This is a genomic window from Streptomyces sp. NPDC031445, assembly GCF_055581365.1.
On the sequence record NZ_JBVIJO010000004.1, the window covers coordinates 322363 to 379182 of the forward strand.

Sequence of the window (56820 nt, forward strand, 5' to 3'; positions counted from 1 at the left end):
TCGGTCAAGCCCAAGGTGGCCACCCTGCGGGTGGACCTGCCCGAGGAGCAGCTGACCGTTCCGGACGACACGGTCTCCCCGCCCTCCCTGCTGACGGGTCAGGTCGACTTCGGCGCCGGGCCGGCGACACAGCCCTCGGCGCGGAACGCCGTGGCGACGGCCGGCCAGGCGGCACTCACCCCGGTCCCGAACGTGCCGGTGAGCCTGGGGCAGGCGGCGGACCAACCCAGGCCGACCGGTGTGTGGCACGTCGACATCCCGGACCGCGCAGGGGGCGTCAGCCAGGGAATCGACGGCACCGTCATGGTGGTGCAGGCGCCCGACACCGGTGCGGTGCCCGTCTCGCTGAAGCTCGACTACTCGAAGTTCAGGAGTCTCTACGGGGCCGACTGGGCCACCCGACTGCGGCTCGTGCAGTTCCCCGACTGCTATCTGACCACCCCTGACGACGAGGCGTGCCAGCAGTACGAGGAGCTGGAGACGTCCAACGACACGGCGACCACGTCGTTGACGGCCACCGTCGATCCGGCGGCGGGCGCGGACGTGACGCCGGCAGTGGCGCAGCCCGCCCCGTCCGGCGGAGCCGGAGTGGTCCAGGCGGCCTACCGCCGGACCGTGTCGGCGACCCCCGTGGCGACCGGCCCCGGTACGGCGGTCGTCGCGGCCGTCGACTCCGGCGGCGGTGCCGGCGGCTCCTTCAAGGCCACCCCGTTGGCCTCCGACGGCAAGTGGGAGGCGGGCGGCCCGTCGGGCGCGTTCACCTGGTCCTACCCGGTGACCGTGCCCAGCCCGCCGGCCGGCCCCGCACCCGACATCTCGCTCGACTACAACTCCCAAGCGGTCGACGGCCGGACGGCCGTCTCCTCCGGTCAGGCCTCCTGGATCGGCGAGGGGTGGAACTACGACCCCGGCTACATCGAACGCCGGTACCGGTCCTGTGAGGACGACCGCAAGAAGCTGAACGCCGGCACCCCGAACAACACGGCCAAGAAGGACAAGACCTCCGACCTGTGCTGGGTGTCGTACAACGCCGTGATGTCACTGGGCGGCAGGACGACGGAACTGGTCCGGGACGCGAGCTCCGGCGCCGACCCCGAGAAGTCCACCGAGATCTACCACCTCCAGGAGGACAACGGCACCCGCGTCGAACACCGCGTGGGCGGTTCGAACGACGACAACAACGGTGAGTACTGGGTGGTCACCACCGTCGACGGCACGCAGTACTACTACGGCCTCGACCAGGTCGGTGGCGGGCACGCCGACAGCGACTCGGTCTCGACCGTGCCCGTCTTCGGCAACCACCCCGGCGAGCCGTGCCACGCGGACACCTTCGCTGACTCGCGCTGCGGTGCCGGCAAGCAGCAGGCGTGGCGCTGGGGCCTGGACAAGGTCGTCGACGTCAACGGCAACACGATGATCGTCAACTACAAGCAGGAGACGAACTACTACGCCGTCCGCAAGAAGTTCAAGACGCCCGAGGCGTACGACCGCGCGCAGTACCCGGTCTCGATCGAGTACGGCATGCGCCCGGACAGCCTCACCAAGCCGTCCGCCGTCGTCGAGTTCGGCACCGCGCAGCGCTGCCTGAAGTCCACGACCGCCTGCGACCCCGCCAACTTCGGCAAGACCGGCGACCCGGGCGCCTACCGGCCCTGGTGGGACACCCCCGGCAACCTCAACTGCAAGTCCACCTCCAAGCTCTGCCCCGCCTTCCCGTCCTTCTGGACCCAGCTGCGCCTGGACACCATCACCACCAAGGCCGCCCGCGCCGGCCAGCAGGGTCTGGGCAAGGTGGACACCTACACCCTTCACCAGTCCTTCCCGGAGGACTGGTACGACACCTCGCCCGGCCTGTGGCTGGACTCCGTCACCCGCACCGGTTACGGCCCCGGCGACACCACCGGCACCCCGCAGTCCGAGGAGGGCGTCAGCTTCGCCCCCTACACCGTGGGATCGGCCTCGCCCCTGCGGAGCTGGCTGAAGGACCGGCAGCTGCCCAACCTGGTGCTCTCCGGCAAGGACGATCAACGACCCGGCTTCACCCGCCCGCGCATCGGCACCGTCTCCACCGAGTACGGCGGTGACATCGAGGTCGAGTACACCGGAGGCTGCCGGAGCGAGCCCGCCGAGGACAAGGGCAAGGCCAACGGCACCTGCTACCCGGTGCGCTGGTCACCGGACGGCGACGAGAAGACGCCCGCCAAGGCATGGTTCAACAAGTACGTCGTGGCCTCGGTGACCGAGACCGACAAGGTCACCTCACACGGAAAACCCGTCGTCACCAAGTACGCCTACGACGGCCCCGCCTGGGCCAGGAGCGACGACGAGTTCACCCGGAGCGCCCTGCGCACGTACAGCGACTGGCGCGGCTACCGGCAGGTCTCCGTCACCAAGGGCAGCAAGTCCGTCCCCGGACCGGGCGAGGTCAACTCCCAGTCGTACTCGGTGACCCGTTACTTCCAGGGCACGGGCGGCGAGGTCAAGGATTCCGGGAAGCAGTACACGCTGCTCGCCGACGACGCACCCCAGTACGCGGGCATGGCCGCGGAGACCATCACCTACCGCGACTCCGCGGGCCCCGTCGTCCGGCGCACGCTGAACTTCCCCTGGTCCAGGCAGACCGCCTCCCGCGCCCGGGAGAACGAGGACGGGACCGACGCGCAACCCCTCGTCGCCTACCGCACGGGCGTCGAGCGCACGGACGACATCCAGACCGTCGACGACGACGGCGGCACGCGGACGGTGCGCACCCGCACCACCGTCGACGGCACCTACGGCCTGCCCCTCCAGGTCGAGACGGCCGTCGCCAAGCCGAACGGAAGCGGCGGCGAGACACTCTCCGACCAGACGTGCAGCGTGACTTCGTACGTCCACAACACGACCGCCTGGCTGATCGGCCTGCCCAAGGAGCAGCGCAGCACCGGCACCTCGTGCGCCGGCTACGCGAACGCCGATCCCGCCACCGAGCTGAAGTCGGCCACGCGGACCAGCTACGACGGACTCGCGTACGGCGCCACGCCGACCAGGGGCGGGGTCACCTCGGTGGCCGAGACCGACGGCGCCGGCACCTCGTACTCCGTCGTCACCGACACGACGTACGACGACCTCGGACGGGTGCGCACGGTCACGAAGCCGGGCGTGGGCACGGAGGAGACCCAGTACACGCCCGAGACCGGCGGCCCGGTCACCGCGATCAAGACGATCAACGCCCGGCAGCAGGCCACCACGACGACCTACGATCCGGGCCGCAACCTGCCGCTCACGGTCACCGACCCCAACGGCCGGGTCGGACGGACCGAGTACGACGGCCTCGGCCGGCTCGTCAAGGGCTGGTCCGCGGCCCGCTCCTCCGGCAGCCAGTCCCCGGACGTCATGGTCGGCTACCAGCCGGCCGTCGCCACGAAGAAGGAGAACCGGCCCGCCGCCGTCACCTTCAAGACGCTCAAGGACGACGGCACGTACGCCAGCCAGATCACCCTCTACGACGGTCTGCTGCGCGTCGTCCAGACCCAGACCGAGGCGCACGGCCCCGGCCGGATCGTCGTGGACACCACCTTCGACGACCACGGCCTCGTGGACGAGGGGACCAATCCCTACCTCGCCGCGGGAGACCCGGAGCCGCAGCTGTTCGCCTCCCGGTCCAAGGCGGCGATCCCCAGCTACGTCAAGCACCGCTACGACGGCATGGAGCGCGAGGTCCGTGCCTCGGTGTACCAGGCCGGCGACTACAAGTACGCCACCTACACCGACCACGACTTCACCAGCACCCGGGTGAACCCTCCGGGATCCACCACGCCCACCACGCTCACGTCCTTCGACGCCCTCGGCCGGGTCACCGCCGTCAAGCACTACACCAGGAACTCCTCCTCCGCCGAGTCCGGCCGCACGACGCGCTACGCGTACGACGCCCGGGGCTACCGCAGCACGGTGACCGATCCCGCGGGGAACGTCTGGTCGTACGCCTACGACGCCCGCGGCCGGCTCACCTCCAGCACCGACCCCGACACGGGGACGACGAGGACCTGGTACGACAGCGCGGACCGGCCCGAGCGGACGCAGAACGCCCGCTCGCAGGACACCTTCACCGAATACGATCCGCTCGGCCGGGTGCGCTACGTCCGGGAGGGCTCGGCCACCTCCACCCCGGTCCGGGAGTACCAGTACGACGACGCGCCGGGCGGCATCGGCAAGCTGTCCGCCTCCATCCGGCACACCGGCACCGGCGACTACGTCAATCGGATCACCGGCTACGACGCCCTCTACAACCCCACCGGCGCCGAGACGGTCATCCCCGCCAACTCGATGACCACCGGCCTGGCCGGCACCTACTCCTACGCCTACACCTACACCCCGACCGGCAAGCGGCAGACCGTCACGCTGCCCGCCGCCGGCGGCCTGGCCAAGGAGAAGGTCGTCACCCGCTACGACTCCGACGGACTCGCGGAGTCGACCTCGGGCCTGTCCTGGTACGCCTCCGACGTCACGTACTCGCCGTACGGCGAGCCCCTGCGGGTCGTCTCCGGCTCCCAGCCGTCCCGCGTGTGGACGACCAACTTCGTCGACCCGCACACGGGCCGTCTCCAGCGAACGGTCACCGACCTGGAGAGCGCCGGCCCCCGGCACACCACCGACAGCTACTACTCCTACGACGTCTCCGGCACCATCACCTCCAACGCCCGCAAGCTGAGCGACGCGACCGGCGACACCTGGGACAACCAGTGCTTCACCTACGACGTGCTCGGTGAGCTGGTCCACGCCTGGACGTCCAGCCTCACGCCCGGCCGCGACGGCACCGGCTGCAAGTCGGCGGGCGGCACCGGCTGGGGCTACCGCGACGACTACGCCGCATCCTCCGGGCCCGTCGCCGACGCCCCGGACGAGGCCGGCGACACCACCAGCCCCGACAGCGCCCTGTCCGCGAGCCTCGCGGCCACCGCCCCCGACACCGCCACGATCTCGGCCGGCGCCACCGCCTACCGGCAGTCCTTCACCTTCGACTGGCTCGGCAACCGCGCCACCATGACCGACTTCGACACGGCGGACGCGTCGAAGAACGTGTCGTACACCTACCGCTACGGCAAGACGGTCGCCGCGAACGGCACCACGCCGGCCTACCTGAAGCAGCCGCACACCGTCACGAGCATCGCCTCCAGCCCGTCCGGCAAGGGCAGCGTCTACACCTACGACGACAGCGGCAACACCGAGCTGCGGGACCTCGCCACCACCACCCAGCACCTGGTCTGGACTCCCGACAACAAGCTCGACAACATCACCGACGACGGCCGGAAGACGACGTACGTCTACGACGCCGACGGCAACCGCCTGCTGGAGAACTCCTCCTCCGGCTCGACCCTCTACCTGGGCGAGACGGAGCTGACCACGAACGCGACCGGCACGATCACCATGGCCTCGCGCGCCTACCAGCAGGCGGGCGCCCCCACGGTGGTCCGTACCACGACGAACGGCTCCACGAGCGGCCACAAGCTGAACGTGCTGATCGCCGACCAGGTGGGCACGGCGACCACCAGCGTCGAACTGTCCGCCACCCAGCCGGTCACCCGCCGCGCGTTCAAGCCGTACGGCGAGACCCGCGGGGCCAGACCGGCCGTCTGGCCCAACCGGCGCGGTTACCTCGGCGTGGGCATAGACGACGCGGCCACCGGTCTCACCCACCTGGGCGCCCGCGAGTACGACCAGAGCTCCGGCCGCTTCCTGTCCGCCGACCCGGTGGTGGACATCGCCGACCCCCTTCAGGCCAACGGCTACGCGTACAGCCACAACAGCCCGGTGTCGCAGAGTGACCCGACCGGGCTGCGGGACCTCGTGAGGGAGGAGTCCCTCCACGCCCAGCAGGAGAAGAAGCGCAAGGACCAGATCATCCGGGAGCGGTACACCAAGGCGCACGACACCACGATCATCATGTACCAGGTGTGGCTGAACTTCGTGCAGCCCCGGGGCGGCGGCAAGGTGTACGTCGACCTCCAGCAGACCAGGGGATTCCGCGACTCGCAGAACCACGTCCGTATCAAGGTGGGGAACAAGACCAAGAACGGCTGGATCGACCTCTCCTACTGGACGGACGACACCGTCTACGTCTGGGACGTGAAGAATTTCGGCGGAAAGGTCGAAAAGGACGGTGACGCAGAGGTCAAGAAGTATGTGAAGACCCTCCAGGAAAAGCTGGACAGCAATCCCAAGACCAAGCAGATGACCGTGAAGATCGGCTTCGACATGATGCCGCTGAAGGGACCCAACCTGTTCAAGCCGGACGAATGGGTGGACGCGTTCCCGTCGGTGAAGAGCGAAGGGGTCATCGCCTACAAGACGAAGCGCACCAACCGCGACGGCGGACCCGACAAGAACCCGCCGCCGGTCAGGGTGCCCGTTCACGAAAAGGAGCCGTGGTACAAGAAGTTGTCGGACGGCTGGGAAGGCTGGAAGGGCTGGTACCACGACAACGTGACGAACCACGACTGGTCCAAGAGCCCCTGGGACTACGGCGGCACGGACAGTTCTCCGCTGCTGCCGGGGCTTTCGGGCCCGCTGGTAAGCTACTGAACCCCTTCGGCCGAAAGGTTCCGCAGCAATTATGAACGTCTCCCTCTTCCCTCTTCCGGAGGGAGAGATCGCCGCCGGATTCGACACGGTCGTCGCACGGTTCTACGACCTGGAGGAGCGGTCCGAGGACGATCCATCGGCTCCCCTGTGCGACCTGGGGGAGGACGGAGACGTCCTGCGGCAGATGCTGGAGCGGGCGGACACCGCAGACCTGGCGGAACTGATGATCTCGGGTGGGCGTCTGGTGGGTGACGACGGCGTCGGGACGGTGTGCCTGTCCCTGACGCCGGACGAGGTGACCCGGGTGGACGGCACCCTCTCCGGAATCGACCTGGACGACGTCATGCGCGCGGCGCCGGCGGTGCTGTCGCCGATGTTCCGGGGAGGCGACATCCCCGAGGGGTACGAGGACGGCCTGCGCGACTGCCTGGAAGAACTGCGTGCCGTCTACCGGCTCGCCGCCGGCCAGGGTCTGGCCGTGGCCCAGGTGTTCCAGGGCTGAGGCGGGGAACGACGGCGGCGGACCGGCCAGGACGGCACTCGCCGCGCGACGACAAGGGCCCCGCCCCCGGTGCGGAACCGGGGGCGGGGCCGTAGTCCAGGCGTGTCCGTGGCTCAGTAGCGGCGCGTGATCAGCGCGCGCTTGACTTCCTGGATCGCCTTCGTGACCTCGATGCCGCGCGGGCAGGCGTCCGTGCAGTTGAAGGTCGTGCGGCAGCGCCACACGCCGTCACGGTCGTTGAGGATCTCCAGCCGCTGCTCGCCGGCCTCGTCACGCGAGTCGAAGATGAAGCGGTGGGCGTTCACGATCGCGGCCGGACCGAAGTACTGGCCGTCGTTCCAGAACACCGGGCAGGACGAGGTGCAGGCCGCGCACAGGATGCACTTCGTGGTGTCGTCGAAGCGCTCGCGGTCCTCCGGGGACTGGTAGCGCTCCCGGGTGGGCTCGTTCGTCTCCTTGACGACCAGGAACGGCATGACGTCCCGGTACGCCTGGAAGAACGGCTCCATGTCCACGACCAGGTCCTTCAGGACCGTCAGGCCCTTGATGGGCTCGATCGTGATCGGCTTCTCGGGGTTGATGTCCTTGATCAGCGTCTTGCAGGCAAGGCGGTTCTTGCCGTTGATCCGCATCGCGTCCGAGCCGCAGATGCCGTGCGCGCACGAGCGGCGGAAGGTGAGGGTGCCGTCGACGTCCCACTTGATCTTGTGGAGGCCGTCGAGGACCCGCTCCTTGGGGTCGATCTCCAGCTGGAAGTCTTCCCAGGTGGCCTCCGCCGCGACCTCCGGGTTGAACCGGCGGACACGGAAGGTGACCGTGATGTAGGGGGAGTCGGCGAAGCCGGGCTCGGGCTGGCCGGCCGCGTCCGCCTTGTCCAGAACAGGGGTAGCCATCAGTACTTACGCTCCATCGGCTGGTAGCGGGTCTGGACGACCGGCTTGTAGTCGAGACGGACGGTTTCCGAGCCGTCGGCGCCGACCTCGCGGTACGCCATGGTGTGGCGCATGAAGTTGACGTCGTCGCGGTTCGGGTAGTCCTCGCGGTAGTGACCACCGCGGGACTCCTTGCGGGCGAGGGCCGACACCGCCATGACCTCGGCCAGGTCGAGCAGGTTGCCCAGCTCGATCGCCTCCAGCAGGTCCGTGTTGAAACGCTTGCCCTTGTCCTGGATCGCCACGTTCCTGTAGCGCTCCTTGAGCTCGGCGATCTTCTCGACCGCCGTCTTGATCGTCTGCTCGGTGCGGAACACCATGACGTTGGCGTCCATGGTCTCCTGCAGCTCGCGGCGGATCGTCGCCACCCGCTCGTTGCCGGTGGAGGTGCGCAGCCGCTCGATCTGCTCGACGACGAAGGACTCCGGGGCGTCCGGCAGCTCGACGTAGTCGGCCTTCGCCGAGTACTCGGCGGCGGCGATGCCGGCGCGGCGGCCGAAGACGTTGATGTCCAGCAGCGAGTTGGTGCCGAGCCGGTTGGCGCCGTGCACGGACACGCAGGCGACCTCGCCGGCGGCGTACAGGCCCGGGACGACCGTGGTGTTGTCCGCCAGGACCTCGCCCATCACGTTCGTCGGGATGCCGCCCATCGCGTAGTGCGCGGTCGGCTGGATCGGGATCGGGTCCGTGTACGGCTCGATGCCGAGGTAGGTCCGCGCGAACTCGGTGATGTCCGGCAGCTTGGCGTCCAGCTGCTCCGGCGGCAGGTGGGTCAGGTCCAGGTAGACGTGGTCGCCCTCGGGACCACAGCCACGGCCCTCGCGGATCTCCGTGTAGATGGAGCGGGACACGACGTCGCGGGACGCCAGGTCCTTCATGACGGGAGCGTACTTCTCCATGAAGCGCTCGCCGTCCTTGTTGCGCAGGATGCCGCCCTCACCGCGGGCGCCCTCGGTGAGCAGGATGCCCATGCGCCAGATGCCGGTCGGGTGGAACTGGAAGAACTCCATGTCCTCCAGCGGCAGGCCGCGCCGGTAGACCGCCGCCTGGCCGTCACCGGTCAGCGTGTGGGCGTTCGACGTCACCTTGAAGAACTTGCCGGTGCCGCCGGAGGCGTAGATGACGGCCTTGGCCTGGAAGACGTGGATCTCACCGGTGGCGAGCTCGTAGGCCACCACGCCGGCCGACCGCTTGACGCCGTCGACCTCGGTGATCAGCTGGTCCAGGACGTAGAACTCGTTGAAGAACTCCACGCCCTCCTTGACGCAGTTCTGGTACAGCGTCTGGAGGATCATGTGGCCGGTGCGGTCCGCGGCGTAGCAGGACCGGCGGACCGGGGCCTCGCCGTGGTTGCGGCTGTGACCGCCGAAGCGGCGCTGGTCGATGGTGCCGTTCGGCGTCCGGTTGAACGGCAGGCCCATCTTCTCCAGGTCGAGGACGGCGTCGATGGCCTCCTTCGCCAGGATCTCGGCGGCGTCCTGGTCGACCAGGTAGTCACCGCCCTTGACCGTGTCGAAGGTGTGCCACTCCCAGTTGTCCTCCTCCACGTTGGCCAGCGCGGCGGCCATGCCGCCCTGCGCGGCGCCCGTGTGGGAGCGGGTGGGGTAGAGCTTGGTCAGGACCGCGGTGCGGCTGCGCTTCGTCGCCTCGATGGCGGCACGCATGCCCGCGCCGCCGGCGCCGACGATGACGGTGTCGTACTTGTGGATCTTCATGTTTCTCGCAGCCCCGTGCCTAGCGGATGTTCGGGTCGAAGGTGAAGATCACCAGCGTGCCCAGCAGGATGGTGAACACCGTGGCGGTGTAGAGCAGGCCCTTCAGCCACAGCCGGCTGTTCGGGCGCTCCGCGTAGTCGTTGATGATCGTGCGCAGGCCGTTGGCGCCGTGCAGCATCGCGAGCCACAGCATCAGCAGGTCCCAGACCTGCCAGAACGGGGACGCCCAGCGGCCGGCCACGAAGGCGAAGCCGATCTTGGAGACGCCGCCGTCCAGCACGAGCTGGATCAGCAGGTGGCCGAGGACGAGGACGACCAGGACGATGCCGGACAGGCGCATGAACAGCCAGGCCGCCAGCTCGAAGTTGCCCCGGGTCGACTTCGGGGACTTCTTGGTCCGCTTGCGCGGCGCCTCGATCAGCGGGGCCGGGTTGTCGACGGTGTAGACGGGGGCGCCCTCGACGGGGCCGACTCCGGACGCGGTGGTTTCAGTGGTGGACATCGGCGTCAGCTCCCAAAGAGAACACGGGCGGCGTGGCCGAGGACCGGGTAGATCGCCCCGGCCATCAGGACGATCCAGACACCCATCACGGTCCAGAACATCTGCTTCTGGTAGCGCGGGCCCTTCGACCAGAAGTCGACGGCGATGACGCGCAGGCCGTTGAGCGCGTGGAAGAGGATGGCGGCGACGAGGCCGTACTCCAGCAGCGCGACGATCGGCGTCTTGTACGTGGCTACGACCTTGTCGTAGTCCTCGGGGGAGACACGCACGAGAGCGGTGTCCAGCACGTGAACGAACAGGAAGAAGAAGATGAGGACGCCGGTGACTCGGTGAGCCACCCAGGACCACATTCCTTCCCGGCCGCGGTACAGCGTTCCAGCCGGCACGGAAGAACCCTCCGGGAGCGGGGACTAGGGCCGCGCCGGCTTCACTGTCGGTCGGGCCCGGCCGGGTACGGTCCACCGGCCCTCTGCATGGTATCCACGTGCCGCCGTGCTGCTTACGGGGGGCCTACCGGTGTGATCAAAGTGGCACGCGGTTGGGCTAGCGGGGGCCGTCGGCGGGGCGGGTTCGACTGTCATTTGCCGGGTGCGGGGGTGTTTGTGCTGGTCGCGGCCACATGGCGGTAACCACAAATCGAACACCGCCCCGCGCCGCTGAGCAGGGCCAGCAGCCGCCCCCGTGCGAGGCGGCGGAGCTCGTCCGCCGCCACCACCCGTTCTTCCTCGGGATCGTTCGCCAATCGTGACCGGATCGCTTCGAGGATGTGGTCGATGACCTCGCCCGGCGCGGCGTCGCCCGGGTAGATGACGAACGCGTGTCCGAATCGGGCCTCGTACGCGGCGTGCGCGGCGCTCAGGGCCATGTGGGCCGCCGAGTAGGTGTCCTCGGGAAGTTCGGGCAGGGACTCGCCGGCCAGGGCCTCGGCCAGGTCGCCGGGGGAGAGGTCGTACGCCGCCTCGTCCGCCGCGGCCAGCAGGGCGTCCAGGTCCGGGTAGGGGCGGTGGTCGGCGATCCGGCGCGACCAGCGCAGGCTGTGCAGGCAGTGCAGGAGGAGGGCGTGGGCCTCGTCCGCGGGCGCGGTGTTGAAGGCGTCGAGGGGTGTGGGGAGATACGGCAGGCGGTGGGCGGGCAGCGTGGGTCCTCGCGTCACAGGTGGTGTGGCAGGGGATGCTGTGAAAAGTGTGGCCTCAGGTTATCGAGAGTGGTCACGCTGTGTCCGAGGGATGCCTGAAATTCACCCGGACGGGAGAGTTTCAGAACGCTTGGATGACGGCTGGGCGGTCGATCGGTCGTACGTTGGCAGGGTGATCCAGCACAGGCACAGGCGCCGGGGCGGTCCGGCGCGGCAGGTGACGCGGAAGCGGGCGGTGGTGGCCGCCGCGTTCGTCGGGACCATCGCGCTCGGCACGGGCGTCGGCGTGTGGGCCGCCTCGGACGGGGGCGGCGGACGGCCGGACGCGGGCGCGCGGCAGTCGTCGTCCGGGCGGGTCGGCACCGGCGATCCGGGCACACCGTCGGCGAGTCCCAGCCCGAGCCGCTCCTATCCGCTGTCGCGGGCGCCGCGCACGATACCCGCGGTGCGCTCCCACACCCCGGCGCCCGGACCCGGCTGGAGCCCGGGGCCGGGCGGGCGGGTGGTGGTGAGCGACCCCGAGCTCGCCGACGAGGGACGGCTCATAGCCGGGGAGCTGGGACTGCGCTACGCGGGGGAGCGGGACGACGTACGGGCGGGCGACCTACGGCTGGCGCTCGGCGGCGGGGGCGGCGGCGACGAGTCGTACACCATGACCGTCCGCGGCGGGCGGGTCGACATCAGCGGGCCCGGCGAGGCCGGCGTGTTCTACGGCACCCGCACCCTGAAGCAGGAGGTCCACGGCGGCGGTACGGCACCCGAGGGCGTGGTACGGGACGAGCCCGCCAAGCCGGTGCGCGGGTTCATGCTGGACATCGCGCGCAAGCCGTACAGCGAGACCTGGATCGAGGACCGGATACGCGAGCTGGGCGACCTGAAGTTCAACGAGCTGGGCCTGCACTTCTCCGACGACCAGGCCTTCCGGATCGCGTCCGACAGCCACCCCGAGATCGTCTCCGAGGACCACCTGACCAAGGCCCAGGTCAGGAAGATCGTCGCGCTGGCGGACAGCCGGCACATCACCGTCGTCCCCGAGATCGACTCGCCGGGACACCTGGGCGCCGTCATCGCCGCCCACCCGGACCTCCAGCTGCGCGACGCGAGCGGCGCGGCGACACGGGGCGCCGTCGACATCTCCGAGGACGCCGCCGCGCGGATCGTCGACGACCTGCTCGACGAGTACGCCGGGCTCTTCACCGGCGGCCGGTGGCACCTGGGCGGGGACGAGTACCAGGCGCTGACCGTCCGTGACCCGCAGACCTCCTACCCGCAGCTGGCCGCCGCGGCGCGGCGCGCCTTCGGCGCCGGCGCGACCGTCGCCGACCTCGCCACCGGCTGGCTCAACGATCGCGCCGCCACCGTCCGCGCCCACGACCGGACCCTCCGCGCCTGGAACGACGGCTTCTACCGGAACACCTCCGTGCGGCCCGCCCCGGACATCCAGGTCGCCTACTGGACCGGCAAGGAGATCGGCGCCCGGCAACCCGTGGAGTACCTGAGCGCGGGACGGAAGGTGCTCAACTACAACGACGAGTTCCTCTACTACGTGCTCGGACAGCCGCAGACCTTCGTCTACCCGACCGGACAGCGGATCTACGAGCAGTGGAACCCGCGCGTGCTGCGCGGCACGGCCGCCGTGCCGGAGCGCTACGACGGGCAGATCCTCGGCGGCTCCTTCGCGGTCTGGTCCGACTTCCCGCACGCGCAGACGGAGGCACAGGTCGCCGCCGGCATCCGGATGCCGCTGCGGGCCACCGCGCAGAAGCTGTGGGACCCGGGCACACCCGCGCTGTCCTGGGCGGACTTCAGGACCCTGGCGGACCGGCTGGGCTGAGAACCGAGTGGACGCACGGCGGCGTCCGACCGTATGTTCCGGTGTCCGCTCGCGTGATCGCACGCGCGTCGGCACCCGTACGCACGCGCCGGCTCGGGGAGAGCCGTGCCGTCTCGGATCTCGTCTTCCCGGGGGAACTCCTTCATGACCTCACCCATGCCCGCGCCCATGCCCGCGCCGCCGTACACCGCCCCGCCCGGCGGCGCCTGGCTGCGCTCACCGGCCGCGCTCGCCCGCGCCACCGCCGTACTGCTCGGGCTGGTCATCGCCACCGACCTGTTCGCCTGCTTCGCGGACCTCCTGGAACTCGACGTCACCGGTGACATCGCCGACGGTGCCGCCGGGACCGGCGTCGTGGACCGGGCCGACCGCGCGGACGCCCTCTACGCGGTGGCCGGCGTCTCCCAGACGGCCGCGCTGGTCGCCACGACGGTCGTCTACCTGTGCTGGCTGTGGCGGGTCCGGGTGAACGCCGAGGTGTTCGACGTCTCCCGGCACCGGATGAAGCGCGGCTGGACGATCGGCGGCTGGTTCTGCCCGGTCGTGAACCTCTGGTTCCCGCGCCGGATCGTCGCCGACAGCTGGGACGCCAGCGCCCCCTGGGGCACGCGGTCCGGGCACACGCCGGTCAACGCCTGGTGGACGCTGTGGATCATCAGCCTCCTCGCGGGCCGGTACGCGTACACCACGTCCCGGAACGCCGAGACGGCGGCCGAACTGCGCGACGCCGCCCGGGTGACGCTGTTCTCCGACGCGATCGACATCGCGGCGGCCGTCCTCGCCCTCGTGGTGGTCGTCCGGCTGACCCGTATGCAGGAGCGCAAGGTGTTCTCGGGCGAGCTGCCGGTCCCCGTCTCCGGCTGACCGCCCGCCGCTGCCCTCTTTGGCTGAAAGCATCCGCTGTGACACTCCCGCGCCGTCGCACGCAGTAAGGGGCAGTGCGGGCTTCGTACCGGTCGGCGCCCTGGCGAGAGAGGCATTCATGAGCCTGGTGGAACTCATCGCGCAGGCCGACGAACGCGGACTGGCCGCCAGCGGATTGGCTTGTTTGGATCGGTGCCTGCCGTTGCTCGGAGGCGACGACGAGCTGCTGCGCCCGCTGTGGGCCCGCCTCGCCGACGACTCCGACTGGTCCGCCGGCCTGGCCCGGGCCCGCACCGCGCTCGGCCCCGCCGACCCCGCCGCCGACGAGGCCGCGCGGCTCACCCGGCACATGCTGGAGTCGGCCCCGGCCGAGCGCGCGCCCGGCGCGGTACGGCCCTGGGCCGACGCCTGCTCGGTCGCCGCGCTGCGCGTCCACCGGCTGCTCGATCCCGCAGCCGACGGCGACCCGGCCCCGGACGGCCCCGACGCCGGGCGCGCGGGCGACCCGGCGGGCCTGCCGCCGCTCGTCGTCGCCGAACTGCGCCGCCAGGCCGCCGTGCTCGAACTCCTGGCCGGGCACGGCCCGCAGGGACTGCGCCGGGCGCTGGAGATATCGGTGGAGGGGCGCCGGGTGCTGCGCGCGGTGGTCTCGCGCCGGGCGCGCGGCGCCGCGGGGCCCGGACGTGAGGGGAGCCTGTGATCCTGGTGCGGCGGATGTGGGGTGGTGCTGCGGTGGTTGGCCGAACGTCGGGAGAAACGTTTCGAACGACTGTGACGGAACCCCGCCCCCGCTCGCTCTTCCCTATGTGACAGCCCAAGTGACGACTCAGGTGACAGCTCATGCGACGGCCCCGTCAGCGGCGGCACCGCACGGGACCAGGCCGAGTGCCGCGGCCAGGCCCGCGCGGTGGGCGGCGGACGCGGTGGCGACCATGCGCGAGGGCGCGCGCGTACGGCTCGACTACTCGGCACAGAGCCTGTGGCGGGTGGACCGGATGATCGAGGAGATACGGCGGGAGGAGCCACCGTACGCGGCCGTCGAGAGCGTGCTGCGCGGCTTCGGCGCCTACGCCGGCGAGGTGATCGTCCGCCAGACCGGCGCCGAGTGGTGGGCGACCGGCGGCGAGCACTGGCTGCGCACCCCCGACGGCCGGCTGTGGGACCCCATCGACGAGGCCCGCCGCTGCTACGGCGGCCACGGTTCGCTGCGGCTGCTGTGCCGGGACGCGACCGCCCCCGGCTGACCGGCCCGGCCCGGCTGTGACACTTCCGTCGGGGCCGACGCTGATGATCGTGGAGGGCGGGGACACGGCCGGAGCGTGTCGCACCGTGAGGCAGGCGCCACGCAGTGGCCAGGAACTCGGCACGAACGAGGACGGTCTTGGGCCAGGGAGGGGAACCCCGCCGCCCGCAGCCGCGGGACGGGGAGCTGGGCGCGGCCGTCGCGCGGGCCCAGGACGGCGACGAGACCGCGTTCGCCGTGGCCTACCGGATCGTGCAGCCCGGCCTGCTGGGCTATCTGCGGGGCCTGGTCGGCGAGGACGCCGAGGACGTCGCCTCCGAGGCCTGGCTGGAGATCGCGCGCGACCTCGGCCGGTTCCGGGGCGACGGCGCGGGCTTCCGCGGCTGGACCGCGACCATCGCCCGGCACCGCGCGCTGGACCACCTGCGCCGGCAGCGGGTACGGCCACGGGCGGCGCGGCTGGAGCAGGACGCCCTGGAGCTGCCCGGCCGGCACAGCACCCACGACCAGGCCCTGGAGTCGCTCTCCACCGCACGCGCGCTGGACCTGGTCCGCGCGCTGCCCCGGGACCAGGCCGAGGCGGTGCTGCTGCGGGTGGTCGTCGGCCTCGACGGCCCGGCCGCGGCCCGGGTCCTCGGCAAACGCCCCGGCGCCGTCCGCACGGCCGCGTACCGGGGCCTGCGCCGCCTGGCCCGCCAGCTGGGCGCGGACGGCGCACCGGACACGGATCCGCAGCGGGGTGAGCCGGGGTGAACGCACCGGCCGGTGCGGCACGTAGGCAGAGGTGGGACGAACGGCTTCGGGAGCCCGTCGTCGCGGGTGCGGGGCGGTGACGGCCGGCCGGTACGGGCGGGCGCGGGCGGATCGGCGTACGGAGTTCCGGGTGGACCGGGTGAGGGCGGGAACGGGCATGGGTGAACGGCACAGCGGCGGCGGGCCGGCGGGTCGTCGGCGTGCGTACCCCGGCGGTGCCCTCGCCACGCCGGACCCGGCCGGTGCCTCCGGGCTGGAGACGCGGTTCGCCGCCGCGCTGCGCGCCGGCCGCGTCGACGCCGAGGCCGAGCGCGGCGCCGTCGCCGCGTTCCGCGCCGCGCGGGACGCGGGAGCGCACGACGCGCGGACCCGCGCCCGGGACGACTGGCGGCCCGGACGGCCGGCGGCCGCCCGCCGCTCGCTGCGGATCACCCTCTCGCTCGCGCTGACGAGCCTCACGCTGGGCGGAGTCGCCGTCGCGGCCATCGGCTCGGCCGGGTCCGGCACGCACGACGACGACCGGAGCCGGTCGCCGCGGACCGCGCGGCCGGTGGCGAGCACCCCGCCCGCCTCGGCCGGCGCCACGGCGGCCGGGCCCTCGGCCACCGCGTTCACGGACCGCCCCGGCCGGCCGGCCACCGCCCGGGACGCCCTCGCCCACTGCCGTGCGTACACGCGGGCCGGGGAACGCGGCGGCGCCCTGGAGGCGGCGGCCTGGCAGCGGCTCGTGACGGCGGCGGGGGGACCGGAGAAGGTCGCCGCCTACTGCGCCGCCCGCAGGGAGGCCGGGCAGGGCGAGCACACCGGGCACGCGGGGACTTCCGGCGACAACGGCAGCGAAGGCAGCGGGGGCGACAGCGGCAACACCGGCAAGGGGAAGAGCAAGGGCGGAGGCCGGGGGAACGCGGCGGCGGGGAGCTCGTCGGCCGGGAAGCCGGCCGGCGCCAGAGCGGCCGGCGGCGACTCCTCCGGCGGAAAGCCGTGAGGTGCCCGTGACCCGTGACCAAGGCAACGGCCGGGGCCGCCACCCCCCACAGGAGAGGCCCCGGCCGTCGCGTGGACGGGCCGCGTGCGGCCCGTACTTCTTTCAGCGCCGCGGGTGCGGTTTCTGTCACACCCCGCCACAGCACGGCCACATCGCGACCGCGTCCCGGCCTCACGCTGCGCACATCCGAAACCGGTCACGAGTTAGTTGCATCTTCTACAGACATGGACGGGCAGCGGTTTCACGCCGTAACGTGCCTTTCGCGCCGACCGAAGACAGGCGTAAAGGGAGTACGGTGCTGGGGGACGACGCGGAGCTGACCACCGCGGTACGTGCGGCACAGGACGGGGACGAGACCGCGTTCCGTACGGTGTACCGCGCGGTGCATCCGCGCCTGCTCGGGTACGTCCGCACCCTGGTCGGCGACCTGGACGCCGAGGACGTCGCGTCCGAGTCCTGGCTCCAGATCGCCCGTGACCTGGAGCGCTTCAGCGGCGACGCCGACCGCTTCCGCGGCTGGGCCGCCCGGATCGCCCGCAACCGCGCCCTGGACCACATACGCATGCGGGGCCGGCGCCCCGCCATAGGCGGCGACGAGACCGAGCTGACCGGCCGCGCCGCCGAGTCCGACACGGCCGGCGAGGCCATCGAGGCCCTGGCCACCGACAGCACCCTCTCCCTGATCGCCCGGCTCCCGCAGGACCAGGCCGAGGCGGTCGTCCTGCGCGTGGTCGTGGGCCTGGACGCCAAGACCGCCGCCGAGACCCTCGGCAAACGCGCGGGCGCCGTCCGCACCGCCGCGCACCGCGGTCTGAAGCGTCTCGCGGAGCTGATCGGCGACGATCCGGAATCGGCGGGCGCACTGGACGCGCTCCCACCGCAAAGAGAACCGCGCCGGGGCGCGGTGACGTCCGCAACTGTGACGGATACGCGTGCGCGGACGCAGAAGGACATGTGATGGCCGACGAGCAGTACAAGTGGCTGAACCGTGAGACGGCGGAACGCCTGTTGCGCGGTGAGCCATTGGAAGCCGTCGACCCCTCCGCCCGTGACCAGGCCGAACGTCTCTCCCAGGCGCTCGGCGCACTGTCCGCGCAGACGACCCCCGCCCCCGGTGAACTCCCCGGCGAACAGGCCGCCCTGGCCGCGTTCCGCAAGGCCCGCACGGCCGCCGAAGCGGAGCGCACCGCGACCGCGCACGCCTCCGCCGCCCCCCGCACCCCGGCACGCGGCACCGACGCCGGCCTGGTCCGCATCGGCGCCCCGGCCCGTACCGGAATCCGCACCCGGCGTCCCCGCTGGGCCCGCCCGGTACGCCTGGCCCTGGCCGCGGCGGTGGCGGCGGGCACGCTCGGCGGGGTCGCCGTGGCCGCCGGCAGCGGCGTGCTGCCCACGCCGTTCGGCGACGATCCCCCCGGCCCCGCCACCTCCGTCTCGCCCGACACGACCACCGGGCAGCCGCTCACCTCGCCGTCCGTTCCGGGCGGCGGGACGGGCACGGGCGCACCGGACGGCGGTACGCGGGGGCACCGGGGCGGCACCGATGACGAGGCCGCGGGGTCCGGCGGCGGCACCGGGACGCCCTCCGCCACGTCCGGCACCGGGTGGCCCGGCGCCACCGCGGCCTGTCGTGCGCTGCGGGACGGCAAGGACCTGAACGCCGGCCGCCGGCGCGCGCTGGAGCAGGCGGCGGGCGGCCCCGGCCGCGTGACCGGGTACTGCAAGGTGCTGCTGGGCGCCGGGGACTCCGCCTCCGGCGGCACGGGCGGCGCGAACAGCGGCGGCAGCGGCGAGCACACCACCGGCCAGGGCTCGGACAACGGCAAGGGGAACGGGAACGGCAAGGGGAACGGGCACGGCAAGGGGAGCGGCAAGGGCACGGGCGACGACGGCCCCGCCGACCCGGGCGGTAGCCAGGGCAACGAGAACGGCGGGGGGAACGGAAACGGCAACGGCAACGGCGGCGGAAACGGCCAGGCCAACGGCAACGGCGGCGGCAACGGGAACGGCAACGGCGGGGACAAGAACAGCGGCAACGGCGGCGGCAACGGCGGCCGGCACCAGGATGGCGCCGTCCCCGCTCCCTCGGCCTTCGCCCCCGCCCACCGAGGCACGCCCGGCACCGGCTCCACCTCTCCGTCACCGGCTCCGACGTACACCGCCCTCTGAGCCACGCCACCCGCTGTGACCTGCGGCTTCGTGGTCACCGAAATTTTTTCGGCGCGAGGTGTGACGTTTCTGGAGCCCGGGACGCAGTAATGAGTGAGCCGACTGGTCATCGGCCGTCGCACGGAGCCGGGGTTCCCCCCGTACCCGCGGCTCGTGCACCTGGCGCGGGCGGGACACGTTCCCCCGGTCCCGCCCGCGCCCCGCAACGCGCGCGTCTCACCGGGACACGACGACCTTGTCGCCGATCCTCACCTGCGCGAAGAGCCGGGCGATCGCCGTCTCGTCCCGGACGTTGACGCATCCGTGGGAACCGCCCGCGTAGCCGCGCGCCGCGAAGTCGTACGAGTAGTGGACCGCCTGGCCGCCGCTGAAGAACATCGCGTACGGCATCGGCGAGTGGTAGAGGGTCGACACATGGTGCCGTGACTTCCAGTAGACGGTGAACACCCCTTCGCGGGTCGGGGTGTACTGCGCGCCGAACCGCACCGCCATCGTGGACAGGGTCCGTCCGCCGGCCATCCAGCGCAGGGTCCGGCTGGTCTTGCTGATGCACAGCACCCGCCCGGTCAGACAGCGCGGATCGACCGCGGCGGCCGGCTGGCCGGCCCCCGGATACAGCTCCCCCCTGGCCGGCGGACGGGTCATCGCCACCAGCCGCTGCCAGGTGACGGCGTCCGTCGCACCCGTCCGGGGCAGGCCGCGCCTGCCCTGGAAGCCCTTGACGGCCTGCTCGGTCGGGCCGTCGTACGACCCGGTCGGCCCCAGGGCCAGCCAGGCCACCTGGCGCAGCCGCGCCTGGAGTTCCCGCACGGCCGGCCCGTCGTCCCCGCGTGACCACAGCACCCGCGGCGCGGGCACGGAGGGGGTGACGCGGGGCGTGGCCGTGGGCGTGGCCGGCGGCGGGGCGGCCGGTGCCGTCCGGGCGGCGCCGGACCCCGGACCGCCCGGCGGTTCCACGTGGACCGGCAGACCTTGTTTCCCATCGGCGCCCGCCGGCTGCACGGTGCACCCGCAGAGCGCGGCGAGTGCGGCGGCCGAGGCGAGCAGAGCGGCAGAGCTCCCCGGGATCCTCATGCCCGGGATGCTTCCCCGCGTGACCGCCGCCGAACTACGGGGCATGGTGAGGAGTACCCGTTCACCGCGCGGAGGCAGCGATGGCACAGCAGTCGGCACGTCAGTCGGAGTCGGGCCTGCCCATCGAGCCGGTCTACGGGCCGGCCGACCTGACCGGCTGGGACCCGGCCCGGAAACTGGGCGAACCGGGCGCGTACCCGTTCACCCGCGGGGTCTACCCGACCATGTACACCGGCCGGCCCTGGACCATGCGCCAGTACGCGGGCTTCGGCACGGCCGCGGAGTCCAACGCCCGCTACCGGCAGCTCATCGCCCACGGCACCACCGGCCTGTCCGTCGCCTTCGACCTGCCCACCCAGATGGGCCACGACTCCGACGCGCCCCTCGCGCACGGCGAGGTCGGCAAGGTGGGCGTGGCGATCGACTCGATCGAGGACATGCGGGTGCTGTTCGACGGCATCCCGCTGGACCAGGTCTCGACGTCCATGACGATCAACGCGCCCGCCGCGCTGCTCCTGCTGCTGTACCAGCTGGTGGCGGAGGAACAGGGGGTGGCCGCCGACCGGCTGACGGGCACGGTCCAGAACGACGTGCTCAAGGAGTACATCGCCCGCGGCACGTACATCTTCCCGCCGAAGCCGTCCCTGCGGCTGACCGCGGACATCTTCCGGTACTGCACCGCCGAGATCCCGAAGTGGAACACGATCTCGATCTCCGGCTACCACATGGCCGAGGCGGGCGCGTCCCCGGTGCAGGAGATCGCGTTCACCCTCGCCGACGGCATCGAGTACGTCCGTACGGCGGTGGCGGCCGGCATGGACGTGGACGACTTCGCCCCGCGCCTGTCGTTCTTCTTCGTGGCCCGTACGACGCTGCTGGAGGAGGTCGCCAAGTTCCGCGCGGCGCGCAGGATCTGGGCGCGGGTGATGCGGGAGGAGTTCGGCGCGCGGAACCCGAAGTCGCTGATGCTGCGCTTCCACACCCAGACGGCCGGCGTGCAGCTGACGGCCCAGCAGCCGGAGGTGAACCTGGTCCGGGTCGCCGTCCAGGCCCTGGCGGCGGTCCTCGGCGGCACGCAGTCCCTGCACACCAACTCCTTCGACGAGGCCATCGCGCTGCCGACGGACAAGAGCGCGCGGCTGGCCCTGCGGACGCAGCAGGTGCTGGCGCACGAGACGGACGTCCCGGCGACGGTGGACCCGTTCGCCGGTTCCTACGCGGTCGAGCGGATGACGGACGACGTGGAGGAGGCGGCCGTCGGCCTGATGCGCAGGGTGGAGGACCTGGGCGGGGCGGTCGCCGCGATCGAGCGGGGCTTCCAGAAGGCCGAGATCGAGCGGAACGCGTACCGCATCGCGCAGGAGACCGACTCCGGTGACCGGGTGGTGGTCGGGGTCAACCGCTTCCGGCTGGACGAGGAGGAACCGTACGAGCCGCTGCGGGTGGACCCGGCGATCGAGGCGCGCCAGGCCGAGCGCCTGGCCCGGCTGCGGGCCGAACGCGACGGGGCCGCGGTGACCGCGGCACTGGACGCGCTGCGGAAGGCGGCGGAGGGCGAGGACAACGCCCTGTACCCGATGAAGGAGGCGCTGCGGGCGCGGGCGACGGTGGGCGAGGTCTGCGGCGCGCTCCGCGAGGTGTGGGGGAGCCACGTACCGAGTGACACGTTCTGAGCCGTCGGTCCTCCTCCCGGACGGGGAGGGACGGGTGTCGTACCCGCGTGCGACACTCCCTCCATGTTCGGCGTCATCGACCTCCCCACGTACCTCGCGGGCCTGATCCTGATCGTGCTGCTGCCCGGCCCCAACTCCCTCTACGTCCTGTCCGTGGCCGCTCGCCGTGGTGTGCGGGCCGGTTACACGGCCGCCGCCGGTGTGTGGTGCGGGGACACCGTGCTGATGACGCTGTCCGCCGCCGGGGTCGCCTCGCTGCTCCAGGGCAACGCGCTGCTGTTCGGGATCGTGAAGTACGCCGGCGCCGGATATCTGAGCTGGCTGGCGATCGGCATGCTGCGGGCCGCCCGGCGGATGTGGCGGACCCGGCGGGAGCGGGCCGCCGAGGCGGCCGCGCCCGACCAGGGCGCCGACGAGCGGCCCTTCCGCCGTGCCCTCGTCGTCAGCCTCGTCAACCCCAAGGCGATCCTCTTCTTCGTCGCCTTCTTCGTGCAGTTCGTCGACCCGGGATACGCCTACCCGGCCCTGTCCTTCGTCGTCCTCGGCGCCTTCGCCCAGCTGGCCAGCTTCCTGTACCTGAGCGCCCTGATATTCAGCGGCACCCGGCTGTCCGCGGCGTTCCGCCGCCGCAAGCGGCTGTCCGCGACGGCCACCTCGGCGGCCGGGGTGCTGTTCCTGGGCTTCGCCGTGAAGCTGACGCTGGCCAGCGCGTAACGCTTCGCCGGCCTCCGGCGGGGCGGGCCCGGTGCGGGCCCGCCCCGCCGCGGGGTCCGCTCAGCGCCGTACGGCCTTGCCCAGACCGCGGGCCTTGCGCGCCACCCGGCGGACCGTCGCGTTGCGCGGGAGGAACGACAGCTGGGACGGCACCCCGCCCGGCAGGGCCAGCGAGGTCAGCCGCTTGCGCTTGAAGTAGCGCGCGGTCCGCTCGTTCAGGTTCTTCGCCAGCCAGCCCTCGGTCTCCGCGCGGAGCCCCGGCAGGATCTTCGGCTGCATCGCGAAGCCCACCGCGCGCACCAGTGCGCCCAGCGCCTCCACGTCCATGCCCTGCCGCTGCCCGGTGACGGCGGCACGGTCGGTCAGCTCGGGCAGCAGCGCGTCCACGATCGTGACCGGCACGCGGTTGCTGTTCTCGTACGGCGTCAGCCGTTCCAGCAGCAGCTCGGTGCCGACCCGGGCGACCGGGAGGCCGTACAGCGCGGACGCGGTGAGCAGGGCGGTGGAGAAGCAGCCGACGACCAGCGCGGGACGCATCCGCTGGTACAGCACCTCCGCGAGGACCGGAGTGTCCAGCACGGTCAGCTCCACCTTCAGCCGCTCCGCCTCCTGCTCCAGGGAGCGGGTGAAGCGGGCCGGGGCCGACGGGTGCGGCTTGAACACCACCGCGGTGTGGCCGAGCGCGGCCGCTCCCGCAAGCATCCGCACGTGCAGGTCCTCCTCCTGCTCGGCGGTGAGGATGTCCAGCGCGGACAGGTACTGGCCGAGCAGCAGCGCGGGCTCCTGGACCTCCGGCAGCGCATCGCCGAGTGACGTCAGCTCGGCGAGGACCTTGGTGAAGGCGGCCGTCGGCAACACCTCGCCGGGCACGTCGAACTCGGTGAGCAGCAGCGGCTTCAGACCCGGCACCAGGTCCAGGTGGAGGACCCGGTCCACGCGGGTGCCGACCAGCGGGTCGATCTTGTTGCGGGTGGGGCCGTAACTCATCAGGCCGTCGGCGTAGACGGTGACCGGGGCGCCCGTGAAGATGCGCGCGAGCGCCAGTGACGGGTTGACCTGTATCGACTCGACGGCCAGCTCGACGTCGTCGGCGCCGAGCCGCCACTCGTGGCGCAGGTACCGTTCCCACAGCGGCAGGTCGTCGCCGCGGGGTGACCAGCCGCCCGGGTGGAACGGGAAGATCGCCTCGTTGTACGACACCACGTCGTCGAACCGGTCCCGCAGCCGCTCGAAGCCCGGCATGTCGTTCAGCGCCGGCGAGGTCTCGGGCGTGGCCGCGTTGTTGCAGACCAGCAGGATCCGCCGGTCGGCCGGGCGGAAGCAGCCGGAGTCCAGGGCGGCGGCGAGCGTGGCCGTGCCGTACAGCGTCGACGCCTGGAAGATCTGGGTGGTCACGCGGCGGCTCCCGTGGGGGCGGGACGGCGGCGCAGCCGGCGCAGCCGGGTGGAGCGCTGGAGGTCCATGGAGTCCAGCGCCTGGACCAGCACGTCCTGCGGCATGCGCCGCAGGGCGGCCGCACTCAGGGACTTCAGCTTCTTCGCCACCGCCGGCTCGAACCTCTCGATGGATCCCAGGTGGTGGGAGATGATCGCGCAATAGGTGCGAACGGCCTTGGGCAGCAGGACGTCGGCCTCCCGGTCCGCCGCCGTCTCCGCGATGACCTGGTCGAACGCCCGGATGAAGTCCAGCTGCCGCACATCGCCGATCTGGGTGAGCGACGAGGCGACCCCGCGCCGGTAGAACACGCCGAGCAGGCTCACCACGGCGAAGGACTCCGCCTCCCGGTGCAGTTTCCAGATCCACGGCCGGTCCTCGGCCGTGCGCAGCCCGTCGGTGAAGTGCAGCAGCCCCTTGTCCAGCAGCCGGCGGTGATAGACGCCCGCCCACGCGTACGCGTAGTCCACCGAGGTGGACCGGTCGGCGGGCAGTATCGCCTCCCGGGGGTTGAGCACCGTGTTCCGCCGGCCCACCGGCACCCGGTGCACGCTGCGCGCCCGGGCGGTGCACTGCACATGGTCGGTGCGCAGGAAGTCGCAGCCCAGCTCCTCGATGGCGGCGAGCAGCCGCGGGTAGTAGCCGGGGGCGAGCCAGTCGTCACCGTCCAGGAAGGTCACATACTGGCCGCGCGCCCGGTCGATCCCGGTGTTGCGCGCGGTCGCCAGTCCTCCGTTCTGCTCGTGCCGGACCACGACCGCGCCCGGCAGCTCGCGCTCCGCACGCGCGAGAATCTCTGGTGTCCCGTCGCGGGAGCAGTCGTCGACGAGAATGAATTCGAAGTCCTCACGCGCATTCGACTGCAGACTCCTGAGGGTGTCCGGCGCGTATTGCTGCACGTTGTAGAACGGCACGATGACGGAGAGCTTGACCACGTCAGGGACGTTAGGGCGCGGCCCGTCATTCGTCTTGACCGCCCGCTTGATGCAGGGTGAACGGCACATGGCGAAGCTGTGAACCAGGCTGTTCCGCACGCCGATCGCGTCCCGATTCCCCATTCGGCGATGTGCTGTTAACCGTTTGTTGCATTCGGGTTGGGCGGAACCTCGGAATCGCTTCCTAGCGTCTTCGGCGTGCCAGCAAGTGCGAAGAAGTCCCTGCGGGTCGCCGTCCTCGCGGACTCCGACACCCGGTGGAAGTGGGGAGCGCTCACCGCGCAGCGCCTCACTCCCGCGGCTGCCGAGGTCCGGCTCGACGGCTACCTCCTGCGGGGACGCGCCACCCCCACCGCCCGCCAGCTGAAGGAAGTCGGCGTCCAGGCCGACTCCCTGCGCGAGGTCACCGGCGTCGAGTTCCTGCGCGCGATGAGCGAGGACCCCGACGACCGGTACGACGTCCTCGTGCTCGCGCTGGTCGGCGGCGGAGTGCAGGCGATGCTGCACGGCCTGCGCGCCGCCTGGGGCTCCGGCAAGCGCCCCGTGGTCGTCACCGGCTACGTCGGCGTCGTCTACGAGAAGCTCACCGACGGGCTGCTGCTGCGGCACGGCGCGGACCTGGTCCTCGCCAACTCCCGCCACGACGCCGACCGGTTCCGGGCCGTGTACGAGGGTGTGGGCGCCGACGCCTCGTCGGTCACCGAGGTCGCGCTGCCCTTCCTGGGCGGCGAGCCGTACACCGGCGGGCACGAGCCGTCCGCGACGCGAGGACGCGGCCCCTGCACGGTCGTGTTCGCGGCCCAGCCGTCCGTCCCGGACAACCGCCGGGACCGCGCCTACCTGCTGAACCGCCTCGTCGAGCACGCCCGGAAGCACCCCGAGCGGGAGGTGCTGCTCAAGCTGCGCTCCAAGCCCGGCGAGCACACCACCCACATCGAGGAGCTGCCGTACCAGAAGCTGGCCCAGGGCCTGGACCTGCCGGCCAACTTCCGGCTGGTGTACGGCCACATGGGCGAGGTGCTGGACCGCACCGACCTGCTGGTCACGGTCAGCTCCACGGCCGCCCTGGAGGCACTGCACCGCCGCATCCCGACCGCGGTCCTCACCGACCTCGGGGTCCGCGAGGTGCTCGGCAACCACCACTTCACCGGTTCCGGCTGCCTCGCCTCCTGGGACCAGCTCGACGCCGGGCACCGGCCGGTGCCGGACGAGGAGTGGGTGGCCCGGCAGGGCGTCGCCGCCGACGGCACCTACGGCACGGCGTTCGACAGCGCCCGCGAGCGCATCGCCCGGCTGCTCGACCGGCCGGGCGGGCTGCCGCCCCTCGCGCCCTACTACACCCCCGAGACCGCGCCCGGCTACCTGCCCGGCATCCTCGCCCGCCACCACCTCGGCCCCGACGGCGTACCGCTGCCCGGCGCCCCCGCAGCCGACAAGGCGCCCGGCCCCGTCCGGCAGATCGTGCGCCGGGCCGCGCGCGGCGCCTACCGGCACGGCGTCCAGCGGGTCGCCCCCGTGATCCGGCGGATGGGCGAGCTGTGACCTCACCCCAAGGAGTAGACCCCATGTCCAACCCGGCAGCGGGCCACGGCGCTTCGATCCGCCGGGTGCTCGCGGTGATCCCCGCGCGCGGCGGCTCCAAGGGCGTGCCCGCGAAGAACCTCGCCCCGGTGGGCGGCGTGCCGCTGGTGGCCCGCGCGGTGCGCGAGTGCCGGGCGAGCCGGCTCGTGACCGACGTCGTCGTCTCCACCGACGACCAGGCCATCGCCGCCGCCGCCCGCGAGGCCGGCGCCGAGATCGTCCTGCGGCCCGCCGCCATCGCCGGGGACACCGCCACCTCCGAGGCCGCCGTCCTGCACGCCATGGACACCCACGAGACGCTGCACGGCTCCCCCGTCGACGTGGTCCTGCTCGTGCAGTGCACCAGCCCGTTCCTCGTCCGCGAGGACATCGACGGCGTCGCCGCCGCGGTCGCCGAGAACGGGGCCGACACCGCCGTCACCGTGGCCCCCTTCCACGGCTTCGTCTGGCGCGAGGCCGACGAGCCCACCGAGGGCGGCCGCGGCGTCAACCACGACAAGTCCTACCGTCCGCGCCGCCAGGACCGCCCCCAGGACTTCCTGGAGACCGGCGCCGCCTACGCGATGGACGCCGCCGGCTTCCGCGAGCACCGCCACCGCTTCTTCGGCCACACCGAGCTGGTCCGCACCGACCCGGCCCGGGTGCTGGAGATCGACGACCCGCACGACCTGGCCCGCGCCCGCGCCCTCGCGCCCCTCTTCGACGCGGACCGTCCCGGTTCGCTGCCGACCGCAGACGACGTGGACGCGGTCGTACTCGACTTCGACGGCACCCAGACCGACGACCGGGTGCTGATCGACTCCGACGGACGGGAGTTCGTCGCCGTGCACCGCGGCGACGGTCTCGGCATCGCGGCCCTCCGCAGGAGCGGCCTGAAGCTGCTGATCCTGTCCACGGAACAGAACCCGGTCGTCGCCGCCCGCGCACGCAAGCTGCGGCTCCCCGTGCTGCACGGCATCGACCGCAAGGACCTCGCGCTGAAGCAGTGGTGCGAGGAGCAGGGCATCGCGCCGGAGCGCGTGCTCTACGTCGGCAACGACGTCAACGACCTGCCGTGCTTCGCCCTCGTGGGCTGGCCCGTGGCGGTCGCGAGCGCCCACGACGTCGTTCGCGGCGCCGCACGCGCGGTCACCACCGTCGCCGGCGGTGACGGCGCGATCCGGGAGATCGCCAGCTGGATCCTCGGCCCCTCTCTCGATTCCCTCCCCAAGTAAGGACATCCCCTGATGAGCACCAACTCCCGTCTGCGCACCTTCGGTTCGCGCGAGGTCGGCCCCGGCAGGCCCGTCTACATCTGCGGCGAGATCGGCATCAACCACAACGGTGAGCTGGAGAACGCCTTCAAGCTGATCGACGTCGCCGCCGAGGCCGGCTGCGACGCCGTCAAGTTCCAGAAGCGCACCCCCGAGATCTGCACCCCGCGCGACCAGTGGGACATCGAGCGCGACACCCCCTGGGGCCGGATGACCTACATCGACTACCGCCACCGGGTGGAGTTCGGCGAGGACGAGTACCGCCAGATCGACGAGTACTGCAAGGAGAAGGGGATCGACTGGTTCGCCTCCCCGTGGGACACCGAGGCCGTCGCCTTCCTGGAGAAGTTCGACGTCCCCGCCCACAAGGTGGCCTCCGCCTCCCTGACGGACGACGAGCTGCTGCGCGCCCTGCGCGCCACGGGCCGCTCCGTCATCCTCTCGACGGGCATGTCCACCCCGCGCCAGATCCGCCACGCGGTGGAGGTCCTGGGCTCGGACAACATCCTCCTCTGCCACGCCACCTCCACCTACCCGGCCAAGGCCGAGGAGCTGAACCTCCGCGTGATCAACACGCTGGAGAAGGAGTACCCGAACGTCCCGATCGGCTACTCCGGCCACGAGACGGGCCTGCAGACCACGCTGGCGGCGGTCGCGCTGGGCGCCACCTTCGTCGAGCGCCACATCACCCTGGACCGCGCGATGTGGGGCTCCGACCAGGCCGCCTCGGTCGAGCCGCAGGGCCTCACCCGCCTCGTACGTGACATCCGCACCATCGAGGCCTCCCTCGGCGACGGCGTCAAGAAGGTCTACGACTCCGAGCTGGGCCCGATGAAGAAGCTGCGCCGCGTCACCGGCGTCGTCGCCGAGGCGGAGATCGCCGCGGCGGCGGGCGAGCCGGTCTCGGTGTGAATCCAGGTCACTGACGACGGGACGGTCGTACGCCGATGAGCCCCCGCGCCGGCCAGGCCGGCCACCCCGCCCGCACGCTCGCCTTCGTGGAGAGCCCGGTACAGCTGCTGAACGTACTGGAGTGGGCCCACCTGCACGGCCTGCACGACACCGGCCCTTCCGGCGGTGACTCGGGTGTGCCCTTCGGCACCGGCCGGGCGGGCTCCGGTGTGCCGCTCGGCCCTGGCGGCGCGGGGCCGGCCAACGCCTCCGTGCCGACGCCGGCCCTGCCCACGCGGCCCGGCCCGGCGCCCGCCGTGCCCGCGCAGGGGCGGCGGCTGCCGGCCGGGGCGGTGGCGGCCGGGGCGGTGGCGGGGGGCGGCGGGGCCCTGGCGGGTGGCGCGGAGTTCACCGTCGTCGTGCTGTCCCCGACCGACCCCATGACCCGGGGCCAGCTGCGCCGCATGGCGGACCTGGCCCGCGACGAGGGGTACCGGGTGCGCTGGGAGGAGGCGCGGGGCGGTACGACCGCGCCCTTCCACACCATCGGCGGCCTGGCCGGCTCCCTGCGCCGGGCCGACCGGATCGTCATGGGGGACCCGTTCTCCCGCTACGTGCAACTGCTGCTGACCATCACCCGCGCCCGCGACCTCGTGGTCGTGGACGACGGCACGGCGACGATGGAGTTCGTCGCCCAGCTGGCCCGCGGTGAGCGCCTGGTCCGCTGGCACCGCAAGGGCGGCCGGCCCGGCGCCCGCGACCTGCTCTTCGCGCCGGTCTCCTCCTCCGCCCGGCGCCGCCTCACCCCGAGCGACCGCCGGCGCGTCGAGGTCTTCTCCTCCATGCCGGTGACCGACGTCCCGGACGGCGTGACCGTCACCGCCAACGGCTTCGCCTTCACCCGCGCCCGCTTCGGCCCGCCGCGCGTCACCCAGAGCGCCGACCTGGTCGGCACCTCCCTGGTGGAGACGGGGGTCGTGGACGGCGACCGCTACGTGGAGGCCGTCCGGAACCTGGCCAAGGCCCACGGCGCCACCCGCTATTTCGCCCACCGCCGCGAGAGCGCCGAGAAACTCCACCGCCTGGCCGCCGAGACGGGCCTGGAGATAGTCCGCCCGGACCTCCCGCTGGAGCTGATCGCCCGCCGGGGCCCGATCGGCCGCACGATCCTCAGCTTCCCCAGCACTGTCGTCCACACCCTGCCGCTGGCCCTGGCCGGCACGGGCGTGCGCGTGGCGGTCTGCGACATCGACCCGGCCTGGCTCACCGACAGCGCGTCCCCCCGCGCCCAGGGCTTCCTCTCCGGCGTGACCGGCACGGCCCGCGACGTGCACCGCCTGGCGGCGGTGAGCCCGGCATAGCCGCCGGCACCGCAAGCGGGGAAACGGGGAAATGGGGAGAACGGAGCCCTTCTGGGCCCGCCCCGCCTCACCCCCGGCGGGCCAGCACGAACCCCCGTGGCCGTGTCTCCTCCGCGGTCGGCTCCCGCAGCACCGTCGCCACCAGGTCCAGGCCGGCGCCCGTCAGCGCCCCGGCGACCTGCTCCGGCGTGCGCCAGTAGTAGTCGAGGTCGATGGCGTGGCCGAACCGCTCGGTCAGGTGCAGCCGGCCGGGCTCGGGGCCGGACTGGAAGCCGAGCAGGGCGTGCCCGCCGGGGGCCAGGGTGCGGCGGAACTCGGCGCAGGCCGTCGACAGCTCCCCGTCCGGCAGGTGGATGGTCGAGTACAGGGCGAGGACGCCGCCCAGGGTGGCGTCGGGCAGGTCCAGCGCGGTCATCGAACCGACGTGGAAACGCAGGGCCGGGTACGCCCGGCGGGCCAGCGTCACCATCGCGGGGGAGAGGTCCACCCCGAACACCGGCACCCCCTGCTCGTGCAGCAGCGCGGTGACGTGCCCGGGCCCGCTGCCCAGGTCGGCGACGGGGGCGGGGCCGTTCGCCGTGACCAGCTCGGCGAAGGTCCTGATCAGGGTGCGGTCCAGCGGGTGGAGGTCGCCGGGAGGGAAGCGGGCGCCGTAGTCCCCGGCGATCGTGTCGTAGGCGGTACGGGTCGCCCGGAGGAAGTCCGCGGTCGAGTCGCTCACGTCGGCGGACCCTACCGGGAGGGCACCGCGGCGTGGTCCGGTTCGTGGACATCGCGCGCGTGACTGCCGTGAACCGTGGTATCCGTGGAAGAGGAAACAGAGGTTTTACCCATCAGAGTTCACCGCCATGCGTCCGCCGGTCAGATTTTATTCCCCTAACGGGCTGAACTTTTGTTGATCGAGGGGTAGTTGACCAGCCGGGCGTCCTACCCTTCAGAGGGTGAAGCAATTGATGTCCGTAGAGTCCGAGGCCGGCCTCGCGGGGGATGTGCTCCCCGGCGTGCTGAGCGAGTCCCTGCACGCCGAACTCGTCGCCTTCCGGCGCGATTTGCACATGCACCCCGAGCTGGGCAACCAGGAGTTCCGTACGACCGCCGCGATCAAGGAGCGGCTGGAGCAGGCCGGGCTCAAGCCCCGCGTCCTGAGCGCGGGCACGGGACTCGTCTGTGACATCGGTCTCGCGGAGGGCGAGCAGCCCTCCGTCCCCCTGCTGGCCCTGCGCGCCGACATCGACGCGCTGCCCATCCCGGACACCAAGAGTGACTGCGCGTACCGGTCGACCGTGCCGGACCGGGCGCACGCGTGCGGTCACGACGTGCACACCGCCGTCGTCCTCGGCACCGGGCTGGTCCTCGCCGACCTGCACGCCAAGGGCCTGCTGCCCCGTCCGGTGCGGCTGCTCTTCCAGCCCGCCGAGGAGGTGCTGCCCGGCGGCGCGCTGGGCGCCATCGAGGACGGCGCGCTGGCCGGCGTCGGCCGCCTCCTCGCCGTGCACTGCGACCCCAAGGTGGAGGCCGGGAAGGTCGGGCTGCGGCACGGGCCGATCACCAGCGCCTGCGACCGTCTGGAGGTCGCCCTCGACGGCCCCGGCGGGCACACCGCCCGGCCCCACCTGACCACCGACATGGTCACCGCCGCCGCCCGGGTCGCCGTCGACGTCCCCGCGCTGATCGGCCGCCGGGTCGACACCCGCGTCGGTCTCGCCCTCACCTGGGGCCGCATCGAGTCCGGCCACGCCCCGAACGTGATCCCGCAGCACGCGGAGCTGTCCGGGACCGTGCGCTGCCTGGACCTGGACGCCTGGCGGCAGGCCCCCGACATCGTGCACGCGGCGATCGACGAGATCGCCACCCTGCACCGGGCCAAGTCCGAGATCACCTATGTGCGCGGGGTGCCGCCGGTCGTCAACGACCGGGAGTCGACCGAGCTGCTGCGCCGTGCCATGGTCGCCCGGCGCGGCATGAAGTCCGTGGAGAGCACCGAGCAGAGCCTCGGCGGCGAGGACTTCTCCTGGTACCTGGAGCACGTCCCGGGCGCCATGGCCCGGCTCGGGGTGCGCCGGCCCGGTGAGCGCACGGTCCGCGATCTCCACCAGGGCGATTTCGACGCCGACGAGCACGCGATCACGGTGGGTGTGGAGATGTTCACCGCCGCCGCTTTCCTGGACGTCAACGGGGCGCGGAGCTGAGCGGACGGCCCCGGGCCGGCCCGCGAACGGGCCGGCCCGGGGCCGCCTTCCTGCCCGGCGCAACACGGATGCAAGCCAATCGTGCACTGTGCGCAACAACGGTGTGGGAGGACCAAGACACCGAGTTCAGGCAGTGTTTGCCTCGAATCGATAACGGCTTCGCGAGAGGGTTTTTTGCGACATCTACGCGCGTTACGATGCCGCGAAGCCGACGCCGCCGGGGCGTTTCGGCCGGAGCACCCCAGGGTGCTCACATCAAGCGCCGCCAAGGCGCTCAGGTCAGGTGAAGGAGCCTTCCCGTGCGCCGGGTAGCCAAGCTTTCCGCTGCGTGTATCGCCTCCGCAGCTCTCGCACTGACTGCCACTGCCTGTGGCAGCACCTCCTCCGACAACGACTCCGGCTCGCCCGCCTCGGGCGACGGCAAGGGTGTCAAGGTCGGTCTCGCCTTCGACGTCGGCGGCCGTGGTGACCGCTCGTTCAACGACTCCGCCGCGCGCGGTGCCGACAAGGCGAAGAAGGAGTTCGGCGGTGACATCAAGGAGCTGACCGCGAAGACCTCGGACACCGAGGCCGACCGCGAGCAGCGCCTGTCGGACCTGGCCGACGCGGGCTACAACCCCGTCATCGGCGTCGGCTACGCGTACGCCGCCTCGATGACCAAGGTCGCCGCGAAGTACCCGAAGACCACCTTCGGCATCGTCGACTCGGTGGTGAACGGCAAGAACGTCGACAGCATCACCTTCACCGAGGAGCAGGGCTCCTACCTGGCCGGTGTCGCCGCCGCGCTGAAGACCAAGACGAAGCACGTCGGCTTCATCGGCGGTGTCGACGTCCCGCTGATCAAGAAGTTCGAGGCGGGTTACGTCCAGGGCGTCAAGGACACCAACCCGAAGATCAAGGTCGACACGCAGTACCTGTCCCACGGCTCGGACACCTCCGGCTTCGCCAGCCCCGACAAGGGCAAGGAGGCCGCGCAGGGCATGCTCGACAACGGCGCGGACGTCGTCTACTCGGCGGCCGGCTCCTCCGGCAACGGCGCCATCGAGGCCGTGGCCGGCAAGAAGGGCGCCTGGGCCATCGGCGTGGACTCGGACCAGTACAGCATCCCGGGTCTGGCCAAGTACAAGAACTCGATCCTGACCTCGGTCGTCAAGAACGTCGACGTCGGTGTCTACGACCTGGTCAAGTCCGTCCACGACGGCAAGCCGCTGACCGGCACCAACACCTACTCGCTCGCCAAGGACGGCGTCTCGCTGTCCACCAGCGGTGGCTTCATCGACGACATCAAGGCCCAGCTGGACGCGGCGCAGAAGAAGATCGTCGACGGCTCGATCAAGGTCAAGACCACCCCGTGACCTGACGGGTCCCGTCGGACCCCGGCTCGGCGGGGGGCGTCCTCCACACCCCCCGCCGAGCCATAACAATGTGTCAACTCTACGCGTGTAGCACGGAGTTGCCGCGCTAGCGTCGCCGACGCCTGCCCCCTCCCCGCAGCCCCTTTCCCCGAGGAGAGTGCGCCATCAACGCGTCCAGCCCTCCCGCTGCCGTCGAACTGCGCGGCATCACCAAGCGTTTCCCCGGCGTCGTCGCCAACCGCGACATCGACATCACGGTCCGCACGGGCACCGTCCACGCCCTGTGCGGCGAGAACGGCGCCGGCAAGTCCACCCTCATGAAGATCCTCTACGGCATGCAGCAGCCGGACGAGGGCACCATCACCGTGGGCGGCGAACAGGTCGTCTTCCACGACCCCGGCGACGCCATCGCCCGCGGCATCGGCATGGTGCACCAGCACTTCATGCTCGCCGACAACCTCACCGTCCTGGAGAACGTCGTCCTCGGCGCGGAGAAGCTGCACGGCATCGGGGGCAAGGCCCGCGCCCGGATCAAGGAGATCTCCGACGCCTACGGCCTGGGCGTGCGGCCCGACGCCCTGGTCGAGGAACTCGGCGTCGCCGACCGCCAGCGCGTGGAGATCCTCAAGGTCCTCTACCGCGGCGCCAAGACCCTCATCCTGGACGAGCCCACCGCCGTCCTCGTGCCGCAGGAGGTCGACGCCCTCTTCGACAACCTGCGCGAACTCAAGGCCGAGGGCCTCACCGTCATCTTCATCTCGCACAAGCTCGGCGAGGTGCTCTCCGTCGCCGACGAGATCACGGTCATACGGCGCGGCACCACCGTCGGCACCGTCGACCCGCGCGGCACCACCCCCAAGCAGCTGGCCGAGCTGATGGTCGGCAGCGAGCTGCCCACCCCGGAGACCCAGGAGTCCACGGTCACCGACGTCCCGATGCTCACGGTGGACGGCCTGCGCCTCGCGCAGACCGACCTCGACGGCATCGAGCGGATCATCCTGGACGAGATCTCCTTCACCATCCACAAGGGCGAGGTCCTCGGCATCGCCGGCGTGGAGGGCAACGGCCAGTCCGAACTGGTCGAGGCGATCATGGGCATGCGCCGCCCGGACGCCGGCGCCGTCACCCTCGACGGCACCGACATCTCCCAGGCCCCGACCCGCGACCGCCGCGAGTCCGGCATCGGCTACATCCCCGAGGACCGCCACCGCCACGGCCTGCTGCTGGAAGCGCCGCTGTGGGAGAACCGCATCCTCGGCCACGTCACCGAGAAGCCCAACTCGCGCGGCGGACTGCTCGACCTCAAGGCCGCCCGCGCCGACACCCAGCGCATCGTCGAGGCCTACGACGTCCGCACCCCCGGCATCGACGTCACCGCCGCCTCCCTGTCCGGCGGCAACCAGCAGAAGCTGATCGTCGGCCGGGAGATGAGCCACCACCCCAAGCTGCTCATCGCCGCCCACCCCACCCGCGGTGTGGACGTCGGCGCGCAGGCGGCCATCTGGGACTACATCCGCGAGGCCCGCCGCGAGGGCCTGGCCGTGCTGCTGATCTCCGCGGACCTGGACGAGCTGATCGGGCTCTCCGACACCCTGCGGGTGATGTACCGCGGCCGACTGGTCGCCGACGCCGACCCCGCGACCATCACCCCCGAGGAGCTGGGCTCCGCCATGACGGGTGCGGCCACCGGCCACCTGGAGCACACAGAGGACGACGCGCGATGAACAAGCTGACCTCACGGATCGACAAGGAGCGGCTGCTCCTCGGCATCGCCGCGCCCCTGCTGGCGGTCGTCGCCGCGCTCGTCGTCACCACCCTGGTGATCCTCGCGACCGGCAAGAACCCCGGCGACGCCTTCAGCGACATGGTGACCTACGGCTTCGCCAGCGACAGCCAGGTCTACATCCTGAACAAGGCGACGACGTACTACCTCGCGGGTGTCGCGGTGGCCGTCGGCTTCCGCATGAACCTGTTCAACATCGGTGTCGACGGCCAGTACCGGCTCGCCGCGTTCATCGCCGCCGTGCTCGGCGGGGCGCTCACCGTGCCCGGCTGGCTCGCCATCCCGCTGATCATCCTCTGCGCCATGGCGACCGGCGCCCTGTGGGCGGCCATCGCCGGCATCCTCAAGGTGACCCGGGGCGTCAGCGAGGTCATCGCGACCATCATGCTGAACTCGATCGCCACCGCGGTCATCGCCTACCTGCTCCAGCCCGGCAAGCTCGGCCAGCTGGACCAGGCCGGCACCCTCGTCTCCACCAAGCCGCTGCCGTCGTCCTCGTACTTCTTCAGCTTCGACACCGGCCCGGCCGGTGAGCTGTGGGGCTTCATCGTCATCGCCGTGCTCGTCGGCGTGGCGTACTGGTTCGTGCTCGGCCGCACCCGGTTCGGCTTCGACCTGCGCACCGTCGGCCAGTCCGAGACCGCCGCCGCCGCGAGCGGCGTCGGCGTGAAGAAGATGATCGCCACCAGCATGATCATCTCGGGTGCGGTGGCCGGTCTGATCGGCATGCCGACCCTGCTGAACGACAGCCACCAGTTCAGCAACGACTTCCCGGCCGGCATCGGCTTCACCGGCATCGCCATCGCCCTGCTCGGCCGCAACCACCCGATCGGCATCGCGCTCGGCGCGCTGCTGTGGGGCTTCCTGGAGCGCACCACCAACCACCTGGAGTTCCAGGGCTACGACAAGGAAATCCTCGGCGTCATCCAGGGCGTCATCGTGCTGTGCGTCGTCATCGCCTACGAGGTCGTACGCCGCTACGGCCTGAAGCGCCAGCAGCAGCGCGTAGGCGCCGAACTCGCCGCCCAGGCCGCCGCCCCGACGAAGATGCAGGAGGTGGCGTGATGACTGCCACGATGACCGACGCGCCGCCGCCCGCGGCGCCCAAGGCGGCGGACGCGCCGCAGCGCTCCGGCCGCTCCCTCGGCCTCATACTCATGATCGTCGCGGGCGCGCTGCTGCTCATCGCCGCCGTCCGCGTGATCACCGGCGCCAACCAGCTCGACTCCGCCGGCCAGGTGGCGGCCGCCCTCGGCCTCGCCGTGCCGATCGGCCTCGCCGGACTCGCCGGCCTGTGGTCGGAGCGGGCCGGCGTGGTCAACATCGGCCTCGAAGGCATGATGATCCTCGGCACCTTCGGCGCCGGCTGGATCGGCTGGCAGTCCAGCCCCTGGCTCGGCCTGCTGTGCGGCATCGCCTTCGGCGTCCTCGGCGGCCTGGTGCACGCCGTCGCCACCGTCACCTTCGGCGTCGACCACATCGTCTCCGGTGTCGCCGTCAACCTGCTCGCGCTCGGCGCCACCCAGTACCTGGCCAAGCTGTTCTTCGCCGACGGCAAGGCCGCCGGGGCGGGCGGCAACCCCAAGCAGTCCCCGCCCGCGGACACGCTGCCCGACGTCACCGTCCCCGGCCTCTCGGACGGCCTCGCGTCGATCGAGAAGCACCACTGGTTCCTGGTCTCCGACCTCGCCGGCATCATCGGCGGTCTGATCACCAACCTGTCCGTGGTGACGATCATCGCCGTGCTGCTGTTCGTCGGCAGCTGGTGGCTGCTGTGGCGCACCCCGTTCGGGCTGCGGCTGCGCTCCTGCGGTGAGAACCCGGTCGCCGCCGAGTCCCTCGGCGTCAACGTCTACCAGTACAAGTACGCGGCCGTGGCCGTCTCCGGCGGTCTCGCCGGCCTCGGCGGCGCCTTCCTCGCGCTGGTCACCTCGCACACCTACCTGGAGGGCCAGACCGGAGGCCGCGGCTACATCGGTCTCGCCGCCATGATCTTCGGCAACTGGCGCCCCGGCGGCCTCGCCATGGGCGCGGGCCTGTTCGGCTACTCCGACGCGCTCCAGCTGCGCAACGGCGGCGTGACCGTCCACGCCCTGCTCCTGCTGCTGGTCGTGCTGCTCGCCCTGCTGGCCGGCTGGAAGCTGTACAAGAAGGCCCTGGTGCAGGGCGTGGTCAGCGCCGTCATGGCCGCGCTGGTCCTCGTCTGGTACCTGCTCACCGACGAGGTCCCCAGCGACTTCGTCGGCGCCACCCCGTACGTCGTCACACTGCTGGTGCTGTCGCTGTCCGCGCAGCGCCTGCGGATGCCGAAGGCGGACGGCCTGCGCTACCGGAAGGGACAGGGCAAGTGACCGGGAAAGCCGCCGACTTCGACTGGGAGGCCCTGCGCGCCGAGGCGCGGGAGGCCATGACCCACGCCTACGCCCCCTACTCCGGCTACCCGGTCGGCGTGGCGGCCCTGGTCGACGACGGCCGCACGGTCACCGGCTGCAACGTCGAGAACGCCTCCTACGGCCTCGGCCTGTGCGCCGAGTGCGGCCTGGTCTCCCAGCTCCAGCGCACCGGCGGCGGCCGGCTGACGCACTTCACGTGCGTCGACGGCACCGGCGCCCTGCTGGTCCCCTGCGGCCGCTGCCGCCAGCTGCTCTACGAGTTCGGCGGCCCCGGCCTGCTGCTGGACACCCCGGCGGGCGTCCTCCCGCTCTCCGAGATGCTGCCCCAGGCCTTCGGCCCGGACCATCTCACCCAGTAAGGCCGTACGGCCCCCCTGCCCCGCTGGCAGGGGGGCCGCGCATTTCGCACCTCCCGGAAGGAACCACACCCGCCATGGCCATGGACGCCATCTCCGTCATCCGCACCAAGCGGGACCGCGGTGAGCTGACCGACGAGCAGATCGACTGGGTCATCGACGCGTACACCCGGGGCGAGGTCGCCGACGAGCAGATGTCCGCGCTCGCCATGGCGATCCTGCTGAACGGCATGAACCGCCGTGAGATCGCCCGCTGGACCGCGGCGATGATCGCCTCGGGCGAGCGCATGGACTTCTCCTCGCTGTCCCGCCCGACGGCCGACAAGCACTCCACGGGCGGCGTCGGCGACAAGATCACCCTGCCGCTGGCCCCGCTCGTCGCCGCCTGCGGCGCGGCCGTCCCCCAGCTCTCCGGCCGGGGCCTCGGCCACACCGGCGGCACCCTGGACAAGCTGGAGTCGATCCCCGGCTGGCGCGCGCTGCTCTCCAACGAGGAGATGCTGAACGTCCTGGACACCACGGGCGCGGTGATCTGCGCGGCGGGCGACGGCCTGGCCCCCGCCGACAAGAAGCTGTACGCGCTGCGCGACGTCACCGGCACGGTCGAGGCGATTCCCCTGATCGCCTCCTCGATCATGTCGAAGAAGATCGCCGAGGGCACCGGCTCGCTGGTCCTCGACGTGAAGGTGGGCACGGGCGCCTTCATGAAGACGATCGAGGACGCCCGCGAGCTGGCCTCCACGATGGTCGGCCTCGGCACCGACCACGGCGTGAAGACGGTCGCCCTCCTGACCGACATGTCCACCCCGCTCGGCCTGACCGCGGGCAACGCCCTGGAGGTCCGCGAGTCGGTGGAGGTCCTGGCCGGCGGCGGCCCCGCGGACGTCGTGGAACTGACCGTCGCCCTGGCCCGCGAGATGCTCGACGCGGCGGGCATCAAGGACGCCGACCCCGCGAAGGCCCTCGCCGACGGCTCGGCGATGGACGTCTGGCGCCGCATGATCGCGGCCCAGGGCGGCGACCCGGACGCGCCGCTGCCCACCGCGAGGGAGCAGCACGTCGTCAAGGCCCCGGCCTCCGGCGTCCTGACCCGCCTCGACGCGTACGACATCGGCGTCGGCGCCTGGCGCCTCGGCGCCGGCCGGGCCCGCAAGGAGGACCCGGTGCAGGCGGGCGCGGGCATCGAGCTGCACGCCAAGCCGGGCGACACGGTGACCGAGGGCCAGCCCCTGCTGACCCTGCACACCGACACCCCGGAGCGCTTCGAGTACGCGCTCCAGGCGGTGGCGGGCTCCTACGACATCGCGGCCCCGGGCACGGCCTTCCAGGCCACCCCGGTGGTGCGGGAACGTATCGCCTGAGCTGCAGTTTCTCCTTTCGGGTGAACGGGACCGGTGGACCTGCACCGGTCCCGTTCGGCATGCTCGGATCGGCTGACGCACCGATAGGGGACCGCCATGAGCGCACGCACCGTCAGCCAGGACTCCGACCAGAACTGGGACGACCTCGTCCGGTACTGGGAGGAGATGGAATGGCCCGAGGGCAGCAAGGTGGAGATCATCGAGGGGATCATCACCGTGTCACCTGCTCCCGCGTTTCGCCACAGCGTGATCGCGGCCCGCCTCCAGCGTCGCCTCTACTCCGTAGCCCCCGAGGACTGGGGGATCTTCCAGACGCTGGCCATCGCCGTGCCGTCGCGGCTGGGCATGCTCATCCCGGACTTGCTGGTGGCTCCGGTGCGGGAATGCGCGGAGTCGGACTCCCACATCCCCGCCGCCCTCGCCGAACTCGTCGTCGAGGTCACTTCCAAGTCCAACGCCGGCCACGATCGCGTCAGCAAGCCCGCCGCCTACGCCACCGCCGGTATCCCGCTGTACCTCCTGATCGACCGCTGGGCGCCCAAAGGCCCCACCGCGACGCTCTACGGCGAGCCGAAGGGCGATGTCTACCGGGTCCTCAAGGCGGTCAGGTTCGGCGACCTGATCGAGCTGCCGGAGCCGTTCGGCCTCACCATCGACACCGGCGAGTTCCCGGTCGACTGACCGGCGTCACCCCGACACCGCCGCCCCCGCCGGCCGGACCGGCACCGCGGCCCCGCCACCGCCCCCGATGAGTTCCGCCCGGCCCGGCGGTCTACCGGACGTGGATGCCGAGACCCCCGCCGTGCTGGTGCTGCCCGGGCCCGTCCGTCGGGACGACGTGCCGGGGCTGTGTGCCGATGTGCGGGCGCTGCTGAAGGCCGGCGGGACCGGGGTGGTCGTGTGCGACGTGGGCGGGCTCGGGCCGCCGGGACTGGCTGCCGTCGACCTGCTGGCCCGGCTGGAGCTGACCGCCCGCCGGGCCGGCGGGCGGATACGGCTGCGGGACCCCGACCCCGCGCTACACGCCCTTCTCGGCCTCGTCGGACTCCGCTTCCAGGTGGAGGGGCAGACCGAAGAGCGGGAACCAGCGCTGGGTGTCGAGGAAGCAGTGGAATCCGGTGATCCGGCCGTCTGAGATCTCCAGCACCTGCACCGCCCACGGGCTGAACCCGCCGTTGTCCGGGTCCGGCTTGTAGTGCGCGAAGCCCGGCAGGCCGTTGGCGCGGACCGGCAGCAGCCGGGAACCGGCGCAGGAGGCGCCCAGGGTCGTCATGAAACCGGTGATGTCCGCGGTGCCGCGCAGCCACAGGTCGAACGGCGGCATCGTCATGATGGCGTCCTCGTGCAGCAGCGCCGTCAGCGCAGTCATGTCGTAGCCCTCGAACGCCTTGACGTACCGCTCCAGCAGCTTCTGCTGCTCCTCGTCCAGCGGATCGGACACCGCCCCCTCGGTACCCGCGTCCCCGCGCTCCGCCAGCGTGGCCCGGGCCCGCTGCAAGGCACTGTTCACCGAGGCGACCGTGGTGTCCAGCAGCTCGGCCACCTCACTCGCCTTCCAGGCCAGCACCTCGCGCAGGATCAGCACCGCCCGCTGCTTGGGCGGCAGTTGCTGGAGGGCCGCCATGAAGGCGAGCCGGATCGACTCCTTGGCGACCGCCGCCTCCGCCGGGTCCTCCACGACCGGCAGCACGCGCGCGTCCGGCATCGGCTCCAGCCAGGTGTTGTCCGGGCGCGGGGAGAGCGCCGCCCGCGCGAGCGGAGTGGCCTCCGACAGGTCCATCGGCCGGGCCCGCTTGCTGCCCGCCGCCAGCATGTCCAGGCACACGTTCGTCGCGATCCGGTACAGCCACGAGCGCAGGCTGGAACGGCCCTCGAACTTGTCGTAGCTCCGCCAGGCCCGCACCAGGGTGTCCTGCACCGCGTCCTCGGCCTCGAAGGAGGAACCGAGCATCCGGTAGCAGTACCCGGTCAGCTCGGTCCGGTGCTTCTCCAGTGCGACGTCCAGGTCCGCCGTCGCCGTGCTGTTGCCCATCGTCCACCCACCCCTGTGGCCGTCCCTGTAGCGCGCCGTCGCGCCCCAGCACTTGGGAAGCTACCGCAGCCCACTGACAATGGCCCCCGGAGTGGGGAAAGGCCCAGCTCACCATGGTTGCTCGGGGAAGCCGGGCGGCGTGCGCCGGGTCAGTGCGCGCCCGCCGGCTCCCGCCGCGCCGCCACCCGGGCCGCCCGCGAGCCCAGGACGGTGATCGTGACGACGCCGAGCACCGCGAGGAGGCCGACGCCGACCGTGCCCGCCCACCCGTCGGCGTGGAACGCCAGCGCGCCGACCGTGCTGCCGACGCTGGAGCCGATGTAGTACGCGGACTGGTACAGCGCCGACGCCTGGGCCCGGCCGTGCGTGGCCGTCTTGCTGACCGCCGAGGAGGCCACCGCGTGCCCGGCGAAGAAGCCCGCCGTGATCAGCACCAGGCCCGCCAGGACCAGCACCAGCGAGGCGGTCAGCGACAGCAGCAGCCCCGCCGCCGTCGTGCCGCCCGCGAGGTACAGCGCGCCCCGGCGGCCGAGGCGGCCCACCAGCCGGCCCGCGGCCGACGCGGAGACCGTGCCCACCAGGTAGACGAGGAAGATCGAGCCCACGATGCCCTGCGGCAGCCCGAACGGCGCCGCCGTCAGCCGGTAGCCGATCACCGTGTACACCCCGCCGAACACCGTCATGAACAGCGCGCCGATCGCGTACAGGCGGCGCAGCAGCGGGTCGGAGAGGTGGTCGCGGACGGTGCCGAGCAGGACCCGCGGGCGCAGCGAACCCGCCGTGAAGTGCCTCGGGGCCGGCAACAGCAGCCGGAAGGCCACCGCGCACGCGACCGCGACCGCGCCGATCACCCCGACCGACACCCGCCAGCCCCACTCCTGCGCCACCCAGCCGGTGATCACCCGGCCGCTCATGCCGCCCACGCTGTTGCCCGCCACGAACAGCCCGATCGCCGTGACCAGCGCCTTCGGCCGCACCTCCTCGGCCAGGTACGCCTGCGCCGAGGCCGGCAGCCCGGCCAGCGCCGCGCCCTGCACCGCCCGCAGCACCACCAGCGCGCCGAGCGACGGCGCGAACGGCACCAGCATGCCGACCGTGACGGCCACGGCCAGCGAGGCGGTCATCACCGTACGGCGTCCGAACCGCTCCGACAGCGCGCTCATCGGCAGGACGAACAGCGCCAGACCCCCGGTCGCGGCGGCCACGGTCCAGCTCGCCTCGCTCGCCGCGACCCCGAACTCCCCGGAGATCAGCGGCAGCAGGGCCTGGGTGGAGTAGAGGAGGGCGAAGGTGGCGACCCCGGCGAGGAACAGGGCGAGGCTCATCCGGCGGTAGCCGGGGCCGCCCGGGGTCAGCCGGGAGTCGGAGCCGGAGTCGGGGGTGCGGAGGGACGGGACGGCGCCCAGGCCGGTGGACGCCCCGGTACTGGCGGGAGACATGCTCCGAACGTAGACCCGCCCCACTCATGCGTCCAATGCATGGAATCGCCATAATCGTTCCCATGGCGCATCAGCAGAGTTCACCGGCGCGACTGTCACCGTCCAGTGACGCAGAAGACATGGCGCTGTTGCTCGCGCCCCGCCTCGCGTACTTCGCCGGCGTAGCCCGCACCGAGCACGTCACCCGGGCCGCGCGGGAGCTGGACGTCCCCCAGTCCACCCTGTCCCGGGCGATGGTCCGCCTGGAGCAGGACCTGGGCGTCGACCTGTTCGCCCGGCACGGCCGCACGGTCTCCCTGACCACCGCCGGCCGCACCTTCCTCGCCTCCGTCGAGCGGGCCCTCGCCGAGATCGAGCGCGCCGCCGAGGAGGTCCGCGCGGACGCCGATCCGGCCACCGGCAAGGTCGCCTTCGGCTTCCTGCACACCATGGGCGCCGAGACCGTGCCCGGCCTGCTGCACGCCTTCCGCGCCGACCACCCGCGCGTGCGCTTCAGCCTCGTGCAGAACTACGGCGAGGCCATGCTGGAGGGGCTGCGCGCCGGCGAACTCGACCTCTGCCTCACCTCACCCGTCCCCGACGCGCCCGACCTGGTCGCCCGGCGCCTGGACGAGCAGAAACTGCGCCTGGTCGTCCCCGCGGACCACCGCCTGGCGGGCCGCCGCCGCATCCGCCTGGCAGAGGCGGCCGAGGAGACCTTCGTGACCCTGGAACCGGGCTACGGCCTGCGCCGCATCACGGACGACCTGTGCCGTGAGGCCGGTTTCAAGCCCCGCGTCGCCTTCGAGGGGGAGGAGGCGGAGACGCTGCGCGGCCTGGTGGCGGCGGGCCTCGGGGTCGCCCTCCTGCCGCCCCCGACCGTCCCGCGCCCGGGCGTGGCGGAACTGACGGTCACGGCCCCCAGGGCGGTCCGCGAAATCGGGGTGGCCTGGCCGGCCGGCCGCCCCGACACCCCGCCGGTGGCGGCCTTCAAGAAGTTCCTGCTCTCCAGGAGGGGCAACCTGCTGCCCGGCTGAGGGACGCCCGGCCCTACCGTTTCCACGACTTGCCGAACCCCGCGGCCAGCGGCATCCGCAGGCCGATCGGCGGGGGCGCGGCCAACGCGTCCTCCACGGGGCGGGACACGGCGTGCCCGAACAACGCGCCCATCACGAAATCCACCGTCAGGCACAGCACTTCGTCCCGGTACCCGTGCAGCCCGTGCCCGTCGGAGTGCACCTCGAACCGGCACACCTCCCGGTTCGCCTTCTTCGCCCGCGCCGCGAACCGGAACGACAGCTCCGGATCGGTCCGGTCGTCGTTCGTGCCGTGGGCGATCAGCACCCGCCGCCCGACCAGCTGCTTCACCGGCTCGGGCGGCGCGGCGACGTCCTCCTCCGGCATCCAGGGGGCCAGCGCCACCACGGAGTTGACCGCCTCGTGCCCGCCGGCCCGCAGTGCCGCGCGCCCGCCCATGTCCACGCCCACCAGACACACGGGGACGTCCCCGTAGCGCCGTACGACCTCGTCGGCGGCCCACCCGGCATCGGCCGCCGGATGGGCCTCGCTGCCGTTCCAGCCGCGGTAGCGGTACCGCACCGGATGGACCGCCAGCCCCTCGTCCCGGCCCGCGCGGGCGAGCGCGCGGCCCAGGGAGCGGACGAGGGTCAGCGCCCGGACAGGGGACGGCCGGCGGACGGAGGCCTCCTCCCCGCCGGGGAGCAGCAGCACCGCTCCGCTCACCGACGTCGGCTCCGCGCCGACTGCCTTCCCCAGCCCGGCCGTTCGGACCGGCGTCGCTTGTCCCATGGCAGAACAGTGTCAGAACGGCGCGGTGTACTGAACCCGTGCGCCCGGTCACCGTTGGGTATCGACGGAAAAGCGCCGGGAAACCGCTGTGGCGCACACCGGGACCTCTACGCGCGTAGGAGTTAGAGTGCGGAAATGACGAGCCAGACCGCACCCACCGGGAACGCCCCCACCGCGGACCAGATCCGCCGGGCGCCCAAGGTACTGCTGCACGATCATCTCGACGGCGGGCTCCGCCCGGGCACCGTCGTGGACCTCGCCCGGGAGACCGGGTACGCCGGCCTTCCCGAGACGGACCCGGACAAGCTCGGCATCTGGTTCCAGGAGGCCGCCGACTCCGGCTCGCTGGAACGCTATCTGGAGACCTTCCGGCACACCGTCGGCGTGCTCCAGACCGAACAGGCCCTGACCCGGGTCGCCCGCGAGTGCGCCGAGGACCTCGCCGAGGACGGGGTCGTCTACGCCGAGGTGCGCTACGCGCCCGAGCAGCACCTGGACCGCGGGCTGTCCCTGGAGGAGGTCGTCGAAGCCGTCAACGAGGGGTTCCGGCAGGGGGAGCGGCTCGCCCGCGAGAACGGCCACCGCATCCGGGTCGGCGCCCTGCTGACCGCCATGCGGCACGCCGCCCGCTCCCTGGAGATCGCCGAACTCGCCAACCGCTACCGGGACGCGGGCGTGGTCGGCTTCGACATCGCCGGCGCCGAGGCCGGCTACCCGCCCACCCGGCACCTGGACGCCTTCGAGTACCTCAAGCGCGAGAACAACCACTTCACCATCCACGCCGGCGAGGCCTTCGGGCTGCCGTCCATCTGGCAGGCGCTCCAGTGGTGCGGGGCCGACCGGCTCGGACACGGGGTGCGGATCATCGACGACATCGAGGTCCGCGAGGACGGCTCGGTGAAGCTGGGCCGGCTCGCCTCCTACGTGCGGGACAAGCGGATCCCGCTGGAACTGTGCCCCAGCTCCAACCTCCAGACCGGGGCCGCGCCCTCCTACGCCGAGCACCCCATCGGGCTGCTGCGCCGGCTCCACTTCCGGGCCACCGTGAACACCGACAACCGGCTGATGTCGCACACCACGATGAGCCGGGAATTCGAGCACCTTGTCGAGGCGTTCGGTTACACGCTCGACGATCTCCAGTGGTTCTCCGTCAATGCGATGAAATCAGCGTTCATTCCTTTCGATGAACGACTCGCGATGATCAATGACGTCATCAAGCCCGGATATGCCGAGCTGAAATCCGAATGGCTGTTCCGGCAGACCGCGTCCACCAGCGGTTCTGGCGGTTCCGGGGCCTAGCGGACGGGTGCTTGCCGGACCGGAACGCGGGCGTGCTCTCACACGGCGTCCGCATTTCGGTGTTTGCGGCGGACGGCTGGGGATGTTTACGGTCGTGGACCGCTCAGATCGTTCGTGATCTTCCGTCTCCGCATGCAAGGACGCATTCACCATGAAGCAGTCTGCTGCCAAGACCCTCGGTGTCGCCGCCCTCGGTGCCGCTTTCGCCGCCGCCGGTGCGGGCGCGGCCGACGCGGCCCCGGTCAGCCCCGACGCCGGCCAGACGCTGAACACCGTCACCAAGATGCTGCCGCCCGAGCAGGTCATCGAGGCGCTGCCGGACAGCGGTGCCGTGAAGACGGTGAAGCCCGTGGCCAAGACGGGTGTTGCCGCGGCTCTGCCGGCCGTCCGCAAGGGCGCGGCCACCGCGCAGCCCGTCGTCCAGAACGTCCTCGCCGAGGGGCCGACCAAGCCGGTCGCCGGTCTGCTCGGCGGGCTCCCGCTGCAGGGGCTGCCCACGCACGGCGTGCCGATCAACGGCATCCCGGTCGGCTGAGCCCGGCTTCCGTCCGACGCGCGCGGGGCGCTCCGGTACGTCCGGACGCGCCCCTGTGGCATGCCCGCGTCCGGGTCCGCGCCGGCGCGGGGGTTCACCAGGCGGTGCGGGCCTTGTCCTCGGACGGGAGCAGCAGCCACAGCGCTATGTAGAGCAGGAACTGCGGGCCCGGCAGCAGGCAGGACACCAGGAAGATCACCCGCATCGTCGTGGCCGAGGTGCCGAAGCGCCGGGCCAGTCCTGCGCAGACTCCGCCGATCACGCGGCCGTGGGTGGGGCGGGAAAGGGCGGTCATGTCGGATCCTCCGTGGTCGTCGGCTCGCACGAGCCGGTGGCGGGCCCCGGTCCGGGACCCCTCAACTGCCTTCAACAGTACGGAGACGAAGGGGACGAAGCATCACTCCAAGGGGCGATACCGACCCTGGGAATCGTCGGGGTACGGCCCTGAGACAGCTCCTCCTGGACGGAGACCGCCGGTTCGGGCGCGCCGTGCTCCCCCGTGTCCCGGCGGCGCAGCCGGAGGCGGGCCGCCGGGACGACGGCCAGATGGGCCAGGACGACTCCCGTCGTGTTCAGCAGCACCGAGTCGACGTCCACGACCCTGCCCGGCACGCCGGTCTGCACCAGGGCGATGCCGAGGGAGAGAAGGGCGCCGGCCGCGGCCGTGCGGATCAGGGACGCGACCGGGGAGACGGTGAGCCTGCCGTGCGCCACCGGGAGCAGGACGCCCAGCGGGGCGAGCAGCGCGAGTCCCTCGCCGAGGGGCCTGACGGCCTGGGGCCAGCCCAGCGCCAGGTCGGCCCGGATGCCGGCCAGCGGGCGCAGGTTCGGGGGCATCACCCAGGGGACGTCCAGGGGGCGCAGCATCAGCCAGGCGACGAGGGCGAGATGTGCGACGAGGAGGACACCTCCCGTCACACGGATGCGGATCGCGGCGCTGCCGCCGATGGAGCCTTGACGCTGCACGCCCCCGTAGACGCGGGGGCGGGCCCGATCGGTTCCGCGGTGGAAACGTTTCGGCCCGGGACGCTCCCGCAGGCCGGCGCTGCCGTGAGCGTCCCGAAGGGGTGCGGGGAACTGCGCGAGCGGCTACGACGGACCCGCAGCCGGGCGACGGACGAACCCCCCCACGGCGGCTCCCCGCGACGCGACCCCGCCGGCCGCAGCGGTCACGCTGGCCCTCGCCTAAGCAACCGCGGATGACCGAGCCGTCGTCCTCCGTCGCGCAGGCCGGCGCTGCCGTGAGCGTCCCGAGGGGGTGCGGGGAACTGCGCGAGCGGCTACGACGGACCCGCAGCCGGGCGACGGACGAACCCCCCACGGCGGCTCCCCGCGACGCGACCCCGCCGGCCGCAGCCGTCACATCGACCCCCGCCGAAGGCGAACGGCAACCGTGACCCCGCCCAGGCCGAGCGCAGCGCTACGCGTTCGGGACCCCGCTCGACGGCGGCTGCGTGGTGCCCGGGTGGTCGCGGACCTCGTCGGTGCAGGCGTAGCGGCGCGGGGCGTCCGGGGCGGGACCGGCCAGGATGACCGAGCCGTCGTCCTCCGTCGCCGCCGAGTCGGACAGGGTGCACACCAGCTGCGCCAGGGCGTAGGCGGTGAGCCGCGACGGTGCCATGCCCAGCCGGAGCGTGTCCTCGGGGTCCTTCGGGCCGGGCCCGGTCACCCGGAGGCCGCCCGGCACGTACGTCGTGTAGCCCGCGGAGCGCTCCGCGGCGGACGGTGAGGTGGCCAGCTGGTCCAGCAGCCCCTGCGCCACGATCATCCGGCGCCGGGCGTCCGGGGTGCCCTCCGGGACCCGCACGGTCCGGTCGACGGCCACCAGGGACGCCCCGCACAGCAAGAACACCTGTACCGGGACCCCGCGCGAGGACTGCGCGGAGGCGTCGGGCCCGGCCAGCGAGCACGGCACCCGGGACGGCGCCGGCCCGAAGTCGGTCGGCACCTCCGTGGCCCGGATGCCGCAGCCGGTGAGCAGCACGCCCAGGAGGGGCAGCGCCAGCAGGCGTCGTACGGTCATGACCCCTCCTTCCCCGCGCTGTCGTGGCCGGTCTCGCCGGCCTTGGTGTCCCCGCCGTCCTCCTCGGTCAGTGCGGAGGCGTCCCGTGGCAGCCGGAGTGTGAACACCGCGCCGCCGTCCGGGGAGTTGGCCGCGGTGATCTCGCCGCCGTGGATGTGGGCGTTCTCCAGGGCGATGGACAGGCCGAGCCCGCTGCCCTCGGAGCGCGGCCGGGAGGCGCTCGCCTTGTAGAAGCGGTCGAAGACGTGCGGCAGGACGTCCTGCGGGATGCCGGGCCCGTGGTCGCGGACCCGGATCTCGACCGAGTCGTCCGCCGCCCGGACCGACACCCGCACCGGCGACCCGCCGTGCTTGAGCGCGTTGCCGACCAGGTTGGCGAGGATGACGTCCAGGCGGCGCGGGTCCAGCCGGGCGTGGATGCCGCGCTCGGCGTCCAGCTCGACGGCGTCCAGCCAGGCACGGGCGTCGATGCACGCGGTGATCTGGTCGGCGACGTCGACGTCGTCCAGGACCAGCCGGGCGGTGCCGGCGTCGAAGCGGGTGACCTCCATCAGGTTCTCGACGAGGTCGTTCAGCCGCCGGGTCTCGCTGACCACCAGCCGGACGGCCGGCTCGATCATCGGGTCCATGCTGCCGGTCTCCGCCTCCAGCTCCTCCTCCAGCACCTCCGTGACGGCGGTGATGGCGGTGAGCGGCGTGCGCAGCTCATGGCTCATGTCGGCCACGAAGCGGCGCGAGGCCTCGTCCCGCGCGGCCATCTCCGCGACCCGCTGCTCCAGCGCCTCGGCCGCGTTGTTGAACGTCCTGGACAGGTCGGCGAGTTCGTCGGTGCCGGACACCCGCAGCCGGGTGTCCAGCCGGCCCTCGCCGAGCCGTCGCGCGGCCACGCCCAGCCGGTGCACGGGCTTGAGCACGGTCGTGGCGGCGGCCTGCGCGAGCAGCGCGGCGCCGATCAGCGCGAGCCCGGTGGCGATGCCGAGTGACCAGGCCAGCGAGTTGAGGTCCTTCGCCTCCGGCTCCAGGGACTTCGCCATGTAGCCGGTCGGGCCGCCGCCGATGACGCGCGTACCGGCCACCAGGTAGGGCGTGCCGTGGTCCACGACCCGCTGCCAGTACAGGTGGTACGGCTCCTTGTTGGAGTCCGTCACGGTCTGCCGCCGGGTCACGGCCTCCCGCAGCGACCGGGGCACGTCCTCCAGCGAGAAGCCGTTGATGCCGCCCGAGTTGCCGTACACGGTCTTGCCGCCGGCGTCCTGGGCGACCAGGAGCACGCTGAAGTGCTGGCTGCTGGCGGCCATCTGGCCGGCCGCGCGCTGCACCTGGTCCTGGGTCGGGTGTTCCGGCAGCGCGCCCGCGCGGTTCTGCATCTCCTGCCGGAAGTCGCGCAGCACGGCGTCCTGGGCGCGGGTGAGCACGGCCTCCCGGTTGAGCCAGTAGGCGATCCCGGACGCCGACACGGCGGCCGTCAGGGCCACCAGCCCGAAGACGACGACCAGGCGCAGCCTGAGGCTGGTGAACCTGAGCCGCGACAGACTTCCCTTGCGCCCCGCGGCCCAGCCGCGCAGCCCCTCTTGCGTACCGGTCACTGAGGGGTGTCCAGGCGGTAGCCGACACCACGGACGGTACGGATGAGCGTCGGCGACGACGGCACGTCCTCCACCTTCGCGCGCAGCCGCTGCACGCAGGCGTCGACCAGGCGCGAGTCACCGAGGTAGTCGTGTTCCCACACCAGCCGCAGCAGCTGCTGCCGGGACAGCGCCTGACCGGGCCGCCGGCTCAGCTCCAGCAGCAGCCGCAGCTCGGTCGGGGTCAGCTGGAGGTCCTCGCCGTTCTTCGTGACGGTCATGGCCGACCGGTCGATGACGAGGTTGCCGAAGGTCGCCGAGTCGCTGGACTCGCGTTCCCCGCGCCGCAGCACGGCCCGGATCCGGGCGTCCAGCACCCGGCCCTGCACCGGCTTGACGACGTAGTCGTCGGCGCCGGACTCCAGACCGACGACGACGTCGATGTCGTCGCTGCGCGCGGTCAGCAGGATGATCGGCAGCTGGTCCGTGCGCCGGATGCGCCGGCACACCTCGAACCCGTCGATGCCGGGCAGCATCACGTCCAGCACGATGAGGTCCGGCCGCTGCTCGCGCAGCAGCTTCAGACCGTCCTCGCCGCTGGCAGCGGTGGCCACCCGGTGTCCCTGGCGCGTCAGGGAGAGCTCCAGGGCCGTACGGATGGCGTCGTCGTCCTCGATCAGCAACAGGGAAGGCACGGGCTCATTCTGGCCCATGGAAGGGTCGCCGTACGACCTGCCGGGACCAGGTCATCCGTAGCGCCACCGGCTGTGCGCGGTGTGTGACCCGCCTGGACGGGACCCCTGTGACAGGTCTGTGACAGTCGGCAGACACGGCCATGAAGTGACCCCGGCAGTCTTTTGGGCACGGGCAAGGCCGCCGGCCGGAACCAGCCCGGGCACAACGGAGTCACCGGAAGTCCACGACGGGGAGCGCGAGATGAACACGCTGCACAGCATCAGCACCAGCGCAGTGGTCACGCGTCTGCACGACGTGCACCGGGGATCGGAGAAGTCCGGTGCCGAGGGGGGTCCCTCCCGCGCGAGCGTGTTCGAGCGTGGGGGAGGGCGGGGGTGCGCTCGCGGCACCGGGCGTCAGCACACCGCGTACATGGCGGTGGTTGACACACGGGGGGAAGCTCACGGGGGAGCCGCGTACAGGGAGGACCCGGGGGAGCGCCGTTCGCTGACGGAAGCGGAGTTCACCGCCTACGTCCAGGAGCGCCGCGCCTCCCTGTACGCCACCGCCTACCACCTGACCGGTGACCGCTTCGAGGCCGAGGACCTGCTGCAGAGCGCGCTGTTCTCGACGTACCGGGCCTGGGACCGGATCAGTGACAAGGCCGCGGTCGGCGGATACCTCCGCCGCACCATGACCAACCTGCACATCAGCGCCTGGCGGCGCCGCAAGCTCAACGAGTACCCGACCGAGGAACTGCCGGAGACGCCCTCCGACACGGACGCGATGCGCGGCACCGAGCTGCGCGCGGTCCTGTGGCAGGCGCTGGCCCGGCTGCCCGAACTCCAGCGCACCATGCTGGTCCTGCGCTACTACGAGGGCCGCACGGACCCGGAGATCGCGGAGATACTCGGCATCAGTGTCGGCACGGTGAAGTCCAGCATCTGGCGCTCGCTGCGCCGGCTGCGCGAGGACGAGGTCCTCAGCTTCGGCCGTGACGAGGAGGACGCCTTCGGCGAACTGGTCGCCTGAGGTCCGGGGGGAACGGGGGAAACGGGGGACCACTGGGGGGTGGGCCTTCGGGGGAGCACGGGGGAAGACGGGGGAGCGAGGGAGCGGGGCTGGTGGGCCGGGGGGCCTGCCGGCCCCGCTCTCGCGTGTACGGGGTGGTACGGGGTCAGGCCGCCGTCCGCTGCCGTACCTGCCGGCCCGCCGCGGCTGCCGCGAGCCGGCCCAGCGCCTCGTCCCGGTCGCAGGGGTGCGCGCCGAGCGACACCTGGCGGGCGACGATCGAGCGCTCCGTGCGCATCAGCCGCCAGCCGCGGCGCAGCAGGAACGGCACCGACTTGCGGCCCTCCCGCAGATCGCGCAGGAAGCGCCGCCGGAAGGTGGTGACCGGACCGCGGGACAGGCACAGCGCGTCCGCGAGCAGGCCCAGTTCCCGGCAGCGCTCGACGATCTCCGCGGCGAAGACGCCCTCCGCGATGAACAGCGGGGTACGGCCGATGTGCAGCGTCTCCTCACCGGTACGGGCACTCAGCGAGAGGTCGTACACCGGTACCGGCGTCGACCCCGTGGCGCACAGCCGGGCGATGGCCTCGACGGCGACGTCCGCGTCCCACGACCGCGGGTGGTCCCAGTCGATGTCCGAACTCCCCTCCACCAGGGGCAGAGTCGGATCGTCACCCTCCTTGTAGAAGTCGTCCAGGCGCAGCACGGGGAGCCCGGAACGGGCGGCGACATGTGACTTGCCCGAGCCCGAGGGGCCGCACAGCAGCACGACACGGGCGGGAGACGGAGGATGAATGCTCACGGAACACCAGTTTGACGCATGGGGGGCGCCCTGCCGACCCCGCGGGTCGGCTTTTGAGCGTGAGTCCCGCCTCAACTACCCTACGTGTCGACACCCTTACCCTGCGCACCAGAAGGTGGCACCAGCGATGGCCCGACACACTTCCCCCCGGCACTCCACCGCGCAGCGCGCCCTCATCGTCCTCGCGGCCGCCGGAGCGGCCCTGGGCGCGGGGGCGGCGACGGCGTCCGCCGACTCGGTCCCCGGCGTGGGCCTCAACTACCGCCCCCTGAACCTCGGCAACGTCGACCCCCAGGCGGGCGCGCGCGCCCTGACCGGCATGGTGGGGTACGTGACCGGCCCGGTCGCGGGTCTCAAGCCCAACCCGCTCGCGGGCACGGGCGTGGACCCGCTCGACAACGGCGTGGGCACCCAGCTGGCCGACTTCAAGCCGGTGGGCTCCCAGACGCTGACGCGCCCGCTGGCCCAGGCGCCGTCGCTCGGCAGCGTCCCGGTGGTCGGCCAGGTCCTCGGCGCCCTGGGCCACTGAGAGCGCCCCGCAGGGGCGCGGGGCGGGGGAGGTTCCCCGCCCGGCGGCCCCTCAGTAGGAAGAGCCCGACGCGCCCAGCGCGCCCGTCGGGTGCCACACCGTCTTGGTCTCCAGGAACGCCGTCATCCGCTCGGTCCCCGGCGTCTCGAAGTAATCCACAGCCTGTGGACGGAGCACCCGCTTCAGATTGTCGGCCGCCGCGACCTCCAGCTCCTTCGCCAGGTCCTCGTCCGCGCCCGCGAGGTCGATCGCGTTGACGTCCTGGTGCGCGGCCAGCGGCGCCGCGATCTCCGCCGTACGGCCGGACAGGACGTTGACGACACCGCCCGGGACGTCGGAGGTGGCCAGCACCTCGCCGAGGGACAGGGCCGGCAGCGGGGCCTTCTCGGAGGCGATCACGACCGCCGTGTTGCCGGTGGCGATCACCGGGGCCACGACCGACACCAGGCCGAGGAAGGACGACTCCTGCGGAGCCAGCACGGCGACCACGCCGGTCGGCTCCGGGGAGGAGAGGTTGAAGTACGGGCCCGCGACCGGGTTGGCGCCGCCGATCACCTGGGCGATCTTGTCGGTCCAGCCCGCGTACCAGACCCAGCGGTCGACCGTCGCGTCCACGACGGCCGCCGCCTTCGACTTCGACAGGCCCTCCACGTCCGCGACCTCCCGGACGAACTGCTCCTTGCGGCCCTCCAGCATCTCCGCGACGCGGTAGAGGACCTGGCCGCGGTTGTAGGCGGTCGCGCCGGACCAGCCGCCGAACGCCTTGCGCGCGGCGACCACCGCGTCACGGGCGTCCTTGCGGGAGGACAGCGGAGCGTTGGCCAGCCAGTTGCCCTTCGAGTCCTGCACCTCGTACACCCGGCCGCTCTCGGAACGCGGGAACTTCCCGCCGACGTACAGCTTGTAGGTCTTGAACACAGTGAGTCGGTCAGACATCGAGGTACGCCTCCAGGCCGTGGCGGCCGCCCTCGCGGCCGAAGCCCGACTCCTTGTAGCCGCCGAACGGCGAGGTCGGGTCGAACTTGTTGAACGTGTTGGACCAGACGACACCGGCGCGCAGCTTGTTCGCGACGGCCAGGATGCGCGAGCCCTTCTCGGTCCAGATGCCGGCCGAGAGGCCGTACTGGGTGTTGTTGGCCTTGGCGACGGCCTCGTCGGGCGTACGGAAGGTGAGGACCGACAGCACCGGGCCGAAGATCTCGTCACGGGCGATGGTGTGCGCCTGGGTGACGTTCGTGAACAGCGTCGGGGCGAACCAGTAACCGGACGAGGGCAGTTCGCAGGCCGGCGACCAGCGTTCCGCGCCCTCCGCCTCGCCCCGCTCGGCCAGCGCGGTGATCCGGGCCAGCTGCTCGGCGGAGTTGATCGCGCCGATGTCGGTGTTCTTGTCCAGCGGGTCGCCGAGGCGCAGCGTGGACAGGCGGCGCTTGAGGGAGTCCAGCAGCTCGTTCTGGATCGACTCCTGGACCAGGAGGCGGGAGCCCGCGCAGCAGACCTGGCCCTGGTTGAAGAAGATGCCGTTGACGATGCCCTCGACGGCCTGGTCGATCGGCGCGTCGTCGAAGACGATGTTCGCGCCCTTGCCGCCCAGTTCGAGGGTGAGCTTCTTGCGGGTGCCGGCGACCGTGCGGGCGATCTCCTTGCCGACGGCCGTGGAGCCGGTGAAGGCGACCTTGTTCACGTCGGGGTGCGCGACCAGCGCGGCGCCCGCGTCGCCGTAGCCCGGGAGGATGTTGACGACACCCTTGGGCAGGCCGGCCTGGCGGCAGACGTCCGCGAAGAACAGGGCGGACAGCGGGGTCGTCTCGGCGGGCTTCAGGACGACCGTGTTGCCGGTCGCGAGGGCCGGGGCGATCTTCCACGCCAGCATCAGCAGCGGGAAGTTCCACGGGATGACCTGGCCGGCCACGCCCAGCGGCCTGGGGTCCGGGCCGAAGCCGGCGTGGCCGAGCTTGTCGGCCCAGCCCGCGTAGTAGAAGAAGTGCGCGGCGACCAGCGGGAGGTCCGCGTCGCGGGTCTCCCTGATCGGCTTGCCGTTGTCCAGCGTCTCCAGGACCGCCAGTTCACGGCTGCGCTCCTGGACGATCCGGGCGATGCGGAACAGGTACTTGGCGCGCTCGGAGCCGGGCAGCGCGGACCACTTCTCGAACGCCTTGCGGGCGGCCCTGACGGCACGGTCGACGTCCTCGGAACCGGCCTGGGCGACCTCGGCGAGGACCTCCTCCGTCGACGGCGAGACCGTCTTGAAGACCTTGCCGTCGGCCGCCTCGGTGAACTCGCCGTCGATGAACAGGCCGTACGAGGGCGCGATGTCGACGATCGCGCGGGACTCGGGGGCGGGTGCGTACTCGAATGCCATGGGGGATCAGTCCACCGTCACGTAGTCGGGACCGGAGTAGCGGCCGGTGGCCAGCTTCTGGCGCTGCATCAGCAGGTCGTTCAGGAGCGAGGAGGCGCCGAAGCGGAACCAGTGGTTGTCCAGCCAGTCCTCGCCCGCGGTCTCGTTGACCAGGACCAGGAACTTGATCGCGTCCTTGCTGGTGCGGATGCCGCCGGCCGGCTTCACCCCGACCTGGACGCCGGTCTGGGCCCGGAAGTCGCGGACCGCCTCCAGCATGAGGAGGGTGTTCGCGGGCGTGGCGTTGACGGCGACCTTGCCCGTCGACGTCTTGATGAAGTCGGCGCCGGCCAGCATGCCGAGCCAGGAGGCACGGCGGATGTTGTCGTACGTCGACAGCTCGCCGGTCTCGAAGATGACCTTCAGCCGGGCGTCCGTCCCGCAGGCCTCCCTCACGGCGACGATCTCGTCGTACACCTTCAGGTACCTGCCGGCGAGGAACGCGCCGCGGTCGATGACCATGTCGATCTCGTCGGCGCCGGCGGCGACGGCCTCACGGACGTCGGCCAGCTTCACGTCGAGCGCGGCACGGCCGGCCGGGAAGGCGGTGGCCACCGAGGCGACCTTGACGCCGGAGCCGGCGACGGCCTCCTTGGCGACGGCCACCATGTCGGGGTAGACGCAGACCGCGGCCGTCGTCGGGGTCGTGCGGTCCGTGGGGTCCGGGTGGACCGCCTTGGCGCCGAGCGCCCGGACCTTGCCCGGGGTGTCCGCGCCTTCCAGCGTCGTCAGGTCGACCATCGAGATGGCGAGGTCGATGGCGTACGCCTTCGCGGTGGTCTTGATGGAACGGGTGCCGAGGGACGCGGCGCGCGCCTCCAGGCCGACCGCGTCGACGCCGGGCAGCCCGTGGAGGAAGCGGCGCAGCGTGCTGTCGGACGCGGTGACGTCAGCGAGAGCGTGAGCTGTGGGTGCGGTAGTGGGCATGGTCACCAGACGAGCATATCTACGCGCGTAGCGGCTGTACACCCCCGTGTCCGTCCCCGAGGCCGACATCACGGATGAGCGCCGGTTCACGGGCGCGTGGCCGCACCGCGGACGGCGTCGTGCAGAATCGGGGCCATGACCACCCCGGACCACCCGTCACCCGCGTCACAGCCGCCGGCGCCCGCCGCCAAGGACCGCGTCTACCGCTCGCCCCTCGCGCTGGCGGGCGGCACGCTGCTCCTCCTGGTCGTC

Annotated in this window: 52 protein-coding genes (2 of these 52 cut by a window edge); 31 read left to right on the forward strand and 21 right to left on the reverse strand. The window is 72.1% G+C overall.

Going from position 1 to position 56820, the window contains the following annotated elements; all coding sequences use genetic code 11:
- Both ACZ5DC_RS14190 and ACZ5DC_RS14195 read left to right on the forward strand, forming a co-directional pair.
- Positions 1-6558, forward strand: the 3' portion of a protein-coding gene (locus ACZ5DC_RS14190) for an RHS repeat domain-containing protein (RefSeq protein ID WP_468652508.1). It extends 195 nt beyond the left edge of the window; 6558 of the gene's 6753 nt are visible here — the last part of the coding sequence; the start codon falls outside the window, past its left edge; the stop codon is at positions 6556-6558.
- Between the two features lie 31 nt (positions 6559-6589).
- Complete coding sequence (locus tag ACZ5DC_RS14195) at positions 6590-7060, forward strand: DUF1877 family protein (protein ID WP_366748663.1); 471 nt, start codon at positions 6590-6592, stop codon at positions 7058-7060.
- Positions 7061-7173: 113 nt separating this feature from the next.
- On the opposite strand, the gene ACZ5DC_RS14200 is transcribed toward ACZ5DC_RS14195, so the two are convergent.
- From ACZ5DC_RS14200 to ACZ5DC_RS14220, 5 genes are all read right to left on the reverse strand, one after another.
- A complete protein-coding gene (locus tag ACZ5DC_RS14200) occupies positions 7174-7953 on the reverse strand; it encodes a succinate dehydrogenase iron-sulfur subunit (RefSeq protein WP_171153441.1) in 780 nt (259 codons plus the stop codon).
- The gene (gene sdhA / locus ACZ5DC_RS14205) at positions 7953-9707 is read right to left on the reverse strand and encodes a succinate dehydrogenase flavoprotein subunit (protein ID WP_171153439.1); all 1755 of its coding nucleotides are present in this window, start codon (positions 9705-9707) and stop codon (positions 7953-7955) included. The genes ACZ5DC_RS14200 and sdhA overlap by 1 nt, the downstream gene beginning before the upstream one ends.
- 19 nt (positions 9708-9726) lie before the next feature.
- Positions 9727-10209, reverse strand: coding sequence for a succinate dehydrogenase hydrophobic membrane anchor subunit (locus tag ACZ5DC_RS14210; RefSeq protein ID WP_171153437.1), 483 nt, complete (start codon positions 10207-10209; stop codon positions 9727-9729).
- Between the two features lie 5 nt (positions 10210-10214).
- On the reverse strand, positions 10215-10595 hold the full coding sequence (gene sdhC, locus ACZ5DC_RS14215) for a succinate dehydrogenase, cytochrome b556 subunit (protein ID WP_037856824.1): 381 nt from the start codon (positions 10593-10595) through the stop codon (positions 10215-10217).
- A 191-nt stretch (positions 10596-10786) separates the two neighbouring features.
- A complete protein-coding gene (locus ACZ5DC_RS14220; RefSeq protein WP_468652511.1) occupies positions 10787-11362 on the reverse strand; it encodes a 2-oxo-4-hydroxy-4-carboxy-5-ureidoimidazoline decarboxylase in 576 nt (191 codons plus the stop codon).
- Between the two features lie 154 nt (positions 11363-11516).
- Here ACZ5DC_RS14220 and ACZ5DC_RS14225 point away from each other — a divergent pair, with 154 nt between their 5' ends.
- The 8 genes from ACZ5DC_RS14225 to ACZ5DC_RS14260 all read left to right on the forward strand — a co-directional run bounded on the left by ACZ5DC_RS14225 (position 11517) and on the right by ACZ5DC_RS14260 (position 19192).
- Positions 11517-13178, forward strand: a complete 1662-nt coding sequence (locus ACZ5DC_RS14225) for a beta-N-acetylhexosaminidase (protein ID WP_468652513.1) — start codon at positions 11517-11519, stop codon at positions 13176-13178.
- 144 nt (positions 13179-13322) lie between these two features.
- Entirely contained in the window at positions 13323-14042 is a 720-nt protein-coding gene (locus ACZ5DC_RS14230) for a DUF4328 domain-containing protein (protein ID WP_468652515.1), read from the forward strand.
- 118 nt (positions 14043-14160) lie between these two features.
- The gene (locus ACZ5DC_RS14235; protein WP_468652517.1) at positions 14161-14742 is read left to right on the forward strand and encodes a hypothetical protein; all 582 of its coding nucleotides are present in this window, start codon (positions 14161-14163) and stop codon (positions 14740-14742) included.
- A 130-nt stretch (positions 14743-14872) separates the two neighbouring features.
- Positions 14873-15286 (forward strand): hypothetical protein, encoded by a 414-nt coding sequence (locus tag ACZ5DC_RS14240; RefSeq protein WP_468652519.1) that lies wholly within the window; start codon positions 14873-14875, stop codon positions 15284-15286.
- Positions 15287-15423: 137 nt separating this feature from the next.
- On the forward strand, positions 15424-16038 hold the full coding sequence (locus ACZ5DC_RS14245; protein ID WP_468652520.1) for an RNA polymerase sigma factor: 615 nt from the start codon (positions 15424-15426) through the stop codon (positions 16036-16038).
- Between the two features lie 157 nt (positions 16039-16195).
- Positions 16196-17023, forward strand: coding sequence for a hypothetical protein (locus ACZ5DC_RS14250; protein ID WP_468652522.1), 828 nt, complete (start codon positions 16196-16198; stop codon positions 17021-17023).
- A gap of 295 nt (positions 17024-17318) precedes the next feature.
- On the forward strand, positions 17319-17981 hold the full coding sequence (locus tag ACZ5DC_RS14255; RefSeq protein ID WP_468652524.1) for an RNA polymerase sigma factor: 663 nt from the start codon (positions 17319-17321) through the stop codon (positions 17979-17981).
- Positions 17981-19192 (forward strand): hypothetical protein, encoded by a 1212-nt coding sequence (locus ACZ5DC_RS14260; protein ID WP_468652526.1) that lies wholly within the window; start codon positions 17981-17983, stop codon positions 19190-19192. Before ACZ5DC_RS14255 ends, ACZ5DC_RS14260 begins: the two co-directional genes overlap by 1 nt.
- A 216-nt stretch (positions 19193-19408) precedes the next feature.
- Here ACZ5DC_RS14260 and ACZ5DC_RS14265 read toward each other — a convergent pair whose 3' ends face one another.
- Entirely contained in the window at positions 19409-20266 is an 858-nt protein-coding gene (locus tag ACZ5DC_RS14265; protein ID WP_468652528.1) for a L,D-transpeptidase family protein, read from the reverse strand.
- An 80-nt stretch (positions 20267-20346) separates the two neighbouring features.
- Here ACZ5DC_RS14265 and ACZ5DC_RS14270 point away from each other — a divergent pair, with 80 nt between their 5' ends.
- Both ACZ5DC_RS14270 and leuE read left to right on the forward strand, forming a co-directional pair.
- Complete coding sequence (locus tag ACZ5DC_RS14270) at positions 20347-21939, forward strand: acyl-CoA mutase large subunit family protein (RefSeq protein ID WP_468652530.1); 1593 nt, start codon at positions 20347-20349, stop codon at positions 21937-21939.
- A gap of 63 nt (positions 21940-22002) precedes the next feature.
- Complete coding sequence (gene leuE, locus ACZ5DC_RS14275; protein WP_468652532.1) at positions 22003-22653, forward strand: leucine efflux protein LeuE; 651 nt, start codon at positions 22003-22005, stop codon at positions 22651-22653.
- 60 nt (positions 22654-22713) lie between these two features.
- Here the strand turns inward: leuE and ACZ5DC_RS14280 are convergent, their stop codons facing one another.
- Entirely contained in the window at positions 22714-24048 is a 1335-nt protein-coding gene (locus ACZ5DC_RS14280; RefSeq protein WP_468652534.1) for a polysialyltransferase family glycosyltransferase, read from the reverse strand.
- On the reverse strand, positions 24045-25022 hold the full coding sequence (locus ACZ5DC_RS14285) for a glycosyltransferase family 2 protein (RefSeq protein WP_468652536.1): 978 nt from the start codon (positions 25020-25022) through the stop codon (positions 24045-24047). Before ACZ5DC_RS14285 ends, ACZ5DC_RS14280 begins: the two co-directional genes overlap by 4 nt.
- 198 nt (positions 25023-25220) lie before the next feature.
- Here ACZ5DC_RS14285 and ACZ5DC_RS14290 point away from each other — a divergent pair, with 198 nt between their 5' ends.
- From ACZ5DC_RS14290 to ACZ5DC_RS14305, 4 genes are read left to right on the forward strand one after another with little or no spacing between them, the layout of a single operon-like run.
- Positions 25221-26564: a DUF6716 putative glycosyltransferase gene (locus ACZ5DC_RS14290; protein WP_468652538.1), complete on the forward strand. Its 1344-nt coding sequence runs from the start codon at positions 25221-25223 to the stop codon at positions 26562-26564.
- 23 nt (positions 26565-26587) lie between these two features.
- The gene (locus ACZ5DC_RS14295) at positions 26588-27817 is read left to right on the forward strand and encodes a cytidylyltransferase domain-containing protein (protein ID WP_468652540.1); all 1230 of its coding nucleotides are present in this window, start codon (positions 26588-26590) and stop codon (positions 27815-27817) included.
- A 12-nt stretch (positions 27818-27829) separates the two neighbouring features.
- A complete protein-coding gene (locus ACZ5DC_RS14300) occupies positions 27830-28768 on the forward strand; it encodes an N-acetylneuraminate synthase family protein (RefSeq protein WP_366748680.1) in 939 nt (312 codons plus the stop codon).
- Between the two features lie 35 nt (positions 28769-28803).
- Positions 28804-30108 carry a hypothetical protein gene (locus ACZ5DC_RS14305; RefSeq protein ID WP_468652542.1) on the forward strand — a complete coding sequence of 435 codons (1305 nt, stop codon included), beginning with the start codon at positions 28804-28806 and terminating at the stop codon, positions 30106-30108.
- A 67-nt stretch (positions 30109-30175) separates the two neighbouring features.
- On the opposite strand, the gene ACZ5DC_RS14310 is transcribed toward ACZ5DC_RS14305, so the two are convergent.
- On the reverse strand, positions 30176-30829 hold the full coding sequence (locus ACZ5DC_RS14310; protein WP_468652544.1) for a class I SAM-dependent methyltransferase: 654 nt from the start codon (positions 30827-30829) through the stop codon (positions 30176-30178).
- 232 nt (positions 30830-31061) lie between these two features.
- Between ACZ5DC_RS14310 and ACZ5DC_RS14315 the strand changes: the two genes are divergently transcribed.
- The 9 genes from ACZ5DC_RS14315 (at position 31062) to ACZ5DC_RS14355 (ending at position 40680) form a co-directional block, all read left to right on the forward strand.
- Positions 31062-32297 (forward strand): amidohydrolase, encoded by a 1236-nt coding sequence (locus tag ACZ5DC_RS14315; protein ID WP_468652546.1) that lies wholly within the window; start codon positions 31062-31064, stop codon positions 32295-32297.
- Positions 32298-32596: 299 nt separating this feature from the next.
- The gene (locus ACZ5DC_RS14320) at positions 32597-33652 is read left to right on the forward strand and encodes a BMP family lipoprotein (RefSeq protein WP_366748685.1); all 1056 of its coding nucleotides are present in this window, start codon (positions 32597-32599) and stop codon (positions 33650-33652) included.
- Between the two features lie 197 nt (positions 33653-33849).
- Entirely contained in the window at positions 33850-35376 is a 1527-nt protein-coding gene (locus tag ACZ5DC_RS14325; protein WP_468652804.1) for an ABC transporter ATP-binding protein, read from the forward strand.
- Complete coding sequence (locus tag ACZ5DC_RS14330; protein ID WP_468652548.1) at positions 35373-36500, forward strand: ABC transporter permease; 1128 nt, start codon at positions 35373-35375, stop codon at positions 36498-36500. The genes ACZ5DC_RS14325 and ACZ5DC_RS14330 overlap by 4 nt, the downstream gene beginning before the upstream one ends.
- The gene (locus ACZ5DC_RS14335) at positions 36500-37786 is read left to right on the forward strand and encodes an ABC transporter permease (RefSeq protein ID WP_468652550.1); all 1287 of its coding nucleotides are present in this window, start codon (positions 36500-36502) and stop codon (positions 37784-37786) included. Before ACZ5DC_RS14330 ends, ACZ5DC_RS14335 begins: the two co-directional genes overlap by 1 nt.
- Complete coding sequence (locus tag ACZ5DC_RS14340; RefSeq protein WP_468652552.1) at positions 37783-38187, forward strand: cytidine deaminase; 405 nt, start codon at positions 37783-37785, stop codon at positions 38185-38187. The genes ACZ5DC_RS14335 and ACZ5DC_RS14340 overlap by 4 nt, the downstream gene beginning before the upstream one ends.
- A gap of 80 nt (positions 38188-38267) precedes the next feature.
- Positions 38268-39545, forward strand: coding sequence for a thymidine phosphorylase (locus ACZ5DC_RS14345; RefSeq protein ID WP_468652806.1), 1278 nt, complete (start codon positions 38268-38270; stop codon positions 39543-39545).
- A gap of 96 nt (positions 39546-39641) precedes the next feature.
- Positions 39642-40226: a Uma2 family endonuclease gene (locus ACZ5DC_RS14350; protein ID WP_468652554.1), complete on the forward strand. Its 585-nt coding sequence runs from the start codon at positions 39642-39644 to the stop codon at positions 40224-40226.
- Between the two features lie 67 nt (positions 40227-40293).
- The gene (locus ACZ5DC_RS14355; RefSeq protein WP_468652556.1) at positions 40294-40680 is read left to right on the forward strand and encodes an STAS domain-containing protein; all 387 of its coding nucleotides are present in this window, start codon (positions 40294-40296) and stop codon (positions 40678-40680) included.
- On the opposite strand, the gene ACZ5DC_RS14360 is transcribed toward ACZ5DC_RS14355, so the two are convergent.
- The gene (locus ACZ5DC_RS14360; RefSeq protein WP_366748691.1) at positions 40564-41577 is read right to left on the reverse strand and encodes a sigma-70 family RNA polymerase sigma factor; all 1014 of its coding nucleotides are present in this window, start codon (positions 41575-41577) and stop codon (positions 40564-40566) included. The two genes, ACZ5DC_RS14355 and ACZ5DC_RS14360, sit on opposite strands and share 117 nt — an antisense overlap.
- Before the next feature lie 149 nt (positions 41578-41726).
- Positions 41727-43016 (reverse strand): MFS transporter, encoded by a 1290-nt coding sequence (locus tag ACZ5DC_RS14365; RefSeq protein WP_468652558.1) that lies wholly within the window; start codon positions 43014-43016, stop codon positions 41727-41729.
- Between the two features lie 62 nt (positions 43017-43078).
- Here ACZ5DC_RS14365 and ACZ5DC_RS14370 point away from each other — a divergent pair, with 62 nt between their 5' ends.
- On the forward strand, positions 43079-44032 hold the full coding sequence (locus ACZ5DC_RS14370; RefSeq protein WP_468652560.1) for a LysR family transcriptional regulator: 954 nt from the start codon (positions 43079-43081) through the stop codon (positions 44030-44032).
- Between the two features lie 13 nt (positions 44033-44045).
- Here the strand turns inward: ACZ5DC_RS14370 and ACZ5DC_RS14375 are convergent, their stop codons facing one another.
- Positions 44046-44804, reverse strand: a complete 759-nt coding sequence (locus tag ACZ5DC_RS14375) for an alpha/beta hydrolase family protein (RefSeq protein WP_468652561.1) — start codon at positions 44802-44804, stop codon at positions 44046-44048.
- A gap of 135 nt (positions 44805-44939) precedes the next feature.
- Between ACZ5DC_RS14375 and ACZ5DC_RS14380 the strand changes: the two genes are divergently transcribed.
- Together ACZ5DC_RS14380 and ACZ5DC_RS14385 are read left to right on the forward strand one after the other, a co-directional pair.
- Positions 44940-46103: an adenosine deaminase gene (locus ACZ5DC_RS14380; protein ID WP_468652563.1), complete on the forward strand. Its 1164-nt coding sequence runs from the start codon at positions 44940-44942 to the stop codon at positions 46101-46103.
- A 151-nt stretch (positions 46104-46254) separates the two neighbouring features.
- Positions 46255-46638 carry an ATP-binding protein gene (locus ACZ5DC_RS14385; RefSeq protein WP_366748696.1) on the forward strand — a complete coding sequence of 128 codons (384 nt, stop codon included), beginning with the start codon at positions 46255-46257 and terminating at the stop codon, positions 46636-46638.
- 94 nt (positions 46639-46732) lie between these two features.
- Here ACZ5DC_RS14385 and ACZ5DC_RS14390 read toward each other — a convergent pair whose 3' ends face one another.
- The 5 genes from ACZ5DC_RS14390 to afsQ1 all read right to left on the reverse strand — a co-directional run bounded on the left by ACZ5DC_RS14390 (position 46733) and on the right by afsQ1 (position 50921).
- Positions 46733-46933 (reverse strand): PspC domain-containing protein, encoded by a 201-nt coding sequence (locus ACZ5DC_RS14390; RefSeq protein WP_014674578.1) that lies wholly within the window; start codon positions 46931-46933, stop codon positions 46733-46735.
- Between the two features lie 71 nt (positions 46934-47004).
- On the reverse strand, positions 47005-47604 hold the full coding sequence (locus ACZ5DC_RS14395) for a VanZ family protein (RefSeq protein ID WP_468652565.1): 600 nt from the start codon (positions 47602-47604) through the stop codon (positions 47005-47007).
- A gap of 454 nt (positions 47605-48058) precedes the next feature.
- A complete protein-coding gene (locus ACZ5DC_RS14400; RefSeq protein WP_468652567.1) occupies positions 48059-48661 on the reverse strand; it encodes a hypothetical protein in 603 nt (200 codons plus the stop codon).
- Entirely contained in the window at positions 48658-50247 is a 1590-nt protein-coding gene (locus ACZ5DC_RS14405) for an ATP-binding protein (RefSeq protein ID WP_468652569.1), read from the reverse strand. The genes ACZ5DC_RS14400 and ACZ5DC_RS14405 overlap by 4 nt, the downstream gene beginning before the upstream one ends.
- A complete protein-coding gene (gene afsQ1, locus ACZ5DC_RS14410) occupies positions 50244-50921 on the reverse strand; it encodes a two-component system response regulator AfsQ1 (protein WP_067041772.1) in 678 nt (225 codons plus the stop codon). Before afsQ1 ends, ACZ5DC_RS14405 begins: the two co-directional genes overlap by 4 nt.
- 241 nt (positions 50922-51162) lie before the next feature.
- On the opposite strand from afsQ1, the gene ACZ5DC_RS14415 reads away from it, so the two are divergent.
- The gene (locus ACZ5DC_RS14415) at positions 51163-51933 is read left to right on the forward strand and encodes a SigE family RNA polymerase sigma factor (protein WP_468652571.1); all 771 of its coding nucleotides are present in this window, start codon (positions 51163-51165) and stop codon (positions 51931-51933) included.
- Positions 51934-52078: 145 nt separating this feature from the next.
- Here the strand turns inward: ACZ5DC_RS14415 and ACZ5DC_RS14420 are convergent, their stop codons facing one another.
- Positions 52079-52714, reverse strand: coding sequence for a uridine kinase family protein (locus ACZ5DC_RS14420; RefSeq protein WP_468652573.1), 636 nt, complete (start codon positions 52712-52714; stop codon positions 52079-52081).
- 127 nt (positions 52715-52841) lie between these two features.
- Between ACZ5DC_RS14420 and ACZ5DC_RS14425 the strand changes: the two genes are divergently transcribed.
- The gene (locus ACZ5DC_RS14425) at positions 52842-53243 is read left to right on the forward strand and encodes a hypothetical protein (protein ID WP_468652575.1); all 402 of its coding nucleotides are present in this window, start codon (positions 52842-52844) and stop codon (positions 53241-53243) included.
- Between the two features lie 51 nt (positions 53244-53294).
- Here the strand turns inward: ACZ5DC_RS14425 and ACZ5DC_RS14430 are convergent, their stop codons facing one another.
- Genes ACZ5DC_RS14430 through deoC form a run of 3 tightly spaced genes read right to left on the reverse strand, consistent with a single transcriptional unit; the run spans position 53295 to position 56568 of the window.
- A complete protein-coding gene (locus ACZ5DC_RS14430; protein WP_468652577.1) occupies positions 53295-54179 on the reverse strand; it encodes an aldehyde dehydrogenase family protein in 885 nt (294 codons plus the stop codon).
- On the reverse strand, positions 54172-55602 hold the full coding sequence (locus ACZ5DC_RS14435; RefSeq protein WP_468652579.1) for an aldehyde dehydrogenase family protein: 1431 nt from the start codon (positions 55600-55602) through the stop codon (positions 54172-54174). The genes ACZ5DC_RS14430 and ACZ5DC_RS14435 overlap by 8 nt, the downstream gene beginning before the upstream one ends.
- Positions 55603-55608: 6 nt before the next feature.
- A complete protein-coding gene (gene deoC, locus ACZ5DC_RS14440) occupies positions 55609-56568 on the reverse strand; it encodes a deoxyribose-phosphate aldolase (protein ID WP_468652808.1) in 960 nt (319 codons plus the stop codon).
- 135 nt (positions 56569-56703) lie between these two features.
- Here deoC and ACZ5DC_RS14445 point away from each other — a divergent pair, with 135 nt between their 5' ends.
- Positions 56704-56820 carry the 5' end (the start) of a PH domain-containing protein gene (locus ACZ5DC_RS14445; protein WP_468652581.1) on the forward strand. 585 nt of this gene lie beyond the right edge of the window, so the window shows 117 of its 702 coding nt (coding positions 1-117); its start codon is at positions 56704-56706; its stop codon lies beyond the right edge, outside the window.

Bases quoted from the DNA above. Each gene is read 5' to 3' on its own strand.
- ACZ5DC_RS14230 (WP_468652515.1), top strand. From the start codon at position 13,323: ATGACCTCACCCATGCCCGCGCCCATGCCCGCGCCGCCGTACACCGCC.
- ACZ5DC_RS14295 (WP_468652540.1), top strand. From the start codon at position 26,588: ATGTCCAACCCGGCAGCGGGCCACGGCGCTTCGATCCGCCGGGTGCTC.
- ACZ5DC_RS14300 (WP_366748680.1), top strand. From the start codon at position 27,830: ATGAGCACCAACTCCCGTCTGCGCACCTTCGGTTCGCGCGAGGTCGGC.
- ACZ5DC_RS14200 (WP_171153441.1), bottom strand. From the start codon at position 7,953: ATGGCTACCCCTGTTCTGGACAAGGCGGACGCGGCCGGCCAGCCCGAG.
- ACZ5DC_RS14360 (WP_366748691.1), bottom strand. From the start codon at position 41,577: ATGGGCAACAGCACGGCGACGGCGGACCTGGACGTCGCACTGGAGAAG.
- ACZ5DC_RS14265 (WP_468652528.1), bottom strand. From the start codon at position 20,266: ATGAGGATCCCGGGGAGCTCTGCCGCTCTGCTCGCCTCGGCCGCCGCA.
- ACZ5DC_RS14335 (WP_468652550.1), top strand. From the start codon at position 36,500: ATGACTGCCACGATGACCGACGCGCCGCCGCCCGCGGCGCCCAAGGCG.
- ACZ5DC_RS14385 (WP_366748696.1), top strand. From the start codon at position 46,255: ATGAAGCAGTCTGCTGCCAAGACCCTCGGTGTCGCCGCCCTCGGTGCC.
- ACZ5DC_RS14260 (WP_468652526.1), top strand. From the start codon at position 17,981: ATGGCCGACGAGCAGTACAAGTGGCTGAACCGTGAGACGGCGGAACGC.
- ACZ5DC_RS14345 (WP_468652806.1), top strand. From the start codon at position 38,268: ATGGACGCCATCTCCGTCATCCGCACCAAGCGGGACCGCGGTGAGCTG.
- ACZ5DC_RS14370 (WP_468652560.1), top strand. From the start codon at position 43,079: ATGGCGCATCAGCAGAGTTCACCGGCGCGACTGTCACCGTCCAGTGAC.
- ACZ5DC_RS14315 (WP_468652546.1), top strand. From the start codon at position 31,062: ATGTCCGTAGAGTCCGAGGCCGGCCTCGCGGGGGATGTGCTCCCCGGC.
- ACZ5DC_RS14425 (WP_468652575.1), top strand. From the start codon at position 52,842: ATGGCCCGACACACTTCCCCCCGGCACTCCACCGCGCAGCGCGCCCTC.
- ACZ5DC_RS14380 (WP_468652563.1), top strand. From the start codon at position 44,940: ATGACGAGCCAGACCGCACCCACCGGGAACGCCCCCACCGCGGACCAG.
- deoC (WP_468652808.1), bottom strand. From the start codon at position 56,568: ATGCCCACTACCGCACCCACAGCTCACGCTCTCGCTGACGTCACCGCG.
- ACZ5DC_RS14390 (WP_014674578.1), bottom strand. From the start codon at position 46,933: ATGACCGCCCTTTCCCGCCCCACCCACGGCCGCGTGATCGGCGGAGTC.
- ACZ5DC_RS14195 (WP_366748663.1), top strand. From the start codon at position 6,590: ATGAACGTCTCCCTCTTCCCTCTTCCGGAGGGAGAGATCGCCGCCGGA.
- ACZ5DC_RS14210 (WP_171153437.1), bottom strand. From the start codon at position 10,209: ATGTCCACCACTGAAACCACCGCGTCCGGAGTCGGCCCCGTCGAGGGC.
- ACZ5DC_RS14235 (WP_468652517.1), top strand. From the start codon at position 14,161: ATGAGCCTGGTGGAACTCATCGCGCAGGCCGACGAACGCGGACTGGCC.
- ACZ5DC_RS14430 (WP_468652577.1), bottom strand. From the start codon at position 54,179: ATGTCTGACCGACTCACTGTGTTCAAGACCTACAAGCTGTACGTCGGC.
- ACZ5DC_RS14415 (WP_468652571.1), top strand. From the start codon at position 51,163: ATGAACACGCTGCACAGCATCAGCACCAGCGCAGTGGTCACGCGTCTG.
- ACZ5DC_RS14375 (WP_468652561.1), bottom strand. From the start codon at position 44,804: ATGGGACAAGCGACGCCGGTCCGAACGGCCGGGCTGGGGAAGGCAGTC.
- ACZ5DC_RS14350 (WP_468652554.1), top strand. From the start codon at position 39,642: ATGAGCGCACGCACCGTCAGCCAGGACTCCGACCAGAACTGGGACGAC.
- sdhA (WP_171153439.1), bottom strand. From the start codon at position 9,707: ATGAAGATCCACAAGTACGACACCGTCATCGTCGGCGCCGGCGGCGCG.
- ACZ5DC_RS14250 (WP_468652522.1), top strand. From the start codon at position 16,196: ATGGGTGAACGGCACAGCGGCGGCGGGCCGGCGGGTCGTCGGCGTGCG.
- ACZ5DC_RS14355 (WP_468652556.1), top strand. From the start codon at position 40,294: ATGAGTTCCGCCCGGCCCGGCGGTCTACCGGACGTGGATGCCGAGACC.
- ACZ5DC_RS14270 (WP_468652530.1), top strand. From the start codon at position 20,347: ATGGCACAGCAGTCGGCACGTCAGTCGGAGTCGGGCCTGCCCATCGAG.
- ACZ5DC_RS14330 (WP_468652548.1), top strand. From the start codon at position 35,373: ATGAACAAGCTGACCTCACGGATCGACAAGGAGCGGCTGCTCCTCGGC.
- ACZ5DC_RS14400 (WP_468652567.1), bottom strand. From the start codon at position 48,661: ATGACCGTACGACGCCTGCTGGCGCTGCCCCTCCTGGGCGTGCTGCTC.
- ACZ5DC_RS14365 (WP_468652558.1), bottom strand. From the start codon at position 43,016: ATGTCTCCCGCCAGTACCGGGGCGTCCACCGGCCTGGGCGCCGTCCCG.
- ACZ5DC_RS14435 (WP_468652579.1), bottom strand. From the start codon at position 55,602: ATGGCATTCGAGTACGCACCCGCCCCCGAGTCCCGCGCGATCGTCGAC.
- leuE (WP_468652532.1), top strand. From the start codon at position 22,003: ATGTTCGGCGTCATCGACCTCCCCACGTACCTCGCGGGCCTGATCCTG.
- ACZ5DC_RS14305 (WP_468652542.1), top strand. From the start codon at position 28,804: ATGAGCCCCCGCGCCGGCCAGGCCGGCCACCCCGCCCGCACGCTCGCC.